The following is a 55,485-nucleotide window of genomic DNA, read 5'->3' on the forward strand; positions in this document are numbered from 1 at the left end:
CTTGTCGCAGGCTGTGCCGTACGCTAGCCTATCAATTCTGTGAATCGATTCACATCAGTGCCGCATCGGAGCGGCGCGATCCGGTTCCGGGGAGGGGCTCCGCAGTGACGACGACGCCGACGTTCTCGACGCTCTGGGCGGTCAATGGGCCGCTCGAGATCAGCGAGCTGTGCCGCCAGCTCGACGACTTCGCGGCGGCGGGTCTGGACGGGATCGTGTTCCACCCGCGCTTCTACCCGGATCGTCCCGAATATCTCGGTGCGGAGTACCTCGACATCGTCTCGCGGCTCATCATCGAGGCGGATGCGCGGGGCCTCGCGTTCTGGATCTACGACGAGAACGGGTGGCCGAGCGGCACGGTGGGCGGCGAGATGCTTCGCCGTCATCCTGAACTCCGGCAGCGCTGGCTCGAGATGCAGCCCGACCGCGGACAGCTCGCCCTCACCCGATTCGACCACGCGGGTCGGGAGTGGGCGCTGGTGGTGCGCGAGGGGGAAGGAGTCGACTACCTCGCGGCCGATCTGGCCGGGCGATTCCTCGAGCTGGCCTACGAGCGCTACGCGAGAGGCCTGTCGCCCGAGGCCTTCGCAAAGGTCGCGGGCTTCTTCTCCGACGAGCCGGAGTTCGGTCTGGGACACGCGCAGCACGACCTGTCTCCGTACGGCGCGGTGCCGTGGACGTCCGACCTGGCGGAGCGCTTTCGCGAGCGCCACGGTGAGGATCTCGTGGCGATCGCGCCTCGGCTGTTCGTCGACGGGGATGGCGCGGCGATCACGCGCGTGCGCTTCTGGGAGCTCGTCACCGACCTCTTCTCGGAGCGATACCTCGCCAGGATCGACGACTGGTGCCGTTCGCACGGAGTGCGATTCACGGCGCACGTCAAGGGCGAGGAGCATCCGCTCTTCCAGCTGCCGACGGTCGGGTCGCTCGGGGCGGTGTCGCGGGCGATCGGCACGCCGGGCATCGATGCGCTGGGCCGGGTGCCCGGCAACGACTTCTATCCGCGTCAATGCAGCTCGGTGGCGCGGCAGTTCGGCGATGGCCGCGCGATGGCCGAGGTCTTCGGCGGCGCCGGGTGGGGCGCGGCTCCGATCGATCTCGAGCGCAACCTGCGCTGGCTGGGCGGGCACGGCATCACCGACTTCGTGCTCCACCTGAGCCAGTACCGGCTGGATTCGGCCGCCATCGAGGACTGGCCCCCGTCGCATCCGCGCCACGTGAGCTGGGCGGGTGCCTATCGCGAGGTGATCGCACAGGTACGGGAGGCGCTCCGGATCCGGCCCCGACCGGATGCCGACACGCTCGTGATCGTGCCGCAGCGAGCGCTTGCGGAGGTCTTCGAGCCATGGGAGTTCGTCGCGACCAACGTGCACGATGCGCACGACTTCCCCTCCACCGCGGCGGGAGCGATGAACGCCGCCTTCCTCGCGCTGGTCGAACGGCTCAGCGCGGCCGGCGTCGAGTGCGAGTTCGCGGACGAACGGACGCTCGAGCGGTACGCGCAGGTGGACAGCGATGGCATCCGGATCGGCGCGAGCCGGTACCGGCGGGTGGTGGCCGCCGAGGGGGTCCGGCTCGAACCGCAGCTGACAGCCGCGCTGCGCCCCCTGCTCGTCGCCGTTCCCACCGAGAGGCGAGCGCCGGCATCGCCCCCATCGGGCATGGGCTCGGGTGTTGTCCTCCGACCGGAGTGGCGGGTCACGGCGCGACCGCTCAACGAGCTCGTGCTCGAGCCGATCAAGACCGCGGATGGCAGCTGGTCGGCCGTCGTCGAGTCGTCCGGCGCACACGGCGCGGTCGAGCTGCGGTTCGCCGACGACCTCACCTCCTTGGCATGGGGCGCGGAGGAGCCGGCCTGGAGCCGAGGAGTCGACGGGTCGGTGGCCCGTGTGTCCCTCGAGTCGGGTCGGACAGAGGTGCGCTTCCGCACCACAGCGGAATCGTCGTCGCGACCGCGCATGTGGCTCGCGGGGGGATTCCGCGTCGTGCCGCTGGCGTACGAGCGGGGCGAGAGCGCGACGCGCCTGCTGGGCCCGTTCCGGCTCCTGCCGGAGCACAACGGGCCCCTGCACGAGCTGGTGGAAGAGGGATATCCCTTCGCGTTCGAACCGCTCGAGCTCTCGACCGTGCTCCAGCTGCCGCCCGATGCGCAACGCATCGTCGTAAGTGGTGGCCGAGCGGACGCGGCGCTGCTGCGACTCGGCGACGGCGATCCGGTCTGGCGGTGGTCGGCGGACGGCTGGGACGTCGACGTGCCAGCCGGAGCGTCCGGCGAGGTCGTGCTCCAGCTCGCCCTCGTGCCGAGCAGCTTCAATCGCTACGGACCGCACCACCACTACATCGGCGATCCCCAGGTCGTGAGCCCGGCCCAGATGCGCGGTGAGCGCAACTACGCAGACCGCGACGAGGCGCCTCACCTGACCCATGTCTCGGACTGGTGGGTTCGTCGCGCTGTCGCGCCCGATGCCGTTCACGTGCACGTCGCCGGGCCATGGGAGATGTCGGGCGTGAATCCATTGACAAGCGGGGAGACCCCTCGTAAAGTGGCCGTACTGTGAATCGATTCACAACCGCTGCACAAAGGAGTGAAGTGAGTACGACGCTGATCCGGGAGAGCGCAGAGGGGCACGCCTCCGGCCACGATGCATCACCCACGGAGCGCTCTCCGCGCGAGGCGCGGCGCCGCGGTCGCGCCGGCATCGTTGCGCCGTGGTGGTTCGTGGTCCCCGCCATCGCGATCTACGTCTTCATCGTGGTCGTGCCGAGCCTGCGCGGCGCGTTCTTCTCCTTCACCGACTGGAACGGCCTCGGGGCGGCCTGGTCGTGGGTGGGCCTGGAGAACTTCGGCGACGTGTTCACGGATCGCGCGGCTCGGGCGGCTCTCTGGAACACCGTGATCCTGGCGGTGCTCTGCACGGTCATACAGAACGCGATCGGCCTCGCCCTCGCCGTCGGCCTCCACACCGCCGTGAAGTCCCGTCACCTGCTGCGGGTGATCTTCTTCGCACCGGTTGTGCTGACCCCGCTCGTCTCCGGCTACGTGTGGAGCTATCTGCTGTCGCCGAACGGCATCGTCAACGAGGTGCTGCGCGGCATCGGGCTCGGATCCCTCGCACAGGACTGGCTGGGGGATCCGGATCTGGCGCTGTACTCGGTCGTCGCGGCGATCGTGTGGCAGTTCGCCGGCTACTCGATGGTCATCTTCTTGGCGGGCCTGCAGTCCGTGCCGGAAGAGCTGCTGGAGGCGGCGACGATCGACGGAGCGGGCGCGTGGCGACGGTTCTGGCACATCACCTTCCCGCTGCTCAACGGCGCGATCGTCATCAACGTGATGCTCAGCCTCATCGGCGGACTGAAGCAGTTCGACCAGGTGGTGGCGATGACCGGCGGCGGCCCCGGCACCGCGAGCGAGACGATATCGACGCTCATCTACAAGAACGCGTTCCTGCTCGGGGAGTACCCCTTCTCGGTCGCGCTCGCGGTGATCATGACGATCATCATCGCCGTGCTGTCGGCGGCGCAGTACCGCCTGACCCTTCGGAAGGGGAAGTGATGCACACGCGCTATCGCGGTTCCCACCTCGTGCGCGAGGTCGTGCTGATCGCCGTCGCCGCGCTCTGGTTCATCCCGATCCTCGCGCTGGTGAACGTCTCGCTGAAGCCCATCAACTCGCAGACCAACGCACTGACGTTCGCGTGGCCACCCACCTTCGACAACTACATCGCGGCCTGGCAGCAGGCGAGTCTGGGAGCCGCGCTCGCGAACAGCGCGATCGTCGCGGTGATCAGCGTCGCAGGCATCGTCGCCGTCTCGGCGCTGGCGTCCTATCCGCTCGCGCGCGTGACGCGGCGCTGGTCGCGCTGGACGTTCTACGCGGTGCTCTGCGGGCTGCTGATCCCGGCCCAGCTCGCGCTGCTGCCCCTGTACGTGACCATGCGGGATCTGGGGCTGCTCGGATCGCTGTGGGCGGTCATCCTGATCAACATCGGCACGGCCATGCCGTTCTCGATCTTCCTCTACACGACCTTCCTGCGTGACCTGCCGACGGAGTACGAGGAAGCTGCCGTGCTCGACGGATGCGGACCCGTCCGCTCCTTCCTGCAGGTGGTCTTCCCGCTTGTGCGTCCGGCGACCGGAACCGTCGTGATCCTCAACCTGGTGGGCATCTGGAACGAGTTCTTCGTGCCCCTGCTCTACCTGTCCGGAAGCGGAAACACGACCGCGCCAGTGGCGATCTACAGCTTCGTCAGCCAGTACGTCACGGTGTGGCCGCTCGTCTTCGCGGGTCTCGTCATCACGGTGATCCCGATCCTCATCGTCTACTTCTCGCTGCAGAAGTACGTCATCAAGGGCTTCGCCAGCGGCCTCAAAGGCTGACGGACGCCCGCCTACCCGCACCACCCGAACCTGCTTCACCGTATTCAAGGAGGAATCGTGAATCTCGTCCCCACCCGCCGCGCCGGCCTCGGCGCTCTCGCCTTCGGCGCCGTCCTCGCGCTCGTGGGCTGCTCCACCAGCCCCGCCGCATCGTCCTCCGGCGAGGAGGGAGGGGGCGCGGCGAGCGACGTCGTGCTCACCCTCGCCGGCGCGGGTGAGGCCCCGGCCCAGGCCGCCATCGACGCGTTCGAAGCGGCGAACCCCGGTGTCACCGTCGATGCGACGTTCGCGAACGACGACGAGTCCTACCAGCAGACGCTGCGCACCCAGCTATCGGGCGGCACGGCCCCCGATGTGTTCCGCGTGTGGCCGGGAAACGGCAACGCGACCTCTGTGCTGCCGCTGAGCGACGACGGTCTGCTCGCGCCCCTCGACGACGCCGAGTGGGCGGACAGCATCGGAGACGCGGTGCGCCCGGTGGTCGAAGATGCCGACGGAGGGCTCGTCGGCGTGCCGGTCACCGTCGTCGGCATCGGCGCCGTCTGGAACGACCAGGCCGTCGAGGCCGCCGGGCTCACAGTGCCCGACACCTACACCGAGGTGCTGCAGTTCTGCGCCGACGCGAAGGCCGCGGGCAAGATCGCCTTCGCGCTCGGCCTCAAGTCGACGTGGGTCACACAGCTCGTTCCGTATGCGCTCACCGCGACATCCGTCTACGGGCCCGACCCCGACTTCACGAAGAAGCAGCTGGCAGGGGAGACGACCTTCGTCGATTCGGCGTGGAAGGACGCCCAGCACCAGTACCTCGAGATGCGCGATGCGGGATGCTTCAACGACAGCCCCAACGGCATCGGCTACGACGAGCAGATGACGATGCTCGGCAAGGGGGAGGCGCTCGGCGCCGTGCACATCACGTCCGCCGCCGCGAACGCGCAGCAGTACGCGCCCGAGGGCACCACGTTCTCGATGACGCCGTTCCCGGCCACGGACGACGCGGCCGAGACGATGCTGCCGGTCTCGGTCGGCATCGTCTATGCCGTCAACGCCAAGGCGAAGAACCCCCAACTCGCCAAGAAGTTCGTCGACTTCCTCGCCTCGAGCGAGGGGCAGGCCGTGTACGCCACGGCGGCCGGAGCAGCTCCCGCTCTCGAGTCCTCCGACTTCGAGCCCGACGAGGTGCTCGCCGCCGTCGGCGAGTTCCAGGCCGCCGGCAAAGCGCGTCCCTTCCCGGACGTCGCGTGGCCGAACACCAAGGTGCAGCAGGAGCACCTCGCGGGGATCCAGGAGCTCTTCAACGACACGATCGGCGTGGACGAGCTGCTCACTCGCATGGACGAGGCCTTCAACGAAGGCTGACCGAGCCCGCACAGGGATCGGCACGCAGAGCGGGCCCGGGGGCAGATCCTCCGGGCCCGCTCGTCATGAGGAGAGGACGTGCAATGACGCACACATCGATGACCTCCGTACGTCGGAGGCGAAGGATCGGGGCACTGCTTGCGGCCGTGCTGATCGCGACGCTGCTGCCACTGGCACACGCGACGGAGGGGGCCGAGGCCGCACCGGCCGCCGTGGAGACGTATCCGCTGGAGGACGCCTTCCCCGCCTCCCCGGACTTCGTCCTCACGGTCAACGGGCTCGCCGTGCCGGTGCAGGACTACGCGGGCTACGACATCGCGCAGTTCGCGATGGGATCCGGGGACGCCGTGATCCGCATCACCAAGCTGAACAACACGAACATCGGCTCGTACTCGATCAGCCCGCTGAAGCTGGGGCTCGTCGGCACGGTGTCCGGCTCATCGCTCACCTTCACGGTCGACCGCGACGAGTATCTGATCGTCAAGATCGACGGACGCCCGGAGCTGGTGATCGCGATCGATCCGCTGGAGACGGACCGGCCCCCGCGGTCCGGAGCGGGAGTCTTCGATGTCACCGCCGCGCCGTACAACGCGGCAGCGGGCAGCACCGCCTATTCCACCGACGCGCTCCAGACCGCACTGAACGACGCGGCCGCCTGGGGCTCGGCCCACGGCGGCCAGGGCGTCGTCTACGTTCCCGCGGGTGTGTACAGGCTCGGCACGCTCTACCTGCGCTCGAACCTCAAGCTCTATCTCGCACCCGGCGCGGTGCTGCGCTACACGGGTGAGCGCGAGCATTACGACGTGCATTGGCGGAAGAACTCTCAGAGCCGCGACGTCACCTGGTTCCTCTCGACCCGCTACTCGTCCTCGAACATCACGATCGCCGGACGCGGCGTCATCGACGGCAACGGGATGGCATCGCTCAAGCCCGGGAACCTGGGCGTGAATCTGCTTGTGCCGATCTACACGGACGGCTTCCGCGTCGAGGGCATCACGTTCCGCGAGTCGAGCAGCTGGGCGATCATGCCGACGCGTTCGTCGGACATGGAGTTTCGCGACATCAAGATCTTCAACCGGTTCGACATGGGCGAGAACGACGGCATCGACGTGATGGAGTCCTCCGACGTGACGGTGTCGAACGCGATCGGCATCGGCCTCGACGACCCCTTCAGCACGAAGACGTGGGCGAATCACATCGATCTCTTCGCCCGGGTTCCCGGTGATCCGAGGCCGCTGGAGAACGTCACCTTCGACGACCTCGTCAGCTGGACATGGTGCTATGGGCTGAAGGTGGGGCAGGGCGTCTTCCAACAGCAGCGGAACGTGACCTTCCGCAACGCCACCATCTACGACGCCGCAGTCGGAATCGGAGTGCACCACAAGTACGGCAGCGCGGCCGCTCTCAGCATCCAGTTCGAGGACATCGACATCGAGCGGATCCGCCACGACAACGACGGCAACCGCACCTGGATGGCCCTGTGGACAGGAGCCACGTCAGAGGGCTTCGGGCCGGTGGCCGATGTCGATCTGACTCGTATCCGAGTGCGCGATGCCGGCACCACGCCCGCGCGCATCAACGGCGTGCCGGGGGCGCCGATCACCGACGTGCGGTTCGAGGCCATCCGGATGCCGGGCAGCACCACCACCGCGGCCGACCTCGCCGAGATGAGGGTGACGAACGTGTCGGACGCCGGGAACATCCAGATCGTGCGCTGACGCGAGGAGGGCGGCTCTCCGTCGAGAGAGCCGCCCTCCGGGCCGTTCGCGAGCTGCGTCAGCCGGCGTGCGTCATCGAGAGCAGGTCGAGCTTCTCGTCGAGCTGCGCCTCGGTGAGCTCGCCGCGTTCGACGTAGCCGAGGTCGATCACGGCCTCGCGGACAGTGATGCCCTTCTTGACGGCGTGCTTGGCGATCTTCGCGGCGGCCTCGTAGCCGATCATCTTGTTCAGCGGCGTGACGATCGACGGGCTCATGCCGGCGAAGGCGGCGGCACGCTCGAGGTTGGCCTCGAGGCCGGCGACGGTCTTGTCGGCGAGCACACGGGATGCGTTCGCGAGGAGACGGATCGACTCCAGCAGCGCGGTGCCCATCACCGGGATCGCGACGTTGAGCTCGAACGAGCCCGAGGCTCCGGCCCACGCGACCGTGGCGTCGTTGCCGATCACGCGCGCGGCCACCATCAGCACGGCCTCCGGGACGACCGGGTTCACCTTGCCGGGCATGATCGACGAACCGGGCTGGAGGTCGGGGATGTGCAGCTCGCCGAGACCCGTGTTGGGGCCGGAGCCCATCCAGCGGAGGTCGTTGTTGATCTTCGTCAGCGACACGGCGATGGTGCGCAGCGCGCCCGAGGCCTCGACGAGGCCGTCGCGGTTGGCCTGGGCCTCGAAGTGGTCGAGCGCCTCGGTGATCGGCAGGCCGGTCTCAGCCGCGAGCAGCGCGATGACCTTCTGCGGGAACCCGAGCGGCGTGTTGATGCCCGTGCCCACGGCGGTGCCGCCGAGGGGGACCTCCGCGACGCGGGGGAGCGCCGCCTGCACCCGCTCGATGCCGAGGCGCATTTGACGCGCGTACCCGCCGAACTCCTGTCCGAGCGTGACCGGGGTCGCGTCCATCAGGTGCGTGCGGCCCGACTTGACGGCGTCCTTCCACAGCACCGCCTTCTCCTCGAAGGCCTGCGCGAGGTGGTCGAGGGCGGGCACGAGGTCCTCGATGAGCGCCTGCGTCACGGCCACGTGCACCGAGGTGGGGAACACATCGTTCGACGACTGCGACGCGTTGACGTGGTCGTTCGGGTGCACATCGGCGCCGAGCTTCTGCGTCGCGAGCGTGGCCAGCACCTCGTTCATGTTCATGTTCGAGGACGTGCCGGATCCGGTCTGGTACGTGTCGACCGGGAAGTGCGCGTCGTGCTGACCGGTGATCACGTCGTCGGCCGCGGCCGCGATCGCGTCGGCGATCGCGCCATCGAGGGTGCCGAGCTCCTTGTTGGCGAGAGCGGCGGCCTTCTTGATGCGCGCGAGCGCGGCGATCTGGGTCGACTCGAGGCCCTTGCCCGAGATCGGGAAGTTCTCGACGGCGCGCTGGGTCTGGGCGCGGTAGAGCGCGGATGCGGGAACCCGCACCTCGCCCATGGTGTCGTGCTCGATGCGGTACTCGATCTCGGTCACTTCTTCGTTCCTCCGGTAGGGATCGATCGGCGGGAGCGCTGCCGGGTCAGGCGGCGTCGTTCTGGGTGCCCAGCAGCACGTCGGGGACGACGGTGCCCTCGGCGAGGCGGTAGTTGGCGCCGACGATGCCCAGGCGGCCCTCGGCGACGGCGGTGCTGATGATCTCCGAGCGCTGCAGCAGCTCGGCGACGGTGTCGCGCACGTGCTCGCGGCCCACCGCCGTGGCGTCGATGGTCTCGGCGGTCATGCCGTCGTTGGCGCGGAGGACGCGGCGCACCGCGGGCACGATGGGGGCGATCAGGCGCCAGATCGTCGGCGGAAGCACGGGCGCGTCGGCCGACGTCGACTGGATCGCCGCACCGACGGCGCCGCAGGAGTCGTGACCGAGCACCACGATGAGGGGCACCTTCAGCACCTCGACGGCGTACTCCAGCGAGCCGACGATCGAGTCACCCGCGACCTGGCCGGCATTGCGCACGACGAACAGGTCGCCCAGGCCGAGGTCGAAGATGATCTCGGCGGCGAGGCGCGAGTCGGCACAGCCGAACAGCGCCGCGATGGGCGCCTGGCCCTCGGCGATCGAGTTGCGTCGTTCGACGTCCTGGTGGGGGTGCTCGGGGGTGCCGGCGACGAAGCGGGTGTTGCCCGCGACCATGCTGGCCCAGACCTCATCGGGAGTGGGGGACTGCGTCATCTGCTCTCCTCAGCAAGCGCGCGCACCTGCGGCGCGATCATCTCCGCGACCTCGGCGGTGGTCTCCGGGGTCGACGAACCGTACAGAAGAATGTGGTCGGATCCGGCCTGCGTGCCGAGCGCATACGTCACGCCGGCAGTCGCTCCCTCATCGGTCGGGCGCACCTCGTACACCGCCCAGTCGACACCGCCGATCTCGAGCTCATCGGTCGGGGCCGAGCCTCCCAGTCGCTGGGCGGCCCAGACCTCATCGGCATCGAAGCCCTGCACGAAGCGGAGGAAGCTGTCGTCGCCGGGCACGTACAGCACCTCCCAGGACGAGTCGGAGACGACCTTCGCCTCGTTGACGAACCAGCCGTTGCCGTCCCGGCCCTCGGGCTCGGGCACATCCGGCACGATCACCGTGCGGTCGAAGGCGGATGAGGCGGCGGCAGCCTCTTCGGCGACGTCGATCTGACGCGCCTGGGTGAGGTCGCCGCGCGGCACGATGAGGAACATGACCGCGAGGATGACGACTGTCGCGCCGAGCGCGACCAGCAGGTTGCGGAAGTTCTGGCTCTCTCGATAGGCCTTGGTGTTGGCCGCCTTGCGAGCGGCGGTCTCCTGCGGAGTCTCCGGCCGCCCGAGCTCGGCGACGACGCGGGGCTCGCCCTTGGCGCGCGCCATCACTGGTCGTCTCCTGCCGACGACTGAGCGGCTTCGAGGCGCCGCTTCGCGCCGCGTAGCCATTCGTCGCAGCGGGCCGCGAGGGCCTCGCCGCGCTCCCAGAGCGACAGCGACTGCTCGAGGGTCGGCGCGCCCTGCTCCAGTTCGGCCACCACGCGCACGAGCTGGTCGCGGGCCTCCTCGAACGAGAGGGACGCGACATCCGACGGCGTGCTTGCGGACGGATGGGCGGGCTGGGAGGTCACGGGTTCCATCCTACTTTCCGGGCTCCGACGTTCCGTCCGGGGCCTCCGGTGCGCGTGCGTCGGCGGTCTCGCCGGCAGACGTGGCGGCGACCGAGCCGTGCTCGAGGGTCACGACGAGCGCGGTGCCGGCAGGCGCCTGGGATGCCCGGCGCACGATGTCGCCGCCCTCGGTATGGGCGATCGCATATCCCCGGGCCAGGGTCGCCTGGGGTGAGAGCGCGCGCAGCGACGCCCGCAGCTCCGCGGTGCGCAGCTGGCCCTGCTCGATGCGGCGCTCGCTGATGGCCCGGCCCCGGGACACGAGCTGCCAGACGTCCTGCGTGCGGGTCTCGACCATCCGCTCGGGGGTGCGCAGCACGGGGCGCGATCGCAGCTGCTCGAGCTGTGCGGTGTCGTGCGAGAGCCGCTGGGTCAGGCGCAGCGTCATGCGAGAGCGCAGTTGCGCGACGATGGCCCGCTGCTCGCCGACATCCGGCACCACGCGCTTTGCGGCGTCGGTCGGGGTCGAGGCGCGGAGATCTGCGACATCGTCGAGCAGCGGATGGTCGTTCTCGTGGCCGATCGCGCTCACGATCGGCGTCTGGGCCGCCGCGACCGCGCGCACAAGGCGCTCGTCGCTGAACCCCAGGAGCGTCTGCGGGTCGCCGCCGCCACGCGCGATCACGATCACGTCGACCTCGGGATCCGCGTCGAGGCGAGAGAGGGCGGCGAGGATCTCCGGCACACTGCGATCGCCCTGCACCGTCACGTGCTCGGTGCGGAACCGCACCTGCGGCCAGCGCAGCTCCGCGTTGCGGTGCACGTCCTTCTCGGCGTCGCTTCGGGCGCCGGTGATGAGGCCGATGCAGTGCGGGAGGAAGGGGAGGGGCTTCTTCCGGGCCGGATCGAACAGTCCCTCCGACCGCAGCTGGGCGCGCAGGCGCTCGAGCTTCTCCAGCTGCTCTCCGAGGCCCATGTGCTTCATCGCCGAGACCTGGAAGCTGAAGTCGCCGCCCTTGACGTAGTAGTCGGCCTTCACGCAGGCGACCACGTGATCGCCGATCTTGAGGTCGGCGGGGATGCGACCGCGTGTGCTCGACCAGATCACGATCGAGATCTGGGCGGAGCCCTGCAGGTCCTTGAGCCGCGCGTAGATGGCGCCCGCTCGCACGTTCCAGGAGGTGATCTCGCCCTCGACCCAGATCGAGCCCCATCGCTCGATGAAGCCCTTGATGGTCTGGTTGAGACGGGCGATCGAGGTGGGCGCCGCGGCCGTTGAGTCACGCGGGGCGACGCTGTCGGCCGGCGGTGCCTCGCCGGGCACGGCGGCGGGCTGGAACGTCGTCATGTCGTCCGGTCCTCTCGATCGGCGGGAAGCGCGCACGGGGCCCGCTCAGACCCCCGCCGGTAGAATCGAGATGTGAGCGCCACCCCCATCTCGCTGCCCGTGCCCCAGGTTCCGGCACGCCGTGCACACGTACGCACGGAGCCGCTTCAGGATATCCCGGTCCCCGGGCGCAAGCGGGTGCTGCTGGCGGCCCCCCGCGGGTACTGCGCGGGCGTCGACCGCGCAGTCGTCGCCGTCGAGAAGGCCCTCGAGCGCTACGGCGCTCCGGTGTACGTGCGCAAGCAGATCGTGCACAACATCCACGTGGTCACCGAGCTCGAGGCTCAGGGGGCGATCTTCGTCGAGGAGGTCGATGAGGTTCCCGAGGGCGCGCACGTCGTCTTCAGCGCGCACGGCGTCTCCCCGGCTGTCGTCAACGCCGCCGCCGACCGCGGACTCCAGGCCATCGACGCCACGTGCCCGCTCGTGACCAAGGTCCATCGCGAGGCGGTGCGCTTCGCGCGCGACGACCGCCACATCCTGCTCATCGGCCACGCCGGTCACGAGGAGGTCGAGGGCACCGCGGGTGAGGCCCCCGAGCACACCACGATCGTGAACTCGCCCGAGGAGGCCGACACGATCGAGGTGGCCGATCCGAGCCGCGTCGTGTGGCTCTCGCAGACCACGCTCTCCGTCGACGAGACGATGGAGACCGTGCGGCGTCTGCGCATCCGCTTCCCCGAGCTGCAGGATCCGCCGTCCGACGACATCTGCTACGCCACGCAGAACCGCCAGGTCGCGATCAAGAAGGTCGCCAAGAGCGCCGATCTCGTCATCGTGGTCGGCTCCGCGAACTCGTCCAACAGCGTGCGCCTGGTCGAGGTCGCCCTCGAGTACGGCGCCAAGGCCGCCTACCGGGTCGACTACGCCGACGAGGTCAAGCAGGAGTGGCTCGACGGCGTCGAGACGGTGGGCGTCACCTCCGGAGCCTCGGTGCCCGAGGTTCTCGTGCAGGAGGTGCTCGAGCAGCTCGCGGGTGCCGGCTACCGCGACGTCGAGGAAGTGCGCACGGCGGAGGAGGACCTGATGTTCTCGTTGCCCAAGGAGCTGCGCCAGGACATCAACGGTCAGAAGACCGAGCGCGCGCTCGGTGGCCGCATCCGCGCATGAGCATTCCCGGAGAGCCGGCAGGCGAGCGTCCGCGCCCGCAGTTCGGCGAGTACGCCAGCCCGGAGGAGCAGGCGGCCCGCATCCGTCACCCTCTGCCCGCGGCGGCCACGCCCTGGCCCGAGTCGGATGCACCCGATCCGGTCGAGGTGCGCCAGCGGATGACGAACGGTCGTCTGATCGATCGCGCGGTGGCGGTGGCGCTGCTCGCGTACGGCCTGCTGAGCGTCGGGCAGGCGATCCCGCTCACCCTCGATCCGCGCCCGCTCCTCGAGGTGATGGGGCTCGACTCCGACACCATCACCCTGACCTCCGCGGGCGGCTGGGGAGTGGCGGCGATGGTCGCGCTGATCGGCGGATGGCTGCTCACGGCCTGGCTGACGTGGCGCGCGCACCGTCGCGGGTTCCGCTCGGTGCTGTGGATCCCGCTCGTCGGCGGCTTCGTCGCCAACCTCGTCTCGGGCCTCCTGATCACCGGCGCGCTGCTGTCGGATCCGGCGATCCTCGACGCGGTGCTCAGCCGGTCCGGCTCCTGACCGGGACATCCTCGGCGTGAGCGGGTTCGGCGCGACGCGGTGCGCCTTCGTCGCACCTCGCGGATCAGCGGCCAGACTGCCACTGTCATGAGCCCCCTGAGCAAGGTCCGCCGTCTTCGCCTGGCGCGCTTCGGCGCATTCGTTGTGCTCGCTGCGGGGCTCGGCGCCGGCATCGCGGTGTTCGCGAACTCCGCCGTCGGTCCGCGTGAGGCGCCGGCCGCCGTGGCGGAGGAGAACGCCTCGGATCCCTCCAGGTCGATCGATGTGAGGGCGCTTCCCTGGCCGGGCGAGGGGGCGGCGGCCGTCGCCATCGGAGACTCGGGCGAGATCCTGACCCTCGACGACGAGCGCCACCCCATGGCGAGCGTGACCAAGCTGATCACCGCGCTGATGGTGCTGAACGAGAAGCCGCTCGCCGTGGGTGAAGCGGGCACCGAGTACCACTTCGTCGAGAAGTGGAACAACTCGTACGAGGAGTACCTCGCGCGGGACCAGTCGGCCCTGCCCGTTCCGGTCGGCGGCGTGCTGACGGAGTATCAGCTGCTCCAGGGCATGCTGCTGGGGTCGGCGTGCAACTACGCCGACATCCTGGTGACGGATGTCTGGGGCGACAACACGGCATTCGCCGATGCGGCGACCGAGTACCTGGCCGAGCACGGTCTGGATGCCATCACCGTGACGGAGCCCACCGGGTTCGACCCGTCGAACACGGCCACCCCGTCCGCGCTCATCGAACTCGGCCGGCTGGCGCTCGAGAACCCGGTCATCGCCGAGATCGTGGCGCAGCCGCAGGCCGAGCTGCCCGGCGCCGGCCTCGTCGAGAACACCAACGATCTGCTGGCGGATACGGGCGTCGTCGGCATCAAGACAGGCACGCTCGAGGGCAGCAATCTGCTCTCGGCGAAGGATGTCGCGGTGGACGGGGAGACCGTGCGCGTCTTCGCGGTCGTGCTGTCGCAGCCGGATGACGAAGCGCGGTTCACGGCATCGCGCGCGCTCTACGACGGCGTCGAAGCGCAGCTCGCAGCGCCCGGCAAGGACTAGGCGCGGATCCCGCGCAGCAGCACACCCAGCAGGATGTCGCGGTCTGCTGCCGCGCTCAGCCGTGCGGCATGCTCGACGCCGCACACGAGGTGCTGCAGGCGTTCGGCGTCGATGTCGCGCCGCACGACTCCGGCGGCGTGTGCGCGCTCGAGCACGGCGTGCCAGCGAGCGAGCAGCTCGCGCTTGGCCTCGTGCACCTCGGGCGACTCGTCCTCGGCCGCGAGCAGCACCGTCTGGAGGCCGCCCTCTTCGAGCTGCAGCTCCAGGGCAGCGCGGATGAGGCGCTCGAGTGACGCCGCGGGATCCGGATCCGCCACCGCGGCCCGGGTGAGGTCGAGCATCCGCAGCAGGGTGTCGGTCGCGAGGGCCTCGACGAGCGCGTGCGCGGTGGGGAAGTGCCGGTAGACGGTGCCCACGCCCACCTCGGCGAGGCGGGCGACGTCGTTCAGGCGCAGGCCTGCACGCGGAAGGCTCCGCGCGGCCTCGAGGATGCGGCCCCGGTTGCGCACGACATCGGATCGCGGTTCGGCCATGGACTCATTCTGCCATGAAGCGGATGATCGATCCGTTTTCTGCGATATCGTGAACCGGATAGTTCATCCGCTTCACGAGGAGATGCCATGCCCTGGGACCCGCACAACCTGCCCGACCTCGCCGGTCGCACGTACGCCGTGACGGGGGCGACGGCCGGCATCGGCTACTTCGCCGCCGAACAGCTCGCTTCCGCGGGGGCGAGCGTTGTGCTCGCCTCGCGATCGTCCGCGAAGCTCGAGGCGGCGCGTGCGGCGATCCGCGCACGCACGCGGGACGCGCAGGTCGACGTCGTCGTCGTCGATCTCGCCTCCCTCGCCCGGGTGCGCGAGGCGGCGGAGCGGCTCTCGGCCCTGCCGATGCTCGACGGGATCTTCCTCAACGGCGGCTCGATGACGCTCACCCGCGGCGGCCTCACAACCGACGGCCTGCCCGACCTCGTCGGCACGCACGCCGTCGCGAACTTCGCGCTCGTCGCGGGGGTGCTGGACCGGCTGTCCGAGACCGCCCGAAAGACCGGACGCGACGCGCGCATCGTGCACGCTTCGACCGGCTTTGTGAAGCGGTGGAAGCCGCAGATCGCGGATCTGCGCGATGTGCCTCGCAGCCCGGTGCTGGCGTACACGCAGGCCAAGACGGCGACCGAGGTGTTCGCCTACGAGCTCGACAGGCGGCTGCGCGCCGCGGCGTCGCCCGTGCGCTCGCTGGTTGCGCATCCGGGTGTGGGCGTCGATGCGAAGACCCCCGAGCGGGCCGGAGTGCGCGACCACACAACGCGCTATCAGCGCAATCCGTTCACGCCGTGGGCCCAGGGCAAGGACGCCGCGGCCTGGCCCGGTGTGCGCGCGCTCGTCGACCCCGAGGCCGAGGGCGGCGGCTTCTTCGGGCCACAGAACGGCATCCGGGGCGTGCCCGTGCGCGTGGAGCCTCTCGTGCACACCGTGGCTCCGCCGGAGGGTGTCGCGGAGGCGCTCTGGCGGCAGCTCGAGCGACTCGCGGGCGTCGAGCTGCGGCTGCCTGTGGAGCGTTGACGGAGGCGGGCGCGATCCGCGACACGCCGAGAGATCCGGATGTCACAGATCGCGCCGCCGCCCTGTCAACGCGAGTATGAGCATCGTGAGCGCTGACGAGTCGGTCGAGGACCGCGCCGGGATCGCCGAGGCCGTGCGCGTCTTCGAGGAGTGCCGCAGACGCCTGTTCGGAGTGGCCTACCGGATGCTCGGCAGCGTCGCGGATGCCGAGGACGTGCTGCAGGATGTCTGGATCCGCTGGCAGAGCACTGATCGATCCGGCATCCGCGAGCCGATCGCCTTCCTCACCACCGTCACCACTCGTCTCTCGATCAACGCACTGAACTCGGCGCACACACGCCGCGAGACCTACATCGGCCCGTGGCTGCCCGAGCCCGTGAACACCGAGGACGACCCGCTGCTGGGGGCCGAGCGCGGGGAGGCGCTGCAGTTCGCGATCCTCATCCTGCTCGAGAAGCTCACGCCGACCGAACGCGCGGCCTACGTGCTGCGCGAGGCACTCGATTACGAGTACGAGCGGATCGCAGAGATCCTGCAGACCAGCCAGGCTTCGGCCCGTCAGCTGGTGAGCAGAGCGCGCCGGCATCTGGCCTCCGAGAAGCGCGTGTCCGTTCCCGAGCCGGATCAGCGGAGGCTGCTGGAGGCGTTCCTGGCGGCCGCGCAGCGCGGAGAGGCGTCGGAGCTCGAGGCCCTGTTCGCGGCGGACGTCGGCAGCTGGACCGACGGCAACGGCGTGAAGCTCGCCGCTCGCATCCCCGTGCGCGGCGCCGGACGGGTGGCGAAGTTCGTCGCCGCGTTCTCGTCGCACTTCTGGGCCGGCAAGGAGATCGGCTGGACGCAGATCAACGACCAGCCCGCCGTCACCCTGTCGCAGGAGGGGCGCGTCACGACCATGCTGACCCTCACCGCCTCCGCCGACGGCATCACGCGTCTGCTGTGGGTCATGGCACCGGAGAAGCTCTCCCACGTCGAAGCGGCGTGATGGAGCTGCATGGCGAGCGAGAGCTCGAGGTGTTCCTTCTCGGGTATCGCGCGGCGGATCCGGATGCCGTGGTCGAGCAGGTGAGCGTGAACGGTTCCCCGGGCCTGGCCGTGCGCAGCCGCGGCCGCACCGTCGCGATCCTGCCCGTGGAGGTGTGCGTGGATGGCGTGGAGCGCGCGTGGTGGATCACGGATCCGGCTCGCCTCACCGATTGGGATCGCTGACGCCGTCACAAGGAGCGGCGCTGCCTGGTCACACCTGCAGGGGCCGCAATCGGGCGGCCACCCCGACAGCGAAAGGCAAGGCAATGGCGAAGATCGTGGTCATCGGAGGCACGGGGCTCATCGGCTCGAAGGTCGTCTCGAAGCTGCAGGCGTTCGGGCACGAGGCGGTCGCCGCCTCGCCGAACAGCGGTGTGAATGCCGTGACGGGCGAGGGGCTTGCAGAGGCCCTGGCGGGAGCGGATGTGGTGGTCGACGTGTCGAACTCGCCGTCGTTCGCGCCGCAGGACGTGATGGACTTCTTCGTCGCCGGCACCACGAACCTCCTCGCCGCAGAGAAGGCGGCGGGCGTGAAGCACCACGTCGCACTGACGATCGTCGGCACCCAGCCGGGCGTGAACGCGTACTTCGACGCGAAGGTCGCGCAGGAGAAGCTCATCCGTGATTCCGGTGTGCCGTACTCGCTGGTGCACGCCACGCAGTTCTTCGAGTTCGTCGGAGCGATCGCCGACATCTCGGTCGTCGACGGAGCGGTGCGCCTGCCGGGCGGGCTGGTGCAGCCCATCGCCGCCGAGGACGTCGCGACGGCCGTGGCCGACACCGCGGCCAACCGCCACGCGGTCGGCGACATCGAGATCGCGGGCCCCGAGGCCTTCGGCCTCGACGAGTGGGTGCGTCGCGCGCTGGCGTTCCGTCACGACGCGCGCGAGGTGATCCGCGACGACAGCGCCCTGTACTACGGCGGCCCGATCTCGGAGCGCACACTGGTGCCCTTCGACGGTGACGCGTGGATCTTCGAGACGCGCCTCGACGAGTGGCTGCCGGCCAACCCGCCGCGCGCGTGAGGCGCTGAGCCGATCCGCGGATCCGGATCCGTCGATCCGGACATGGCGAGAGGCCCGGGACCAGCTGGTCCCGGGCCTCTCGGCGATCAGGCTGAGCTCAGCGCTGCGACTTGCCGGCCGAGCCGAGCTGCTTCGTGGCCTCGACGACGCGAGCGGCCATGGCCGTCTCGGCGACCTTGCCCCAGGCGCGCGGGTCGTACTGCTTCTTGTTGCCGACCTCGCCGTCCACCTTCAGCACGCCGTCGTAGTTCGAGAGCATGTAGCCGGCGACCGCACGCGTGAACGCGTACTGCGTGTCGGTGTCGATGTTCATCTTGATGACGCCGTTGGCGACCGCGGTGGCGATCTCCTCGTCCGTCGAGCCCGAGCCGCCGTGGAAGACGAGGTCGAGGGGCTTCGGGCCAGTGCCGAACTGGGCGGCGATGCCCTCCTGGATCTCGCCGAGGAGCTCGGGGCGCAGCTTGACGCCGCCCGGCTTGTAGACGCCGTGCACGTTGCCGAAGGTGAGAGCCGAGATGTAGCGGCCGTTCTCGCCGAGGCCGAGGGCCTCGACGGCCTGGGCCACGTCGGCCACCGTCGTGTAGAGGGCGTCATTGGAGCCCTCGTGCGCGACGCCGTCCTCCTCGCCGCCGACGACGCCGACCTCGATCTCGAGGATCGAGCCGATGTTCTTCGTGCGGGGGAGCAGGCCCTTGGCGATCTCGATGTTCTCGTCGAGCGGCACGGCCGAGCCATCCCACATGTGCGAGTGGAAGATCGGAGCGCCGGTCGCCTGGAACTGCTCCTCGCTGGCCGCCAGGATCGGCAGCAGGAAGCTGTCGAGGGCGTCCTTGGGGCAGTGGTCGGTGTGCACGGCGACGGTGATGTCGTACGACTGGGCGACGCGCTTCACGTAGTCGGCCATCGCGAGGGCGCCGACGGCGCGGTTCTTGATGGTGTGGCCCGCGAAGTAGTCGGCGCCGCCGGTGGTCACCTGGAGGATGCCGTCGGAGCCGGCCTCCTGCAGACCCTGGAGCACCGCGTTGATCGTCTGCGAGCTCGAGACGTTGAACGCGGGGTAGGCGAAGCCGCCGGCCTTCGCTCGGTCGAGCATCTCTGCGTACTGATCCGGGGTGGCGAAGGCCATGTGTGCTCCTTGGAAAGTCGTTCGGGATTACGGCCAGTCTAGGGAAAGACCGGGGTTCATGCCGGAGGCAGAGGTCGGGAAGCGCCATCCTTTGCCGTTTTCGAAAGAACGCGGTTTTCTGCATGCCGCGTGCGCGGAATTCCGCGAGGGATCGCCATACGTTGGCCCCATGACTCCCGATCTGGCCCCCCTCCACCCCGACCGCAACATCGCCCTCGAGTTGGTGCGCGCCACCGAGGCCGCTGCCATCCGGGCCGTCCCGTACATCGGACGCGGGGCGAAGGAGGAAGCCGACGGCGCGGCCGTGGACGGGATGCGCGCGTTCCTGTCGACCGTGGACTTCGACGGTGTGGTGGTGATCGGCGAGGGCGAGAAGGACAACGCCCCGATGCTCTACAACGGCGAGCACGTCGGCACGGGGGAGGGACGTGCGTACGACATCGCCGTGGATCCGATCGACGGCACGTCTCTGACCGCCGCGGGTCGCCAGAATGCCCTCTCGGTCATCGCGATGTCCGATCGCGGCACGATGCTCGATGCGTCCAGCGTGTTCTACATGGACAAGCTCGTCACCGGGCCGGCAGGCGTGGGCGTGGTCGACATCCGCCTTCCCATCGGCGAGAACATCCGCCTGCTGGCGAAGGCGCTCGGCAAGCCGGTCGAGGAGATCGTTGTGTCGGTGCTGAACCGGCCGCGCCACGAGAAGCTCATCCAGGAGATCCGCGAGGCGGGCGCGGGCACGCGTCTGATGAGCGACGGCGATGTCGCCGGCGGCATCAACGCGGCGCGTCACGATGCGCGCACCGACATGTGCGTGGGCGTGGGAGGCAGCCCCGAGGGCATCGTCACGGCGTGCGCGATCAAGGCGCTCGGCGGGCACATCCAGGGGCGGATGTGGCCGCGCGACGACGACGAGCGCCAGAAGGGCATCGACGCGGGCCTCAAGATGGATCACGTCTACGAGGCCGACGACCTGGTCAAGGGGAAGAACACGCTGTTCGTCGCCACGGGCGTGACCGACGGCCAGCTCGTCGCCGGTGTGCGTCGCGAGGGCGACTACGTCTACACCGAGAGCGTTGTGCTGCGCAGCCACTCGGGCACGCTGCGCCGGATCTCGTCTGACCACCTGGTATCGAAGTGGCTGTGATGCACTGCTGAGTGGGCATACATGCCCATGTGAGACCCGCCGTGTGACGGAGCTGTGACCGTCTTCGGAGGTTCGTTCTGAGAAGATGGCACGAGCCGTACATCGGGGAACTCAGGAGGGGCGAAGGCATGGCAGTTCAGCACGCGCCGACTCAGCGCACGGCGGCGAAGGCCGTCACCCAGTCTCAGCCCGTCTACGATCCGGCCCGCCGTCCCGACGTGCTGCTGCGCGTGCGCCGCGCCCCCGGACAGGAGCCCAGCGCCTGGTGGTTCATCGGCGCCTTCGTGGGCTTCTCAGGCGCCGTCACGGCGCTGCTGAGCCTCATCCCCGGCTGATCACGCCTCGCCGATCCGCGACGGATCCAGCTGTGCGGCGATCGACTCGGTGACCGCGCGCTCGGCGACGGGACGGTCGTCGAGCCCGTCGAGCAGTTCGGGCGCCGCGAGTCTGCGCACCGGCGCATGCAGCGGCTGCGGATCCGCCATCGCGGTCAGCTTCGTCTCGTCGATGCCCGGGAACTGGCGGGCGGTCACCAGGACGCGCGACTCGAGGGATCCCGCGAACTTGTTATAGCTGTCGACGGTGCGCTCGATGGCGCGTCGCAGGTCTCCGGCATGCTGAGCGAGGGTGCCCAGGCGCTCGTAGAGCTGGTTGCCCAGCGTGAACAGCGTGCGCGCCTCGTCGGACACCTCCTGCTGCGTCCACGCGTAGGCGACCGTCTTGAGCACGGCGAACAGGTTGACCGGCGAGGCGAGAGCGACGCGCTTCGAGAAGGCGTACTCGAGCAGCGTCGGATCTTCGTCGAGCGCGACCGACAGGATGGACTCGCTCGGCAGGAAGCACACGACGAACTCGGGACTCGACGGGAGCCCGGCCCAGTACGCCTTGCGGGCGAGCGCATCGACGTGGCCGCGCACCGCCTTGACGTGCTGCTTGAGCAGCTCGCGTCGCCGGCGCGCATCGTCGCCGGCCACCGTGTCGGGGATGGCCGCCGCGTCGAGGAACGCGTCGAGGGGCGCCTTGGCGTCGATGGCGATGGACTTGTCGCCCGGCAGACGCACCACCATGTCGGGGCGGCCGCTCACGTCATCACCCGTGAGCACCGCCTGGGTGTCGAAGTCGACGTGGCGCACGAGGCCGGCCGACTCGACCACGCGACGCAGCTGAGTCTCGCCCCAGACGCCGCGCGCCGTGGTCGAGCGCAGCGCGCCGGCGAGCGACTCCGTGGTGGCGCGCAGGGCCTCGTCTGAGGCGTGCGCGCGGCGCAGCTGCTCGGCGATCGTGCCGAACTGGCTGTGCCGCTCGCGCTCCATCTCGTCGACCCGCTGCTGCATGCGATGCAGGCTCTCGCGCACGGGGGAGAGGGCCGTGAGCACGGCGCTCTCTCGCCGTGCCCGCTCATCGGCGGCCGCGCGTTCGGTCTGCGCATGTGCGATCGCGTCGCGCCGCAGATCTTCCTCGCGCTCGAGTGCGAGGCGCAGCGCCGCCGTCTCGGCGTCTCGCGCCGCCAGCGATGCGCGGGCGTCCGCCGCATCGCGCGCCGTGCGGGTCGCGTGCGCGAACCAGCCGATCGCGGCCCCCGCGACGAGGGCGACGATCACGAGCAGCAGGCTGAGTGCGTCCATGACCCCATCATGCGCGGGGCCTCCGACATTGCCCGTCAGGCGGCGAGCACCGCCGGCTGGATGCGGTTGAGCTTCGCGCCGATGAGCCCGGGCAGGTCGTCCATGTGCGCCGCACCGGAGCGCCTCGCCGCGTCGATCAGGATGTGCGCGCAGGCGAGGGCGTCGGCGACCGCGTCGTGGTGCGAGAAGCCCGTGAAGCCCGCCGCCTCCGCGGCGACCGGCAGCCGGTACGACGGAAGCTGGTAGACCTTGCGCGCCACCTGCAGCGTGCAGGCGTAGCGATAGGCCGGCAGGTCGAAGCGGGTGACCTCGCACGCCGCCTTCAACACGCCCATGTCGAAGCTCGCGTTATGGGCGACGAGCACGTCGTCCTCGGCGAAGCCGATCAGATCCTCGATCTGCTCGTCCCACGTCAGCGCATCCACGACGTCCTCGGCGGTGATGCCGTGGATCCGCGTGTTCCACTCCAGGAAGTCGTCGTGGCCGGCGGGGGGCCGGATCAGCCAGCCCGCCGTCGCGACGACCTCGCCACCGCGCACCTTCGTCAGGCCGACCTGGCACGCCGAGGCGCGCGATCCGTTGGCGGTTTCGAAGTCGATCGCGGTGAAGTCCAGAGCCACGCTCCGAGTCTGCGCGACGGCCTGCGGGATCCTGCCAGGCGCGCCGCGAGCGCCCGCGTAGACTGGTCTCCCGTGGCTCTTACCATCGGAATCGTCGGCCTTCCCAACGTCGGCAAGTCGACCCTCTTCAACGCCCTGACCAAGAACTCGGTTCTCGCCGCGAACTACCCGTTCGCGACGATCGAGCCCAACGTGGGCGTGGTGGAGCTGCCGGATCCGCGCCTGAACCGCCTCGCGGAGATCTTCGGATCGCAGCGCATCCTCCCCGCTCCCGTCTCGTTCGTCGACATCGCCGGCATCGTGCGCGGCGCGAGCGAGGGCGAGGGCCTCGGCAACAAGTTCCTCGCGAACATCCGCGAGGCCGACGCGATCGCGCAGGTCGTGCGCGGCTTCGCGGACGGAGACGTTGTGCACGTGGATGGCAAGGTCGATCCGGCCTCCGACATGGAGACGATCAACACCGAGCTGATCCTCGCCGACCTGCAGACCCTCGAGAAGGCGATCCCGCGTCTCGAGAAGGAGGTCAAGGGCAAGAAGGCCGACGCTGGTGTGCTCGCGGCCGCGCAGGAAGCGAAGGCCGTGCTCGACACGGGCAAGACGCTCTTCCAGGCCGCCTTCGACGTGACGCCGATCCGCGAGCTGGGCCTTCTCACCGCCAAGCCCACGCTGTTCGTCTTCAACGTCGACGAGGGCGTGCTCGGCGACGCGGATCGCATGGCCGAGCTCGCGGCGCTGGTCGCCCCGGCCAAGGCCGTGTTCCTCGACGCGAAGGTCGAGTCGGAGCTGATCGACCTCGACCACGACGAGGCGCTCGAGCTGCTGCAGTCGCTCGGCCAGGAGGAGTCGGGCCTCGACCAGCTCGCCCGCGTCGGCTTCGAGACGCTCGGCCTCCAGACCTACCTCACCGCCGGCCCCAAGGAGTCGCGCGCCTGGACGATCCGCAAGGGCGCGACCGCCCCGCAGGCCGCCGGCGTCATCCACTCTGACTTCGAACGCGGCTTCATCAAGGCCGAGGTCGTCGCCTTCGCGGATCTCGACGAGGCCGGCTCCATGGCAGACGCCAAGGCCAAGGGCCGCGTGCGCATCGAGGGCAAGGACTACGTCATGCAGGACGGCGACGTCGTGGAGTTCAGGTTCAACGTCTGAGAACGCGCCCTGCGGGAGAGACTCGATGTCTCGTCGGCGGGGCCGTCCCGCGCCTGACCGCCCAGGGGGAGATCTGATGACGTCTGTGACGATCCGTCCGGTGACCGGCGCCGCGGAGTACCCGCGCCTGGTCGAGATCTGGCGCAGCGCGGTGCTCGCGACGCATGACTTCCTCGCGGAGGAGGATCGCCGGCAGATCGAGTCGATGCTGGCGTCGGACTATCTGCCGCAGGTGCTCCTCACCGCCGCAGAGGCGAATGGGCGGATCGTCGGTTTCGCGGGTACCGCTCGCGGGCGCCTCGAGATGCTGTTCGTTGACGCGGCGCTGCGCGGGAGCGGTGTGGGGCGGATGCTGCTCGAGCACGTCGTCGCGGAGCAGCAGGTGTTGGCGCTCGACGTGAACGAGCAGAACGCGGCCGCAGCTCGCTTCTACGAGCGCAATGGCTTCCGCGTGACGGGGCGGAGCAAGGTGGACGAGGCGGGACGCCCGTACCCGCTGCTTCATCTGTCGCTCGCCGCACGCTGCGCTGGATGACACGCACGGCGCGCTGGGCGGTGCGCTCGTAACCCTCGCATCAGCACGAACGGCGTCCGATAGCGTGCCGCCCATGGATGAGTACCTACGTGCTGCGGGCGCGTCCTGGAGTGCGGGGCCTGCAGCCGGCGAATGGATCGGCCCGCTCCTCGACGAGTTCGGGCCGACCCTGGGCCATGCCGTCCCCGCGGGGTACGAGGCGTACGTCGTGGTCCCGATTCCGTGGGGCGAAGAGGATCCCGAACGGCACGACTACCAGGTTCTGGAGGCTCTGATCGAGCAGGTCGCGCCGTTCACGGGCGCGCAGGTCGTTCACACCGCCCTCTGGGAGGGATGGGGCTGGCTGTACAACCGCGACGAGGATCCCCGCACAGCAGCCGGATCCAGCGTTTTCCTCGTAGGGCCACACGACGATGGGGAGCTCAGGCGGGCGCAGGAGGCAATGGCCCGCCGACGCGTCGCACGGCCCGACGCCTCCCCGCTGACGTTGCCGGGGCGGAACTACTTCCTGTGGTCCGGTCCGCTCTCGTCGGTCGGCGCACTGCGGCACACCGGCGACATCCCGTCGCTGATCTGGCCAGAGGATCGGTCATGGTTCATCGGCGCCCCCATCTACACCAGCGAGATCGCGCTGGGAGCGGACGAGCGGGTTGCACGAGCGGTGCTGGATGCGCCGGCATTGCGCGAACTCGGCGCGCGGCGAGCTGGGCGCGACGAGGTGCTTCAGGGGGACGACTGACGTGATGACGAGCCGCCCGACGCGAGTCGCATGCAGACGAGTCGCGGCCGCTCGTCCCAGGACGCGACCTGCTCGAATCCGCGCGATGCGTAGAGTCTGATCACGTCCTGGCGCCAGTCCCAGACCGTGAGCGTTACGGGGAGGGCGCCGGACTCACTGATCGCCGCGTCGAGCAGGGCCGATCCGATTCCCTGACCGCGCACATCCGGTGACGCCCACAGACGCTTGATCTCGACCGAATCCGCGCCCGGCTTCAGCACAACAACGCCGGCCACGCGGCCATCCAGGTCCGCGACGAGGATACGGCAGCTGGCAAGGGTGCCGATCGGATCCCGGACCTCGGCGCGGTATCCCTCGGGAAGGTCGCCCACGGGCGAGAGCTGCCCGCCGGCGTCGTGGGTCGTCTTCTCCCTCTCGGTCTGCGCGAGATACGCGTGCAGGGCTGCACCGATCGCCGGGACGTCTTCAGGGCAGGCGGCGCGGATGTGAGGTCTGGTCGGCACCGCGGGCATGATTCGAATCTTCCAGTGCGCGGCTTCCGTCGCCTACTCCGCTCGGAACCCGGTGTCGCGCCGTGCAGCCGGGCTACGCCTGGTAGCTCGGAGACCACTCGGGAAGCTGCTGCAGAGCCCAGCTATTGCCATCCGGGTCTGAGAAGTACACGAAGGTTCCCCATGCCTGGTCGTCCAGGTCGCTCGCCTCGACGCCTGCCGCGAGCAGGGACTCGCGAGCCGCGGCGGCATCCTTCACGACGCACTGGAGTCCCTTCACCGAGCCAGGGGCCATCTCGGTGAAGTTGGCGTCGAGCACGATGGAGCAGGCCGAGCCCGGAGGCGTGAGCTGGATGAAGCGCACCTCCTCCGACACGGTGTGATCGTGGTCGGCATTGAAGCCGATACCGACGTAGAAGTCCTTCGCCCGGTCGAGGTCGGTCACCGGCACGGCGATCAGCTCGAGCTTCCAGTCCACGTGTGCACGTCCTTTCGTCGAGGTCGATGCCTCAGCGCACCAGCCCGTGGTCAGATCGTCCTCGCCACCGCGCAGGTGCGCAAGAAGCGCTGTGCCCTGCGCAGTCACCACGCTGGCGCAAGGGGGTTATCTCGGCACGCGTCCGTCGGCATAATGGCCGGATGCTCGCGGGACTGGCAGATGTGACCGGCGCCGCGCTGCGCGGCTTCTTCTCGCTGCTCCGGCGCGTGCGTCATCCGCGTCCGATCCATCCGCACGGGCTGGTGCTGACGGGGCGTGCGACGTGGATCCGCGGTGCGGCGCCGTCGGGCATCGACTGGATCGATGACGAGCGTGAAGAGCCGGTTGAGGTGACCGCGCGGCTGTCGCGCGGCATCGGGCTGCCGGCCGGGCTCGCGGACGTGCTCGGCCTTGCCGTGCGGTTCCACACCGTCGAGGGCGGGCACGCTGATGTGCTGCTCGCCACGACCGGCATCGGCTTCCCATCCCGATTCCTGCTCGCCCCGCGGCGCACACCGACGCGCGCGATCTTCGGGAGCCTCTTGCCGTACCGCTCGCCGCAGGGTCCGGTCATGATCTGCGCGCGGGGTGTGCCGTCGCGCACGCTGCCTGCCGACCTTCGGAGTCTGCGACGGTCGCTCGAGCAGCAGCCGTGGCGAGTCCGGATCTATCACGCCGCCCCCACCGGCAAATGGCATCCGTTCGCCGAGCTCGTGCTCCGGCCCGCGGCCGAGCAGGACTCCGCCGCGCTGCGTTTCGACCCGGTGGGACATCCTCTCCCGGGGAGCACCACCTACCCCTGGGTGCGCCGCGTGCGAGACCCCAGCTACCGCGCCGCGCAGGGCGGAACCTCGCGCTAGGACGAACAGGCAAGAGGGAAGGTGACGACTACCGTCGTGAGGGTGGAGATCGTGATCGAGCCCGTGCGGCACGAGGCCCTGATCCGATCGGACGACGTCGCCTCGCTTGCGCGCCTGTTCGACGCGGAGTACCTCGCCGACTTCGGCCCGTGGCACCCGGCGCAGCCCTACGGCTACGCGCCGCACGACGTGCACGTGATCGCGCGGGCCGGCGCGGTGGTTCTCGGCCACGCCGGATGGGGGCGCCGCCGGATCTCTGTGGGCGGCGGCGAGGTCGTCATCGCGGGCGTCGGGGGAGTGCTCGTCGCCGGATCCGCGCGGGGGCAGCGGCTCGGCGAGAAGTTGATGGCCGCACTGGCACGGTCGATGGCGGGCGACGGGGGCATCGAATTCGGATACCTGGGGTGCCGAGAAGAGGTCGTGCCGTTCTACGAGGCGTGCGGGTGGACGCGCGTCACCGCGGCCGAGCGCTCGATCTCGCGCGACGGCATGCCCATTGAGGATCCGCCGGGACAGCCGCTGCTGATCCTGCCGGTCGTGTCCCCTCTCGACGCGTGGCCGGTGGGAGTCATCGACCTGCGCGGGCGGGCCTGGTAGCCGCCGCCGCGCAACGGTTCCGTCGGGATAGCGTGAGCGGGATGGATACAGCAGCGCGGCCCGCATCGTGACAGCTCGCAGCAAGTCGGGCGTCGTCATCGTGTCGCTCACGGCTCTCACGGCTCTCACGGCCCTCACGGCGCTCGCGTCGCTCACGGCGTGTGCGGGCGGATCGCCCGCCTCGGCGCCGCAACTGCCCCCGACGAGCGGCGTGTTCGACTACCAGCTCGGCGGGGTCTCCGACCGCGTCGACGGCGGCGACGCCCTCGTCGAGATCGACGTCGTCGTGAGGGATGCGACGGCCGAGCCCCTCGAAGGCGCGTACAGCGTCTGCTACGTGAACGGCTTCCAGACCCAGCCCGGCGACGAGCGCTGGCTCGATCGCCCCGAGCTGCTGCTGCGTGATGCGGGAACGGAACCCGTGACGGATCCGGCATGGCCCGATGAATACATCCTCGATCCGTCGACCGCGGATCAGCGCGCGGGGATCCTCGAGCTCATCGGTCCCGTGATCGACGGCTGCGCCACCGACGGATTCGATGCTGTCGAGATCGACAACCTCGACACCTGGACCCGGTTCGACGGCATCGACGAGGACGGTGCTCACGCGCTCGCCGCCGCCTATGTCGAGCGCGCGCATCGCGCAGGCTTGGCCATCGCACAGAAGAACGCCGCCGAGATCGCCCCGGTCGCGCGCGACGAGCTCGGATTCGACTTCGCGGTCACTGAGGAATGCGGGGCGTGGAAGGAGTGCGCGGCGTACACCGAGGTGTACGGCGACCACGTGCTGCAGATCGAGTATCCGGATTCGCTCGCCGACAGCTCCCTCACGTTCGCCGAGGTCTGTGACCAGCCGGATCGCGCGCCCCTCGCGATCCTGCGGGATCGGGACCTCGTCGCCGCGGGCGGCGCCGAGCACCTCTACGACGCCTGCTGACCGTCCGGCTCGCCCCATTGCGGTCGGCGGTCGTGCCGACCAGCATGGCGCCATGGGCACCCTGAGCTACACGGCGACCGTCTCGATCGACGGATTCGCAGCCGACGCCGACGGCGACTTCCAGTGGTCCGCACCGGGCGAGGACGTCTTCCGGTTCCACATCGAGCGCATGAACGACGTCAGCGCCGAGATCCTCGGACGTCGCACCTATCAGCTCATGCGGTACTGGGAGGCCGAGCCGGATCCCTCCGAGGAGGTCTGGGGCGACGAGGAGCGCGAGTTCGCACGTCGCTGGTGCGAACTGGACCTCGTTGTCGCGTCGTCGACGCTCGATGAGGCGGACCTCGGAGCGGATGCGCGGCTGATCCGGGATCTGGGGCTTGAGGAGATCCAGCGGATCGCGGCGGGGGCGACCGGCGAGGTGGAGATCTTCGGACCGACGACGGCGGCGCCGGCGATCCGCGAGGGGCTTGTGCGCGACTTCCGGTTCTTCGTGGTGCCGAAGATCGTGGGCGGCGGCCTGCGGGCGATCCCGGAGGACGCGCGGCTCGACCTCGAGCTCGTCGAGCAGCGGGTCTTCGACAACGGCGCGGTGCTGCTGCACTACCGGCAGCGCACCTGACGTCAGCCGGCGCGGGGGCTTGGCCGCACGACGGCGTGGCGCGTAGCCTGAGCCCCGCGAGAGGAGGCACCCCATGTCCACGCACGCCCACAACACCGCGCCCGACCACGAGCCCGCGCCCAGTGAGCCGACCGTCCCCGAGCTGGAGGAGGACGAGACGATCGCTCCGCGCCCCGAGGAGGCGATCGCGGACGTCCTCCGTGCCGATCCGGATCTGACCGATCATCGCGGCTGAGGGTCAGCCCTTCGCGTCCTCTTCCCGCAGGCGGGGTTCGACGCGGAGCGCCGGGGTGTAGCCGGCCTTGTCGGCGTAGAACGCGCGGATCACGTCCATGTCGGCGCGCACGTCGCCCGTCAGCGCGAGGGTCGGGCCGAGGCCGGAGGTCATCGTCGTGCGGTCGACGAAGCCGAGCGTCACGGGCATGCCGGTCTCGCGGGCGATCCGGTAGAAGCCCGACTTCCAGTGGGTGTGCGCCGAACGCGTGCCATCGGGGGTGATGACGAGGCTGAAGATCTCTCCCGACCGGACGCGATCGATGATCTCCCGCACGAGCGCGCCCGGATTCGCGCGATCGACGGGGATGCCGCCGAGCGCCCGCATGATCGGGCCGCGCCATCCGCGGAACAGGCTCTTCTTGCCCATCCAGTGCAGATCGATCCGCAGCGTCCAGGCGAGCGCGAGCATGAGGACGAAGTCCCAGTTCGACGTGTGCGGGGCCCCGAGCAGGATCGTGGGGCGTGTGGGAGCGGGCTCGGAGACGATTTTCCACCCGCTGAAGCGCCAGAACGCGCGGGCGAGGAGGCGACGGATCATGTCGTCCACGGTAAGCGAGCGTGCGCTTGCGTCCGCTGTCGGTAGGAGGAATCGTCAAAGCCGGGCGTGGCCTCTTGCGCTGGATCGACGGGTCCGATCGGATCCGTCTCCGAAAGTCGGGTGCGCGGACGGGGGATTCGCGAGAGTCGAGGGGAAGGGAGCTGTCGTGATCGAGATCCTCAACCGCCTCGTCGCGGAGGTCGAAGCGCACATCGGCGACGAGCTGGATGTCGACGCGCTGGCGGGCGCCATGGGCACCACGGGCTATCACGCGCGGCGGATGTTCTCGTCGCTCGCCGGCATGCCGGTGTCCGAGTACGTGAGGCGCCGGCGGATGACCGTGGCCGCCGCGGACGTGATCGGCGACGAGGAGCTGCTGACGATCGCCGTGCGGTACGGGTACGGATCGACCGAGGCCTTCGGCCGCGCGTTCCGCGCCGTGCACGGTGTCAGCCACGGCGACGTCCGGCGCGACGGCGGCCCCCTTCGCAGCCAACCACAGCTCAGGTTCCGCCTGACCGTCGAAGGGAGCACCCCCATGGATGCCCGCATCACCGAACGACCCGCCTTCCGCCTGATCGGCCACGCCGCGCGCGTGCCGCTGATCCACGAGGGCATCAACCCGCACATTCAGGCGCACATCGCCTCGCTGCCCGCCGAGGAGCACGCTCGCCTCAAGCAGCTCTCCGACACGGATCCCGCAGGCCTGCTGCAGGTGACCGCGGATCAGGATCCGGACGCCGCCGTGGGCACGGAGCTCACGTACCTGCACGGGGTGGCGGTATCGACCGCGACCGCGGTGCCCGATGACCTCGACGCCATCGAGGTGCCCGCCGGGGCGTGGGCCGTCTTCCGCACCTCGGGGGAGCACCCCGCCGCCCTGCAGGCGGCGTGGGCGGCGACGGCGACCGACTGGTTCCCGTCGAACCCATGGCGTCTTCGCCCCGGGCCTTCCATCGTGGCGATCCTCGATCGGGCGCCCGACTTCTCGACCGCGACCTGTGAGCTCTGGATGCCCGTCGAACGCAGCTGAACGCCGACGCTCGCGCTGAACGCCGTCGCCGAGGAGAAATCCACAACGGAGGCCATCCTGCGGTGGATCGGTCCGCTGCCGTGGATTTCTCCTCGGCAGCGGACGCGGACGCGGGCTTCCGGCTGCGACCGCCAATGTCGGAGGGCGTCGCTAACGTCGGCGGCATGAGCTACGGACTCTTCCTGACCCACCGGGCCCTTCCCGGCAAGCGCGACGAGCTGATCGCCGCGTGGAAGCGGCACATGCCCGCCGCCATCGATGCGAATGACGGCCACGAGGCGTACGTGTACACGACCGTCGCCGGCGATCCGGAGGCCCTGATGGTCTTCCAGCAGTACGCGTCACGCGAGGAGGCGGCAGCATTCCTCACCACCGAGCCGTACCTCGCCTACCTCGCCGAGTCGGAGCACCTGCTCGCCGGACCGCCCACCATGGTCACGGCGACGCCCGTCTGGTCGAAGAACGTCGGCTGACCCCGCAGGCTCAGCCTGACGGAGACCGGATCTCCGACGGCGAGCCGCTCGGCCCGCGGTGATTCGGGTCGGATCCGTGCAGCTTCCGGTATTCGATCTCCGCCTCTCAGTCTGTGAGATGCTCCCGCCGTGAGCGCGGGTGCGCGTCTGTTTGAATCCGAATCGACTCCCTCGATTCGGCAGACAGGCGCCACCATGACTTCGCACCCTCCGGGCTGGTATTCGGATCCGGACACGCCCGGCCAGGTGCGCTGGTGGGACGGCATGGCCTGGACCACCAGCGTCGGCCCTGACGGCGCGCCCCCAGCGCATCCGCTGGGCTCGGTACGGGAGAGCCCCGCCAAGCGCCGGATCCGCTGGTGGGGGTGGGCGCTCATCGCCGTGGGTGTCGTCTTCGCAATCGCGGCGCCCCCGATCGCGCTGCCGCTGGCGATCGTCGCGCTCATCACCGGCATCGTCGGCTGGGCCCGCGGCGGACGCACGTGGCTTCGCCTGCGGTCGCGCAAGTCTGCGATGGCGCTCACGGCGATCGCTGCGGCGGCTCTGCTGCTCGCGGGAGGCTCGAGTGCCGTCGCGGGTGCGGCACGCGCACCGCAGGCCGAGGCTAGCGCCTTCAGCGCGCAGAACACGTCGCAGAACGAGCAGCGCACCGCGGAACCCCGCCCCTCGGCGACGCCCACTCCGAAGCCGAGCCCGACGCCGACGGCGACGCCGGAGGTCCGCGAGGAGGTCGTCACGGAGGCCGTCGTGTTCGCCGAAGTCACGGTCGACGACCCCAACCTCGCCTCGGGGCAGACGCGCATCACCACCGAGGGCGTTCCCGGCGAGCGCACCATCACGTATCGGGTCACCACCCTCGACGGGCAGGAGATCGACCGAGTGATCGTCTCGGACGCGATCACCCGTGCCCCGGTCGATCGCGTGACCGCGAACGGCACCTACGTCGCACCGCCGCCGGCCGCTCCCGCGCCGGTGGCAGGGTCGGCAGGGGGCGGTTGCGACGCGAACTACGCGGAGGCGTGTGTCCCGGTGTCCAGCGATGTGGACTGCGCCGGAGGCAGCGGCAACGGCCCGGCCTACTTCGACGGCGTGGCCCGCATCGTGGGCAGCGACATCTACGACCTGGACCGCGATAACGACGGCTACGCCTGCGAGCCGAACTGAGGCGCCAGCCCCGCGGGCTCAGCCGGACTAACCCCGCAGGCTCAGCCTGACCGAAACCGGGTCTCCGACATCAAGGCGCTCGGCGCGCTGCACGGCGACCTTGATCGGGAGCAGGAAGCGGCCGTCCTTCGGCCACATCGCCGTCTCGAACGTGGTGGCCCCGATCGTCGCCGTGACGGGCACCTGGCCCCAGTACATGAGGCCTCGCGCGGCGTCCTTGACCTCGTCGGACAGCTCCGGCGTCAGGGGAGCGAAGACGAACGGCGCCGGCCCCCGCCAGTGGATCAGCTCGGCATCGAACTCCCACATCGCAACGTCACCGTTCGTCAGCGGCCGTCGGAGGACGGAGCATCGTGTCGCCTCACCACTTCTCGAAGAACGCCTGCAGCAGGGGACCGGCCGTCTGGGCGCCCGAGACGCCCGTCTCGACGAACACCGCGACGGCGAGATCGCCGTGGGTGCCGATCATCCAGCTGTGCTTCGCGTACGCGCCGTCGGCGTTCGCATCGCCGTACTCGGCCGTTCCGGTCTTCGCGCCCACCGGCGCGCCCGGAATCGAGGCGAGGAAGGTCGCGGATCCGTCCGTGACGACCGCGCGCATCAGCTCTTGCAGGGAAGCGGCCTCGGCATCGGTGAGGGGCGCCTTCGGGTCGGGTTCGGCGACCTTGCCGTCGATCAGGTGCGGCACCACCGTGCGCCCCGCGGCGATGGACGCCGCGACGGTCGCCATGCCCAGCGGGCTCGCCGTGACGCGCCCCTGGCCGATGAGGTCGGCCGCGCGCTCTGTCTCTCCCTCGGGCTTCGGCACCCCGCCGAGCACCAGCGGGAAGCCGAGATCCGGTGCTTTCGTCAGTCCCAGCGTCGCGGCGGCGGAGGTGATGTCGGCGGGATCGATCCGGTCGCGCGCGCCGATCATCGCCGTGTTGCACGAGTTGGCGAGAGCCGTGCGGAAGCTCACGGCGCCGATGCCCGAGGCGGGATAGTCGTCGAAGTTGTGGAACGTATAGCCGTCGACGTCGAGCGTCGTCGGGCACGCGAGCACGTCGTCGAGCGACAGGCCCGAGCGCAGCAGCGCGAGCGAGGTGACGAGCTTGAACGTGGATCCTGGCGCGTACTCACCGGCCGTCGCGGCATTCATCCCGCCGTTGCCCGGCCCGTTCGCCGCCGCCAGCACCTCGCCCGTCGACGGGCGGATCGCCACGAGCGCACTCGCCGGAGCGTTCTCACCCGACAGTGAGGAGAGGATCTGCTCCGCCTCGGTCTGCATCGCGAGATCGAGGGTGATCGCGACCGGCTTGCCGGCCTCTCCCTTCCACGCGGCCAGCTCGCGACGTGTCTCGCCCTCGACGGCGTGGATGCGGGTGGTCGGCGTCCCGCGCAGCTGATCGTCGTAGGTCTTCAGCAGGCCGGAGAGGCCGACGCGATCGCCCGGCCGGATCGCCCCCTCCGACTTCTCGACGATCTCGGCCGTGGCATCGCCGACCACACCGAGGATCTCGCGTGCGAAGGTGCGCGTCGGTGCGAGCGTGACCTCGTCCGCGACGCGCAGCGCCCCGGGGATCGACGCGAACTCCGGCTTCACGTACTGGGCCTCCTGGCCCTCGCGCACCACCAGACCCTCGACGAAGGCCTGCGCGCCTGCCGCCTCGGCCTGCGCGCGGAAAGCAGCCGGGTCGAGGCCGAGCGCATTCGCGATAGCCTCCGCCGACGTGCCGACCTGGTCCGGCGGCGTATTGGCCTTGTCGAGGCCATAGCGACCGACGGGGCGAGAGGTGACGATGGCGGTGCCGGCCGTGTCGACCACGTCCGCGCGCGGGCCGAACTCGCGAGCGATCTCGATGCGCTCGTTCGGACCGAGCTCGGGGATGAGCGTGTCGGTCGCCCAGTCGACCGCCCACTCGCTTTCCTCGTCTTCGAGGAGCGCCGCGGTGGTCGAGTACTCCCAGGTGTGGCCCTCGATGTCCCACGACCAGTGCAGCTCGACGGTGGCCTTGCCGCCCTCGCGCTCGACGTCATCGGCCGTGACCTTCACGGGGTAGTCGGCGAGCGGTGCGATCTGCTCGTCGAAGACCTCCGTCGCCTTCGGATTCGTCAGCTCGACATCGGAGAGCGTGTGATCCGACAAAGACGCGGCCAGGGAGTCCGCGAGCTTCGCGGTGAGCTCTTCGCCCGGATCCGTGCACCCCGCGAGGGGCAGAAGCAGGGCGAGCACGGCGACACCGGCGCCGAGCCGAGGGGTGATGCGCATGGGGCGAAGACCTTCCGGAAGGGTGCCCCGCCATCCTGGCACGGGTCTCCGACACGGCGACGGACCCCGCCCGGTCGCGTCACCCCCGCTTGCGCGGGAGCATCCACCACTCGACGAACTTCTGTGCGCGGCCGTCCGGCGCGAACCAGACCTCCCACATGTTCGTGTAGTGCTTCTCGCCGTAGTCGACGTGGCCCTTCATGATGGCCAGACGGTCGTCCTCGATCAGCACCTCGAAGTCGAACTGCGGGTCGTCGCCGCGGTCGGAGTCCCACATCTCGACGATCGCCTCGATGCCCCGCGTGGGCTCGGCGTCGTTCGGGCGGAACCAGTACTCCGCGTCGTCGGTGAAGAGCGCCCGCACCTCGGCTTCGTCATACGACCGCCACGCACGAAGGTACCCGTCCAGCCATTCCTGAGCTCTCGTCATGCCCTCCGGTCTATCCGCGCGCGTGCGGGAACGCAACGGCCTGAGCCGGATCCCGTCAGCCCACCGGACCGGCCCGCCCGCGGACCTCCGGGGCCCGGCGCGCGCCGATCCGGATCTCTCACCGGCGACCGCGACAATAGGCGCGTGCCCATCATCGACAACGCCGTGTACGTCGACGGCCACCGGATCGACAACCCCGCGAGCCTCGAGCAGACCTTCGAGTACATGACGTCCCAGGGCGGCATGGCCTGGATCGGTCTCTTCCGGCCGACGAAGGAGGAGATCGCCGAGGTGGCCGACGAGTTCTCGCTGCATGAGCTGGCGGTCGAGGACGCGCTGAACGGCCACCAGCGTGCGAAGCTCGAGCGCTACGGCGACATCTTGTTCACGGTGCTGCGGCCGGCGCGTTACATCGATCGCAAGGAGATGGTGGAGTTCGGGGAGCTCCACGTCTTCGTGGGCCCGGATTTCGTGGTCACGATCCGCCACGCGGAGCGTCCGGATCTCGCGCGGGTGCGTCACCGTATGGAGGGGCGCCCCGACATGCTCGCGCTGGGGCCGCAGGCTGTGCTGTACGCGGTGCTCGACGAGGTGGTGGACGAATACGAGCCCGTCGTCGCCGGGCTCCAGAACGACATCGACGAGATCGAGGATCAGCTCTTCAACGACGACACCGCGGAGCTGTCGCAGCGCATCTACCTGCTCTCGCGCGAGGTGATCGGCTTCCAGCGCGCTGCCGATCCGCTCGTGATGATGCTCGAGGCGCTGCTGCGCGGCGCCGACAAGTACGGCGTTCACATCGAGCTGCAGCGCGCCCTCCGAGACGTGCTGGACCACACGATCCGGATCTCGGAGCGCCTGTCGTCGTTCCGCGCGATCCTGGAGAACGCGCTGACGGTGAACTCGACGCTCGTCACGCGTCGCCAGACCGAGACCGCGCTGGCACAGAACGAGCAGGTGAAGAAGATCTCCGGGTGGGCGGCCATCCTCTTCGGACCGAGCATCGTGGCCGGCATCTACGGCATGAACTTCACCGAGATGCCCGAACTGCACTGGGCATGGGGCTATCCGATGGCGATCGCGCTGATGGTCGTCACCGCCGTGGGGCTCTACGCCGTCTTCAAATGGCGCAAGTGGATGTAGGCGCCGCCCACCCGGCGCACGAGGTCAGTCGTGCTGCTGAGCCCGCTCGCGATCGGTGGGCTCCGCTGTCGCACTGTCAACCCCGCGCCCTCGAACGGCAGCAGGCGTTGAGTGGACTCCACAGGCGCCGTCGCGCGGCGGCGAGAGAAGGAGCACCATGCACGCACTCGCGTTCAACTGCACGCTGAGCCCATCGCCAGAGCCGTCGAGCACCGAGCTGCTGAACAGTCAGGTGCTGCAAGCGCTCGCAGCTCACGACGTGACGGGGGAGCAGATCCGGGTCGTCGATCACGACGTGCGCCCGGGGGTGCTCGACGACATGGGAGACGGCGACCAGTGGCCGGAGCTTCGGCAGAAGGTGCTCGACGCGGACATCCTCGTGTTCGGCACCCCGACGTGGATGGGGCACATGTCGAGCGTCGCTCAGCGCGTGCTCGAGCGGCTCGACAATGAGATCTCGCTGACGGACGACGAGGGGCGTCCGATCTTGGCGGGGAAGGTGGCCGTCACCGTGGTGGTGGGGAACGAGGACGGCGCCCACGCCATCACCGCCGATCTCGACCAGGCACTCACCGACGTGGGCTTCACCATCCCGTCGCAGGGCGGGGTCTATTGGAACGGTGAGGCCATGCAGTCCACCGACTACAAGGATCTGCCGCAGACACCGGAGAAGGTGGCCAGCACGACAGCGACGCTGGCCAGGCATGCCGCGCATCTGGCCCGCCTGCTCGCGGAATCGCCGTATCCGCCGCCCGCCTGAGCACTCGTCCGGAGACGCTGAATGGGGGGGGGCGCCCGCGGGGGGGCCCCCCCGCGGGGGCGGCCCCCTTCCTGTTCTCACTCGTCGGTGACGGGACGGCGGCCCATCCACAGGGCGAACAGCGCTCCAGACAGGTTGTGCCAGACCGAGAACACCGCGGCAGGCAGTGCAGCGAGAGGCGAGAAGTGCGCGGCGGCGAGCGAGGCGGCCAGGCCGGAGTTCTGCATGCCGACCTCGACGGCGATCGCCCGGCGCTCACGCTGCGTCATGCGCAGGCCCCAGGCGGCCAGGTATCCCAGCAGCAGGCCGAAGCCGTTGTGAAGGAACACGGCGACGAACACCAGGAGGCCGGCCTCGACGATCTTGTCGGCGCTGCCACCCACCACCGCGGCAACGATCAGCGCGATCGCGATCGTGGACAGCCAGGGCAGGATCGGCTGGGCTCGCTCGACCCAGCGGCGCAGCAGGAGGCGAACGACCAGGCCCGCGATCACGGGCAGCAGCACCGTCTGCAGGATCGAGACGAACATCGAGGCGAAGGGCACCTCGAGGAACTGTCCGGCCAGCCACAGCGTGAGCAGCGGGGTGAGGATCGGCGCGAGCAGCGTCGAGCAGGTCGTCACGGTCACCGAGAGGGCGGTGTCGCCCCGCGACAGATAGGTGACCACATTCGACGCCGTGCCGCCGGGAGCGCAGCCGACCAGGATCACGCCTGCCGCGAGCTCGGCGGGCAGCTGCAGCATGAGGACGATGACCCACGCGGTGAGCGGCATGATCAGGTACTGCAGCACGACGCCGATCGCGACCATCCACGGCCGCTTCAGGATGCGACTGAAGTCGGGGAGGGTGAGCGTGAGGCCCATGCCGAACATCACGACGCCGAGAAGCCACGGCACGGCGGCGCCGAGCGGTGCGACGGCGCCGGGGAAGGCGAAGCCGATCACTCCGGCGACGATGACGAGGATGGGGAAGACCGTCACCGCGAGGCGCGCGGCGCGGTCGGCGGCAGGGGCGGACGGGCTGGTGGGGGACGGCGCGTCGGCGCGCTGGGTGGTGCTCATCCATCCTGCCTATCACGCGGGACGGCGCTTGCCTTGGTCGGATGGGCAGGTCGGCCCGCAATCACGAAGGGCGCGGAGGCGGCCGCAACGACGAAGGGCGCCGACCTCGCGGTCGGCGCCCTTCTGAGTGTCGGCGTCAGTGCCCGCCGTGGAAGCCCTCGGACGAGTCCTCGGGCTTGCGCACGAAGACGGCCGCGACGACGGCGAGCGCGGCGACAATCGCCGAGAACAGGAACGCCGCGCGAGCACCTGCGGCACCCGCGGCGAGCTCGGCGATGCCCGCCGCCTCGCGGGAGGCGGAGACCGAGGCCATCGTGGTGATGAGCACCGCGACGCCTGCCGCACCCGCCACCTGCTGCAGCGTGTTCAGCACCGCCGAGCCGTGCGAGTACAGCTTCGGTGCAAGGGAGCCCAACGACGCCGAGAACAGCGGCGTGAACGACATGGCCATACCGACCGACATGGTGATCTGTGCGACGACGAGCGCCCACACCGGGGTCGACTCCGTGAGCGTCGCGTAGAAGCCCATCACCAGCGCGACGAGCGCGGTGCCCGGGATCAGCAGGATCGCGACACCCTTGGCGTCGTAGATGCGGCCGATGACCGGGCCCAGCAGACCCATGGCCACGGCGCCCGGCAGGACAACGAGGCCTGCGGTGACCGAGTCGAGGCGCAGCACATCCTGCATGTAGAGGGGCAGCGCGGTGAAGGTGCCGAACATCGCCAGCGACAGGATGCCCATGACGACGATCGAGAGGGTGAAGTTGCGTGCCCGGAAGACGCGCAGGTCGAGCAGCGCATCGTCCTTCTTCTGCAGGGCGATCTGCCGCCAGACGAACAGTCCGAGCAGCACGACCGCGGCGGCGATCATGGCGCCGGCCGCACCCTCGGGCATGGCGGGCGACTTCGATCCGTGCGATCCGCCGATCTGGCTGAGTCCGTAGACGAGACCGCCGAAGGCGAATGCCGACAGGATCACCGAGAGCACGTCGAGCGGCGCCTTGTTCGTCTCGCCGAGGTTGGTCATGAGCTTCGCGCCGATGATGAGGGCGATCACGGCGATCGGCAGCACAACACCGAAGATCCAGCGCCAGTTCGCGACCTGCAGCAGCACGCCGGCGAGGGTGGGCCCGATCGCCGGGGCGAGCGAGATGACGATGCCGACGCGGCCCATGATGCGGCCTCGTGCGTGCGCGGGCACAACCGACATGACGGTGGTCATCAGCAACGGCATGGTGATCGCGGTGCCCGCGGCCTGCACGATGCGTCCGATGAGGAGCACCTCGAAGCCCGGGGCCACCATGGCGATGGCGGTGCCCGCCGTGAACAGCGACATCGCGAGCAGGAACGCCTGTCGCGTGGTCAGACGCTGCAGCAGGAAGCCGGTGGTGGGGATGACGACGGCCATCGTCAGCATGAAGGCGCTCGTCAGCCACTGGCCGAGCTCAGGCGGCACGCCCAGGTCGACGTTGAGGTGCGGGATGGCGATGCTCATCGTCGTCTCGTTGAGGATCGCGACGAAGCCGGCGATCAGCAGCAGCCAGACGACGCGCATGCCCGCGGGGTCGATCTGGGGCAGGGCGCGGGCGATGTCGGGGGTCGGCACGGAGCCCGTGCGGGGGTTGGTGTCGGTGGCGGTCATCGTTCTCCTCGTGGCGGGAAGGGCGAAGCACCCATCGGCGGATCATCGTGTGATCCGGTGCGAAAGCGGGTGGGCCGGCAGAAGTAAGGCAGGAGTCTGCGCGCCGACAACTCAGGCTAACCGCGGCTTCCGACATTACATTCCCGATTTCACCCAGCAATTGTTCGGCGCTCACCCAGCCGGCGCCCATCCGGCGAACGCCCCACCCGCGCAGACGGTCCGGGGATGACGTGCGAGGGCCCGTGGTTAGGCTGGCGAGCATGAGCATGGGGCGCGTGATAGGCGGGCAGGGGCGCGGCGGCGGGGGCCGCACCGTTGATGAGGACGCGCTTCGCAAGCTGAACGCGGAGGCGCCCCGCATCCCCGACCTGCGGCGCCGCGTGGTCGGCCTGTTCCGTCCGTACCGCGGCAGGATCGCCGTCACGGGTCTGCTCGTCATCGCCGGCGCGGCGCTCGGCGCCATCCCGCCGCTGGTGATCCAGCGCATCTTCGATGACGCGCTGTTCCCGATCGACGAGCGAGCCGGATCCGTCGGAGCGGTGCAGATGGACCTGCTTGTGCGTCTTGTGCTCCTCATCGTGGGGCTCTACGTGGTGAGCGCGCTCGTCGGCATCGCGCAGGCCTGGTTCACCTCGAACGTCGGCAACAGGGTTACGGGCGACCTGCGCGTGCGGATGTTCGAGCACCTCCAGGCGATGGAGCTCGGCTTCTTCACCCGCACCAAGACGGGCGTGATCCAGTCCCGGCTGCAGAACGACGTGGGCGGCGTCTCGGGTGTGCTCACCAACACGGTCGCGGCGATCCTCGGCAACATCGTGACCGTCGTCGCCTCCCTCGTCGCAATGATCCTGATCGACTGGCGCCTGACGCTCATCGCGGTCGTGCTGATGCCGATCCTCGTCCTGGTGCAGCGGCGCGTGGGGCAGATCCGCGCGAAGATCGCGGCCGAGACGCAGCAGTCGCTGTCGGAGCTGACGGCGATCACGCAGGAGACGCTGAGCGTGTCGGGGATCCTCCTGTCCAAGGCGTTCAACCGGCAGCGCACCGAGTCGCGGCGCTATTCCGACGAGAACGCGAACCAGATCCGTCTCCAGGTGCGCCAGACCATGAGCGGTCAGGGGTTCTTCGCGGTCGTGCACGTGCTGATGGCGAGCGTTCCGGCGGTCATCTACCTGTTCGCGGGCTTCCTGCTCGCCGGCAACCCGGGCCTCATCACCGCCGGAACCGTGGTGGCATTCACCACGGTTCAGGCGCGCCTGCTGCAGCCGCTCATCGGTCTGATGAGGGTGGCGCTGGACGTGCAGACCTCCGCGGCCCTGTTCGCCCGCATCTTCGAGTACCTCGACCTCAAGCCGGCGATCCAGGACGCGCCCGATGCGATCTCGGTCGAGCACGCGCCCGGCCCGGTGGGGCGCATCGAGTTCCGAGACGTGGTCTTCCGCTACCCCGATGCGTCGGCGGATGCCCGTCCCACGCTGCAGGGCATCTCGTTCGTCGCCGAGCCGGGTCAGCAGGTCGCGTTCGTCGGGCCTTCGGGCGCGGGCAAGACCACCGTGCTCTACCTCACACCGCGCCTGTACGAGGCGGAGTCGGGCGAGGTGCGGTTCTCGGGCGAGAACGTCACCCGCCTCACCCAGGAGTCGATCATCGACCACGTCGGGATCGTGTCGCAGGAGACCTATCTCTTCCACGCGACGATCCGCGAGAACCTCCGCTATGCCAAGCCCGACGCCACGGACGCGGAGATCGAGGACGCCTGTCGCAAGGCGAACATCCACCACATCATCGCGGGGTTCGAGCACGGCTATGACACCATCGCCGGCGAGCGCGGATACCGACTCTCGGGTGGTGAGAAGCAGCGGATCGCGATCGCACGAGTGCTGCTGAAGGATCCGCCCGTCCTGCTGCTGGATGAGGCGACGAGCGCTCTTGACACCGTCTCGGAGCGGATCGTTCAGGAAGCCCTCGAGACCGCTTCGGCCGGCCGCACCACCCTCTCGATCGCCCACCGCCTGTCGACGGTCATCGACGCGGATGTCATCCACGTCATCGACGCGGGGCGCATCGTCGAGTCGGGCACGCACGCCGAGCTCATCGCGCTCGGGGGACTCTACGCCGAGCTCGCCGAGGAGCAGCTCGCCGCCAGCCGCGTGCTCGAGGCCGAGACCGGATCGGCGGAGCCCGATCCCGAGCTGCGCACCCGGCGCGCCGACAAGCCCCCGGCCGATGAGCGCACGGAGCCCGAGGTCACAACTCCCGTCGGCTTCGCCGCCCCGCCGGCCACCGGCCTGCCGGAGGCCTGAGCCGGCAGGCCCCGGGCGTCAGGCGCCGGTGAGCTCGGCGGCGAAGAGCTCGACCGCCTCGCGAGAGGCGGGCGCGAGGTCCAGCGCACGCAGCCGCGGGAGGTCCATCCGAAGGATCTGGCCGACGCGTGCGGCGTGGGGGGCGGGCGGCGCGGGGCCCGGGGGCCCCGCGGGGGCCGCGCGCGCACCCCCCCGCGGTGGGGCCCGCCGGGGGGGGCGGCCGCGACGGCCGGCGCCTCGCGGTGCAGCACGGCGAGGCCGTCGCGCATCGCGTCGAGACATGCGGCGAGCACCAGCGGATCGGCCTCGCGCTGCGTGATCGACGTGCCCTCGGCACGGACGCGCCAGTGCACCACCGGTTCGGCGATCGTGTCGATGGCTCGCGCGCCGACGTACAGCTGCTGCGTCACGGCCTGGTCCTCGTAGAGACCGGCGGGGAACCGCAGTTCGCGCCACAGCTCGGCTCGGCTCACCTTCGACCACGCGACGATGTTGCCGACCACGTCCGGATGCTGATCCAGGGTGACGCCCGTGAATCCGGCGCCGGTGGACGCCTCGACCCACGGCTGCACGGGAGAGGGGGAGTAGCCGCCGGCGTCATCCGGCCGCAGCCGCGAGTACTGCCCGACCGCGACGTCGCTCGCCGAGCGCTCGAGAGAGCCCACCAGCAGTTCCAGGGCGCGCGGCAGCATCACGTCGTCCGCATCGAAGAACCCGACATAGGGGGTGTCGACGAGCTCGAGACCCGTGTTGCGGGCGGCTCCGAGTCCGCGCTGAACGGGGTGCGTCACCACCGTGAACCGCGGATCCCGCTCGGCGAACGTGGAGAAGACGGATCCGGTTCCGTCGACGGATCCGTCGTCGATCAGGATCGCTCGCCACGCGTCGAGCGTCTGCGCCTGCAGCGAGGCGAGGGCCTCGGCCGCGTAGGGAGCGATGTTCCACCCCGGCACGACGACGGTGACGAGGGGAGGGGCGGCTTCGGGCACGACTCGAGCCTAGGCGCGGATCAGCGTCCGACGGCCGCCACGGAGGCGGCGATCGCGTCTGCCACGGGGCTCAGGTGGTCGGCCCAGTGATGGGGCAGGGTGAGGCGCAGCGCCGTCTGTGCGACGTCGCGGGCGATGCCGAGGGCGAGCAGCACGTGCGAGGGATCGGTGCGGCCGGCGGCGCAGGCCGATCCGCTCGACGAAATCACGCCGCGACGCTCGAGCTCGAGCAGCACCGCCTCGCCGTTCACGCCCTCGAAGGTGAACGAGGCGGTGCCCGGCAGCCTTCGCACGGGATCGCCCGTGAGCCGTGCCGACGGAACAAGCGAGAGCACGCGCGCCACGAGTTCGTCCCGCCGCGCGCGCACCCGCGCGGCATCCGCCGCCTGCGCTGCGGCTGCCAGCTCCAGCGCGGTCGCGAGCGCCACGGCGCCCGCGACCGACTCGGTGCCGCTGCGGCGGCCGCGCTCCTGCCCGCCGCCGTGCAGCAGAGGCTCGAGCGGCACGCGCCCGCGCACGGCGAGCGCGCCCGTGCCCTTCGGCGCGCCGAGCTTGTGACCCGAGATCGACACGGCGTCCACGCCGAGGCCGGCGAGCGGGAGCCAGCCGGCGGCCTGCACCGCGTCGGTGTGGAAGGGCACCCGGCCGGCGGCGGCGCGCAGCGCAGGCAGGTCCTGCACGGTGCCGACCTCGTTGTTGGCGTAGGCGATGGAGACCAGTGCCGTGTCGTCGTGCACGGCCGAGGCGACGGCATCCGCCGACACGACTCCGGTGCCCGATACCGGCACAGATGACACCGTGAATCCGTGCATGCGCTCGAGATAGCGCGCCGACTCGAGCACCGAGGAATGCTCGATGGGAGTCGTCACCAGGTGCCGGGCGCCGCGCTCGAGCAGAGCGGCGAGCGCGATCCCCTTGACCGCGAGGTTGTTGGCCTCCGTGCCGCCGGAGGTGAACACGACGTCGCTGCGGCGCATGCCGAGCACGGCGGCCACGCGCGCCCTCGCGTCCTCGAGGGCGGAGGATGCTCGCTCGCCCACCGTGTGGTGGCTCGACGGATTGCCGAACTCGTGCGCGAGGAAGGGGGCCATCGCCTCCCGCACCTCGGGGCGCACGGGCGTGGTCGCGGCGTTGTCGAGGTACAGCATGCTCATGAGAGCGTGACGTCGAGCCCGAGGTCGAGCGACGGCGCCGAGTGCGTCAGGGCCCCGACCGAGATCACGTCGACGCCGGTCTCGGCGATCGCGCGCACGGTCTCGAGGCTCACGCCTCCCGAGGCCTCGACCTGTGCCCGGCCCGCGATCAGCTCGACACCCGCACGCAGCTCGGCGACCGAGAAGTTGTCGAGCATCACGGTGTGCGCCCCAGCGGCGAGAACGGGCTCGATCTGCTCGATCCGGTCCACCTCGACTTCGACGTGCACCGTGTGCGGCAGGTGGGCGATGCCGGCGCGCAGCGCCTCGGTCAGCGCCGCGTCATAGTCGGCCGCGCCCGCGGTGAGCACGGCGAGGTGGTTGTCCTTGGCCATCACCGCGTCCGAGAGCGAGAAGCGGTGGTTGAAGCCGCCGCCTGACAGCACGGCGTGACGCTCGAATGCGCGCAGGCCCGGGGTGGTCTTGCGTGTGTCGACGATCCGCGTGGCGGTGTGCGCCACCTCGGCGACGTACCGTGCCGTGAGCGTCGCGATGCCGCTCATCCGCTGCGTGAAGTTGAGGGCGACGCGTTCGGCGGTCAGCACGGCGCGGGCGGATCCGTCGACTCTCGCGATCACGCTCCCCGGCTCGAACGCGGAGCCGTCGGCGAGCAGCAGCTCGACCGACACACTCGGATCCGTCAGCCGGAAGGCCGACGCGAACACCTCGCCGCCGCTGAAGATCCCCGTCTCGCGGGCCACCAGCTCCGCGCGGGCCACGGTCGTCTCGGGCAGGAACGCCGCGGCCGTGACGTCGCCCCACGGGGCATCCTCGTCGAGCGCGGCCTGAACGACGCGGTCGATGATCGACCGGGAGAGAGGACTGCCGTCGCGCATCAGAGGGCTCCTGCCGTGGCGAGTTCGCGGGACGTGTGGAGGGGCGCGTCGGTGCGCCAGTGGGCGCCGGCGGAGTCACGGCGCGCGAACGCCGCCGCCACGACGGCTTCGGCGACCATCAGCAGGTTGGCGTCCTCATGCTCGGCCACGGTGACCGGATCGCGCGAGCCGGCCCGCCATGCGGCGATCGTCTCCCCGGCGAAGGCGAGGCCGTCGCCGTCGCGCAGCAGGCCGGCGTGCGTCCACATCAGACGCTGCAGCGCGGCGCGGGTGAACACCTCGGCAGCACCGCGGGCTCCGTCGCGCGGGGCGTGTGCGTCCCGCGGCGGCGCGGGGGCGATCGGGCCGTCCCAGGTCGGCAGCGTGCCGCGGCGCGGGCGTCCGGCCTCGGACACGGCCGCGGCCGCGCGTGCTCCGAACACCGCACCCTCGAGCAGCGAGTTCGACGCGAGGCGATTGGCGCCGTGCACACCCGTGCGAGCGCACTCGCCGATCGCGTACAGCCCCGGCAGCGTGGTGCGGCCGTCGACATCGGTGACGATGCCGCCCATCACATAGTGGGCCGCGGGCGTCACGGGCACGGCGGTGGCGCTCCAGTCGAGGCCGCGGTCGCGCACGGCCGCGTCGATCGACGGGAACCGGGTGGCCAGGTCCGGGATCGCGGTGGCGTCGAGGCGGACCGAGCCCGCGGCGGCGCAGGCGCGGGCCACGACGTCGCGCGGGGCGAGCTCGCCGTCCGGGTGGGCATCGAACGCGAAGTGCCGGCCCTGATCGTCGAGCAGCACGGCGCCTTCGCCCCGCACGGCCTCCGACACGAGGAACGGTGTTCCTGTCGCCAGCACCGTCGGGTGGAACTGCACGAACTCGAGATCCTGCACGGCGGCGCCCGCCCGCAGGGCCGCGGCGATGCCGTCGCCCGTCGCCACGAGCGGGTTCGTCGTGCGCTCGAAGACCTGCCCGATCCCGCCCGTGGCGAGCACAACCGCGTCGGCGGCGAGCACCGCGGTGCGGCCCTCGTGACCCACGCGGACGCCGAGCACCCGTCCCTTGACCACGACCAGGTCCTTCAGGAACGCGTGCTCGACGATCCGGACCCCGGCTTCACGCGCCGCGCGCAGCAGGGCGCTCTCGATCGCAAGTCCCGTGGCGTCGCCGCCGGCGTGCAGGATGCGCGGCTGCGAGTGCGCGGCTTCGAGGCCCGCGAGCAGTCGCCCTTCCCGGTCACGGTCGAAGGCGACACCCCAGTCGATCAGCTCGCGGATCCGCTCCGGACCCTCTGTGACGAGGATCGACACGGCATGCGGATCGCACAGGCCTGCGCCCGCCGTCAGGGTGTCCGCGACATGGTCGTCGATGCTGTCCCCGGGGAAGACGACGCCGGCGATCCCGCCCTGGGCGTGCCGGGTCGAGCCCTGGTCCGCGCATCCCTTGGTGACGATCGTGACCTCGACGCCCCGCTGGACCGCGTGCAGCGCGAAGGTCAGGGCGGCGATGCCGCTGCCGACCACCACCGCGTGGGTCGCGCCCATGTCAGTTCGACCGTGCGGGGGCCTGGGGGACACAGGCGAGCATGCGATCGAGCGCGACGCGTGCGGGGTCGGCGACCGAGTCGGGCACCGTGATCCGGTTCACCACACGGCCCGCGACCAGCTCCTCGAGCGTCCACGCGAGGTAGCCCGGGTGGATGCGATACATCGTCGAGCAGGGGCAGACGACCGGGTCGAGGCAGAAGATCGTGTGCTGCGGGTGCTGGGCGGCGAGGCGCTGCACAAGGTTGATCTCCGTGCCGACGGCGAAGGTGGTGGGCTCGGTCGCCTCCTCGATCGCGCGCCGGATCACGTCGGTCGAGCCGGCCTCGTCGGCCGCATCGACGACGGGCATCGGGCATTCGGGGTGCACGATCACCTTCACGCCGGGGTGCTCGGCCCGCGCCTTCTCGATCTGCTCGACCGTGAAGCGGCGGTGCACCGAGCAGAAGCCGTGCCAGAGGATGACGCGCGCATCGTCGAGCTCAGCCGCGCTCGAGCCGCCGAGCGCCCTGTTCGGGTTCCATATCGGCATCCGGTCGAGGGGCACGCCCATGGCCTTCGCCGTGTTGCGCCCGAGGTGCTGGTCGGGGAAGAACAGCACCCGACGCCCTCGGGCGAAGGCCCACTCGAGGACGGTGCGCGCGTTGGACGAGGTGCAGACGATGCCGCCGTTGCGGCCCACGAAACCCTTGATCGCCGCGGAGGAGTTCATGTACGTGACCGGGATCACCGGCAGCAGCCCGTCGGCATCCGGCACGTCGAGCGGGCCGTACAGGTCGGCGAGCTGCTCCCAGCACTCCTCGACCTGGTCGATGTCGGCCATGTCGGCCATCGAGCATCCGGCCGCGAGGTTCGGCAGGATGACCGCCTGCCCGGGCGCCGACAGCAGGTCGGCGGTCTCGGCCATGAAGTGCACGCCGCAGAACACGATCGCCTCCGCGTCCGGCAGGGCCTGCGCGGCCTTGGCCAGCTGGAACGAGTCGCCCACGTAGTCGGCATGACGCACCACTTCCTCCCGCTGGTAGAAGTGGCCCAGGATCACCACGCGGTCGCCGAGCGCCGCCTTGGCGGCGACGATGCGCGCGTGCAGCTCGTCCTCCGAGGCCTCGCGGTACGAGGCGGGCAGCGCGCCCTGGAGGGGCGAGCCGGTGGGGATGACGTCGCCCAGCGAGGCGCCCGGGCCGTAGCCCGGCACGGTGTCGAAGTCCCACGGCGCCGCGGCGAGGTCCGCATCGCACGTCGAGCCGGCGGCGGATCCCGTGGCGATCGCCTGGATCTCGTGGTCGACGGACGGGTCGATCCGGCGGCTGTCGAGCAGGTTCAGAGCGGGCATCGGGCACCTCTTCTGGTCGCGGCGACACTTACTGTGTCGGCGCCAGATTAATGTCCTGATGACCAGAAGTGCAATTCGGGTCAGGATGACCAGAACTAGAGGCCGAGATCCTCCGCTTCGGCGTTGTACCGGAAGAGACGTGCGGGGCGGTGCTTGCCCGTGCGGAACGACTCGGTCGGCACCAGCGCCTCGGAGCCCTCGAGCAGCCGGCGGAAGTTCGACGGATCCAGCCGGCGTCCGAGCACCGACTCGTACACCTCGCGCAGTTCGCTGAGGGTGAACTCGTCCGGCAGCAGCCCGGCCGCGATGCGGCTGTAGCCCACCTTGTTGCGCAGTCGCCACAGCGCGTAGTCGGCGATGCGGTTGTGGTCGAAGGCGAGCTCGGGCAGGTCGTCGACGTCGAACCACTCGACGTTCTCGGGGGCACCCTGCACGGCGCGCTGGGCGTCGACCAGGTCGGATCGCAGAAGTGCCCAGTAGACGACGGAGACCACGCGGGTGGGGGAGCGGTCGACGTCGCCGAAGGTGTACAGCTGCTCCAGGAAGCTCGGCGCGAGGGCGGTGGTCTCGGCGAGTGTGCGCGAGGCGGCATCCTGCAGTCCCTCGGCCGTATCCAGCCATCCGCCGGGCAGCGCCCACTGCTCGAGGTGGGGCTGGCGAGTGCGCCGCACGAGGGGGATCATGAGCCTGTGCGCGTCGGGTTCGGGGCGCAGCGAGAAGATGACGGTCGACACGGCGACCCGGATCGGATCCGCGGCTCGCTCGGTCGTCTGGCTCACGCTCTCGAGACTACTTCGCGGCGGTCGTTCGGAGCGGGGGCGCGGGTCCGTGTCGCCACCAGAACTTGACCCATGTCAACGATTATGAGATGGTTGATGGATGTCAACTGAAACCGCGCGCCCAGATACGGATACTGGGTCTCATCCCGTCATGCGCCCGTCGCAGGTCCTCTCCGCGATCTCCGGCCTCATGGCAGCCATGTTCGTTGTGCTCATCTCATCGACCGTCGTGGCGACTCCGATGCCGGTCATCATGGCCGACCTCAACGGCACCAACACCGAGTACACGTGGGTGCTGGTCGCCGCGTTCCTCACCATGACCGTGACCACCCCGATCTGGGGCAAGCTCTCGGACATCTTCAACCGCAAGCTGCTGCTGCAGATCGCGCTCGTGATCTTCGTCGCCGCCACCGTCGCCGCCGGCTTCGCGGGCCAGATCGGTGGCGAGAGTCACGAGGGCGGCGCCACCTGGCTCATCGCCTGGCGCTTTGTGCAGGCCGTCGGCACGGGTGGCCTGATGGCCCTCGGCCAGGTCGTCATCGCCGACATCATCGCTCCGCGTGAGCGCGGCAAGTACATGGGCATCATGGGCGCGGTCATGGCCGTCGGCCAGATCGCCGGCCCGCTGCTCGGCGGCGTCATCGCCGACACCTGGGGCTGGGAGTGGTGCTTCTTCGTCGGCGTCCCGATCGCGGTCGTCGCCTTCATCATGATGCAGGCCACCCTGAAGGTCTCCAACCACACGCGCCCCGTGCGCATCGACTTCATGGGCATCGGCTTCGTGATCGCCAGCATCGGCCTGCTGATGCTGTGGCTGCAGTTCGGCGGCAAGCCCGACGAGGGCGGCTTCGAGTGGAACTCCGCCCTCAGCTTCCTCATCGCCGGTGCGGGTGTGTTCTTCGCGGCCGCGGCGATCGTCACCGAGTACCGCAGCAAGGATCCGGAGCCGCTGGTCATCGGCCGCGCGCGCGCCGTCAAGCTCGACCTCGTCGGTGCGGCGTTCATCGTCGCGGGCATCGCGCTGCTGCTCATCTGGATCAGCCTCGGCGGCAAGCCCGCCGCGGGCGGCTTCGAGTGGGACTCGGCGGCCAGCTGGACCATGCTCGGCGTGGCCGTGCTGTTCACGCTCGCCGCGATCATCACGCAGTTCGTGGTGGCCGAGCCGATCATCCCGCTGCGCATGCTGCGCGAGCGCACCTTCGCCCTCGCCTCGGTCGCGTCGATCTCGGTCGGCGTCACGATGTTCGGCACGTCGGTCTTCCTCAGCCAGTACCTCCAGTACGCGCGCGGATTCACGCCCACCGACGCGGGACTCGCGACCATCCCCATGGTCATCGGCTCGATGGTCGGCGCCATCGTGGTCGGTCAGCTGATCTCGCGCACCGGCAAGTGGAAGGGCTTCGTCATCGCCGGCGCGGTCATCCTGACCGCCGGTCTGGCGGGCATGTCCACGATCCACTACGACACCGAGATGTGGATGGTGTGGAGCTACATGTTCCTGCTGGGTCTCGGCTCGGGCGTCCTGATGCAGAACCTCGTGCTCGTGGTGCAGAACTCGCTGCCGGCCAGCATGCTTGGCTCGGGCTCGGGCGCCATCGCGTTCTTCCGCAGCCTCGGCGGCACCGTGGGTGTGACGGTGCTCGGATCCATCCTGGGCACGCAGGTGGGCGACAAGATCAAGACGGGCCTCGAGGAGCTCGTCGCGAAGATCGACCCCTCGCTCGGCATCCCTCAGCTGCTGGCTGACAACCCCGACTGCGCCGACAGTCTCGAGCAGATGCAGTCGGGCAATCTGCCCGACATCGCCGCGCTCTGCGAGCCGGTGCGCACCGTCGTCGAGAGCGGCTATGGCGACTCGATCGCCAACCTGTTCTTCCTCGTCGTCCCGCTCGCCATCATCACGCTCATCTGCACGATCTTCCTCCCGAACAAGCCGCTGTCGCGCAAGACCGCGGCGCAGCAGATCGAGGAGGAGTTCGGCGCCGAGCTCGCGGCGCTCGAGCCCGCCGAGAAGGGCGGCGCCGGCTACCGGGAGCTCGTCGAGACCGGGGCCATCCCGGTGCCCGAGGAGGAGCTCGCCCACGCGCGTCGTTCGCGTCGCGCCACACAGCGCAGCCTGACCGAGACCGCTTCGGCGGCCTCGGCCGAGCAGGCGCACTCCGCGGTGGCGGTGCTCGAGGCCGATCCGGCAGAGAACCCCGCTCCTGTCGCGGCGTCCTCGCCGGTCGCTGCGTCCTCGCCGGTCCCCCCGGAGACGCCGTTGGCCGATGCGGCCGCCGCCTCGCGGTTCTCGGTCGCCGAGACGCAGGCCGCGGTCGAGCGCGCCCGGGCGGCGTTCGCCGAGGTGGAGGCGCAGATCGCCGCGGCGGCCGCACACCTCGACACGTACGATCGCCGCACGCAGGAGGCCGTGCGCCTGCAGGCGGATCACGCTCGCGAGGTGCTCGAGGCGGCTCAGCGCCGTCACGAGGACGCCATGGGCGCGCTCTCGGGCCTCGTGCCGGAGCCGGAGTCGACGGAGACGGGAAATGAGCGCTGAATCGTCGATCGACGCCCTCGAGGGAGCGTTCGCGGCCATCGGCCCGCTCTTCAAGAGCCGGATGCTGTCGGTCGCCACGGCGATCCATCCGGAACTCCGTCTCGCGGGCTGGAACGTGCTGCGGCCGGTGCTCCTCGCAGACCGTGAGGGCCGTCCGCTGCTCACCGTCAGCGAGATCGTCGCCCAGACGCACATGGACAAGTCGGTCGTGTCGCGCCAGCTGCGCGACCTGAAGGACTGGGGCCTTGTCACCCTCGCCCGCAGCGAGGGGGACGCCCGGGTCTTCGAGGTGACCCCCACACCCGAGGCGATCGAACGGTACACCGCGATGAAGAAGGCCTCGCGTGCGCAGTACCGCGCGATCTTCCGCGAGTGGGATCAGAGCGACGTCGACAAGCTCACCGAGCTTCTGGGACGTCTTGCCACCAGCTCGCTGAACCGCATCCCCTGAGCCGGATCCGATCCGGTTCGAGAAGGGCCCCTCACCACGGTGAGGGGCCCTTCTCCCGTTGCGGCAATGCCTCTGCACCGAGCCACCACCCCTGAAGGCAATCGGCGTCATCCGCCGTCACAGGCCCCCTCCAGCCGCTAGCCTGGGCGGAGAGACACGGGGTGTCCCCGCACCGAGGGGACTGAGATCACACCCGTATTCACCTGATCTCGTCAGCACGAGCGGAGGGATGTCTTCCATGGCACACGCGTATCCAGACCACATCGACACGAGCGGACGCGGCGGGCCGGTGATCGACGCCGCGGCGATTCTTCGAGAGCTGCGGGCGGGCTCACCGCTCGTGCAGTGCCTCACCAACTCGGTCGTGGTGAACTTCACCGCCAATGCGCTGCTCGCCGTCGGCGCGGCCCCCGTGATGGCGGACATCCCCGTCGAGGCCGGCGAGTGCGCACGCTTCGCATCCGCGGTGCTGGTCAACCTCGGCACGCCGTCGGCCGAGCAGCGCGAGGCGATGCTCGAAGCCTCCGTGGCCGCCCGTGAGGCGGGCACCCCCTGGGTGCTCGACCCCGTGGGCGTCGGCGCGCTGAGCCTGCGCACCGCCTTCGCCGCCGAGCTGCTCGCGCAGCGCCCCGCGGTCATCCGAGGCAATGCGTCCGAGATCCTGGCGCTCGCCGGTGCGGGGGCGGGCGGCCACGGGGTGGACGCCGCCGACGACGTCGATGCGACGCTCGACGTCGCGGTTCGCCTCGCCTCGGAGACGGGCGCGGTGGTCGCCGTGTCGGGCCCCGTCGACCTAATCACCGACGGTGAGCGGATCGTGCGGGTGCCCGGAGGCAGCGCACTGCTCACGAAGGTCACGGGCGGCGGATGCGCCCTGGGCGCCACGGTCGCCGCCTTCTCCTGGGCCGCGGCCTCGGCCGGCTTCGGCGCTCTGGAGGGCGCTGTGGTCGCGCACCTGGTGCATGCCGAGGCGTCCGAGCGCGCCGAGGCGACAGCCGGCGGACCGGGCTCCTTCGCCGTGCACTTCCTCGACGCGCTCGCCGCGGTCACGCCCGAGCGGCTCGCCGCCCGCGATGTGCTCGTGCTCGACGTGGCGGGCGTTCGATGATGCGCGCTCGCCTCGAGCTGTCCACCTACCTCGTCGCGGACGTCACGACCATCACGGGAGCGGGATTCCGGCGCTCGGTCGCCGATGTCGTGTCCGCCGCGGTCGCCGGGGGCGCGGGCGTAGTGCAGATCCGCGGGAAAGAACTCGCGGCGAACGAGCTGCTGCGGATCGTGGAGGCGTGCGCCGAGCGCATCGACGGCCGCGCCGTGCTGCTCGTGAACGACCGCGTCGACGTCGCTCTCGCGGCGCGGGCCGCGGGGGTGCCCATCGACGGCGTGCACGTCGGGCAGAGCGACCTGCCGCCGCACCTCGTGCGCGCCCTGCTCGGTCCGGAGGCGATCGTCGGGCTGAGCGCCAGCCGCGACGACGAGCTCGCCGCACTGCGGCGCCTGCCGGAGGGAACGGTCGACTACCTCGGCGTCGGCGCGGTGCGCGCGACGCCGACCAAGAAGGATCACCCCGCGCCCCTCGCGTGGGACGGCTTCGCCGCCTTCGCGGCGCGCACAGGCGATCTGCCCTGCGTGGCCATCGGAGGGGTGGGCTCGGGCGACGCCGCCGACGCGCAGCGGGCGGGGGCGGCGGGGCTGGCCGTTGTGCGAGCCGTCTGCTCGGCGCCCGATCCGCAGGCCGCCGCCGAGGCGCTCTGTGCGGAATGGAACGCCGCGCAGATCATCGCCCAGAGGACCGAGGCCCTCGCATGATCCCCAACGTGCTCGCCATCGCCGGATCCGATCCGTCGGGCGGCGCCGGCATCCAGGCCGACCTCAAGTCGATCCAGGCATGCGGGGGATACGGCATGGCCGCCCTCACCGCGCTGACTGCTCAGAGCACCCAGGGCGTCAGCGGAGTGCATGTCCCGCCGGTCGGGTTCCTGCGTCAGCAGCTCGACGCGCTCGCGTCCGACATCCGGATCGACGCGGTGAAGATCGGCATGCTGCCCTCGTCCGCGGTCATCGACGAGGTCGTCTCCTGGATCGATGCGCTGCCCGCGAAGCCGCCGATCGTGCTGGACCCGGTGATGGTCGCCTCCTCGGGCGACCGCCTCATCGATCCGGATGCCGTGATCGCGCTCGAGCGGCTGATCGCGCGTGCGGACGTCGTCACCCCGAACCTGCCGGAGCTGGCCGCTCTGCTGGGGGAGCCGGTCGCCTCGTCGTGGCCGTTCGCCCGCGAGCAGGCGGCGCGCCTCGCGCAGCGGCACGGCGTGCTGGTCCTGGCCAAGGGCGGGCACCTGCCGGGCCAGGAGACACCCGATGCGCTGATCGGCGTCGACGGCGCCGTCGCCCAGTTCCTCGGCGCGCGCATCTCGACCACGAGCACGCACGGCACGGGCTGCTCGCTGTCCTCGGCGCTCGCCGCGATCTACGCGCGCCACGGGGACTGGGCGGTGGCCGCCCGCCTCGCCCGCACCTGGCTGCGCGGTGCGATCGCGGCCGCCTCCGAGCTGGAGGTGGGGGCGCCCGGCGGGCACGGACCCCTGCACCACGCCTACGCGCTGTGGGCGGGACAGGCGTTTCCGGGCGCCGGCGCCGAACTCACCACGTGGTGGGACGACGTCGAGCCGATCCGATCCGCGATCGATGACCTGTGGTTCGTACGACAGCTGGCGGACGGAACGCTCGCGCGGGAGGACTTCGACAACTACCTCGCCCAGGATGCGCTGTACCTGCACTGCTACGCCCGGGCTCTCGAGCGCGCGGCCGAACTGGCGCCGACCGAGCCCGAGAGGGAGTTCTGGGCGAGCGGCGCGCAGGCCTGCCTGGAATCGGAGCTCGCCCTGCACGAAGCACGCGTGGGCGCGGTCGTGGGGGCGGATGACGAGCCCGAGCCGAGCGAGGAGACGATCTCCTACCTGTCCCACCTCGCGGCCTCGGCGGGCACGGGCGACTACGGCATCCTGACCGCCGCGATCCTGCCGTGCTACTGGGTGTATCAGGACGTCGGAGAGAAGCTCGCGCGAGTCAACCATCCCGGCCACCCCTACGCCGACTGGCTGACGATGTACGGCTCGCCGGAGTTCGCCGCGTCCACACGCCAGGCCATCGCCTGGGTGCAGCGGGCCGCTCGCACGGCCACGAACGACCAGCTCGGTCGGATGCGCGAGGCGTTCGAGCAGTCGTGCCGGTACGAGCTGGCGTTCTTCGCGCAGCGGACCGCAGTGGCCGTCGCGTGAGCGGCCGGCGCGCACCCTCGTGTTCGGGGGTGCGCGCCGCTAGGCTGACCGCGACAACCGAACATCGGCCCCACGACACGCGCGGGAGAGTCGCCTCACACGAGGTGACACCGAAGGAGCAAGCCTCCCCGCCAATCTCTCAGGTACACGTACCGCGCGGATCGGGCCACTCTGGAAAGCGGAGCGGAGGCTCCCGCCGACGGTGAAAGTCGGATCCGCAGCGATACGGATCCGCCGAAGCTCTCAGGTCCATGACAGAGGGGGAGTTCTCCCGGGTCTCATCCGAGGCCCGGCACCGGACGAACGTTCGTCAGGAGAGCTCTTGGCCCCGCAGCGCACCACCCCCCTCCACAGCGAGCACACCGCGCTCGGCGCGTCCTTCACGGACTT

At 70.2% G+C, this 55,485-nt stretch carries 55 protein-coding genes, 2 pseudogenes and 2 riboswitches (1 of these 59 running past the window's edge); of the genes and pseudogenes, 34 read left to right on the forward strand and 23 right to left on the reverse strand.

The window, feature by feature from the left end:
• Positions 1-104: 104 nt before the first annotated feature.
• The 5 genes from J5V96_RS01780 to J5V96_RS01800 all read left to right on the forward strand — a co-directional run bounded on the left by J5V96_RS01780 (position 105) and on the right by J5V96_RS01800 (position 7,451).
• The gene (locus J5V96_RS01780; RefSeq protein WP_208499933.1) at positions 105-2,558 is read left to right on the forward strand and encodes a hypothetical protein; all 2,454 of its coding nucleotides are present in this window, start codon (positions 105-107) and stop codon (positions 2,556-2,558) included.
• A 32-nt stretch (positions 2,559-2,590) separates the two neighbouring features.
• Positions 2,591-3,553, forward strand: a complete 963-nt coding sequence (locus tag J5V96_RS17335; RefSeq protein ID WP_208499934.1) for a carbohydrate ABC transporter permease — start codon at positions 2,591-2,593, stop codon at positions 3,551-3,553.
• On the forward strand, positions 3,553-4,377 hold the full coding sequence (locus J5V96_RS01790) for a carbohydrate ABC transporter permease (RefSeq protein ID WP_208499935.1): 825 nt from the start codon (positions 3,553-3,555) through the stop codon (positions 4,375-4,377). The genes J5V96_RS17335 and J5V96_RS01790 overlap by 1 nt, the downstream gene beginning before the upstream one ends.
• Before the next feature lie 57 nt (positions 4,378-4,434).
• On the forward strand, positions 4,435-5,733 hold the full coding sequence (locus J5V96_RS01795; RefSeq protein WP_208499936.1) for an ABC transporter substrate-binding protein: 1,299 nt from the start codon (positions 4,435-4,437) through the stop codon (positions 5,731-5,733).
• A gap of 98 nt (positions 5,734-5,831) precedes the next feature.
• A complete protein-coding gene (locus J5V96_RS01800; RefSeq protein ID WP_208499937.1) occupies positions 5,832-7,451 on the forward strand; it encodes a glycosyl hydrolase family 28 protein in 1,620 nt (539 codons plus the stop codon).
• Between the two features lie 58 nt (positions 7,452-7,509).
• On the opposite strand, the gene J5V96_RS01805 is transcribed toward J5V96_RS01800, so the two are convergent.
• The 5 genes from J5V96_RS01805 to xseA are packed head-to-tail and all read right to left on the reverse strand — an operon-like array spanning position 7,510 to position 11,835.
• Positions 7,510-8,904 carry a class II fumarate hydratase gene (locus J5V96_RS01805; protein ID WP_208499938.1) on the reverse strand — a complete coding sequence of 465 codons (1,395 nt, stop codon included), beginning with the start codon at positions 8,902-8,904 and terminating at the stop codon, positions 7,510-7,512.
• Between the two features lie 46 nt (positions 8,905-8,950).
• Positions 8,951-9,598: a carbonic anhydrase gene (locus J5V96_RS01810; RefSeq protein ID WP_208499939.1), complete on the reverse strand. Its 648-nt coding sequence runs from the start codon at positions 9,596-9,598 to the stop codon at positions 8,951-8,953.
• On the reverse strand, positions 9,595-10,263 hold the full coding sequence (locus tag J5V96_RS01815) for a DUF4245 family protein (RefSeq protein WP_208499940.1): 669 nt from the start codon (positions 10,261-10,263) through the stop codon (positions 9,595-9,597). The genes J5V96_RS01810 and J5V96_RS01815 overlap by 4 nt, the downstream gene beginning before the upstream one ends.
• Positions 10,263-10,508, reverse strand: a complete 246-nt coding sequence (locus tag J5V96_RS01820) for an exodeoxyribonuclease VII small subunit (RefSeq protein WP_307793211.1) — start codon at positions 10,506-10,508, stop codon at positions 10,263-10,265. Before J5V96_RS01820 ends, J5V96_RS01815 begins: the two co-directional genes overlap by 1 nt.
• A 10-nt stretch (positions 10,509-10,518) precedes the next feature.
• Positions 10,519-11,835: an exodeoxyribonuclease VII large subunit gene (xseA, locus tag J5V96_RS01825; RefSeq protein ID WP_208499942.1), complete on the reverse strand. Its 1,317-nt coding sequence runs from the start codon at positions 11,833-11,835 to the stop codon at positions 10,519-10,521.
• Positions 11,836-11,907: 72 nt separating this feature from the next.
• Between xseA and J5V96_RS01830 the strand changes: the two genes are divergently transcribed.
• The 3 genes from J5V96_RS01830 to J5V96_RS01840 all read left to right on the forward strand — a co-directional run bounded on the left by J5V96_RS01830 (position 11,908) and on the right by J5V96_RS01840 (position 14,561).
• On the forward strand, positions 11,908-12,984 hold the full coding sequence (locus J5V96_RS01830) for a 4-hydroxy-3-methylbut-2-enyl diphosphate reductase (RefSeq protein WP_208499943.1): 1,077 nt from the start codon (positions 11,908-11,910) through the stop codon (positions 12,982-12,984).
• On the forward strand, positions 12,981-13,517 hold the full coding sequence (locus J5V96_RS01835; RefSeq protein WP_208499944.1) for a DUF6264 family protein: 537 nt from the start codon (positions 12,981-12,983) through the stop codon (positions 13,515-13,517). The genes J5V96_RS01830 and J5V96_RS01835 overlap by 4 nt, the downstream gene beginning before the upstream one ends.
• An 87-nt stretch (positions 13,518-13,604) precedes the next feature.
• Positions 13,605-14,561: a D-alanyl-D-alanine carboxypeptidase family protein gene (locus tag J5V96_RS01840; protein WP_208499945.1), complete on the forward strand. Its 957-nt coding sequence runs from the start codon at positions 13,605-13,607 to the stop codon at positions 14,559-14,561.
• Here the strand turns inward: J5V96_RS01840 and J5V96_RS01845 are convergent.
• On the reverse strand, positions 14,558-15,094 hold the full coding sequence (locus J5V96_RS01845) for a TetR/AcrR family transcriptional regulator (protein WP_208499946.1): 537 nt from the start codon (positions 15,092-15,094) through the stop codon (positions 14,558-14,560). The two genes, J5V96_RS01840 and J5V96_RS01845, sit on opposite strands and share 4 nt — an antisense overlap.
• A gap of 87 nt (positions 15,095-15,181) precedes the next feature.
• On the opposite strand from J5V96_RS01845, the gene J5V96_RS01850 reads away from it, so the two are divergent.
• From J5V96_RS01850 to J5V96_RS01865, 4 genes are all read left to right on the forward strand, one after another.
• Positions 15,182-16,123 carry an SDR family NAD(P)-dependent oxidoreductase gene (locus J5V96_RS01850; RefSeq protein WP_208499947.1) on the forward strand — a complete coding sequence of 314 codons (942 nt, stop codon included), beginning with the start codon at positions 15,182-15,184 and terminating at the stop codon, positions 16,121-16,123.
• Positions 16,124-16,208: 85 nt separating this feature from the next.
• Positions 16,209-17,105, forward strand: a complete 897-nt coding sequence (locus J5V96_RS01855) for an RNA polymerase sigma-70 factor (RefSeq protein ID WP_307793214.1) — start codon at positions 16,209-16,211, stop codon at positions 17,103-17,105.
• Positions 17,102-17,329 (forward strand): hypothetical protein, encoded by a 228-nt coding sequence (locus J5V96_RS01860; protein WP_208499949.1) that lies wholly within the window; start codon positions 17,102-17,104, stop codon positions 17,327-17,329. Before J5V96_RS01855 ends, J5V96_RS01860 begins: the two co-directional genes overlap by 4 nt.
• Before the next feature lie 83 nt (positions 17,330-17,412).
• A complete protein-coding gene (locus tag J5V96_RS01865; protein ID WP_208499950.1) occupies positions 17,413-18,171 on the forward strand; it encodes an SDR family oxidoreductase in 759 nt (252 codons plus the stop codon).
• A gap of 97 nt (positions 18,172-18,268) precedes the next feature.
• On the opposite strand, the pseudogene fbaA reads toward J5V96_RS01865, so the two are convergent.
• Positions 18,269-19,300, reverse strand: a pseudogene (fbaA, locus tag J5V96_RS01870) (class II fructose-bisphosphate aldolase); the annotation flags it as partial.
• A 166-nt stretch (positions 19,301-19,466) separates the two neighbouring features.
• Between fbaA and glpX the strand changes: the two are divergent.
• Both glpX and J5V96_RS01880 read left to right on the forward strand, forming a co-directional pair.
• The gene (gene glpX, locus J5V96_RS01875; RefSeq protein ID WP_208499952.1) at positions 19,467-20,444 is read left to right on the forward strand and encodes a class II fructose-bisphosphatase; all 978 of its coding nucleotides are present in this window, start codon (positions 19,467-19,469) and stop codon (positions 20,442-20,444) included.
• Between the two features lie 128 nt (positions 20,445-20,572).
• Positions 20,573-20,779: a UDP-N-acetylmuramyl pentapeptide phosphotransferase gene (locus J5V96_RS01880; protein WP_208499953.1), complete on the forward strand. Its 207-nt coding sequence runs from the start codon at positions 20,573-20,575 to the stop codon at positions 20,777-20,779.
• Here the strand turns inward: J5V96_RS01880 and J5V96_RS01885 are convergent, their stop codons facing one another.
• A complete protein-coding gene (locus J5V96_RS01885) occupies positions 20,780-22,069 on the reverse strand; it encodes a DNA recombination protein RmuC (protein ID WP_208499954.1) in 1,290 nt (429 codons plus the stop codon).
• A 35-nt stretch (positions 22,070-22,104) separates the two neighbouring features.
• Positions 22,105-22,689, reverse strand: a complete 585-nt coding sequence (locus J5V96_RS01890) for a 3'-5' exonuclease (RefSeq protein ID WP_208499955.1) — start codon at positions 22,687-22,689, stop codon at positions 22,105-22,107.
• 72 nt (positions 22,690-22,761) lie between these two features.
• Between J5V96_RS01890 and ychF the strand changes: the two genes are divergently transcribed.
• The 3 genes from ychF to J5V96_RS01905 all read left to right on the forward strand — a co-directional run bounded on the left by ychF (position 22,762) and on the right by J5V96_RS01905 (position 25,109).
• A complete protein-coding gene (gene ychF / locus J5V96_RS01895; RefSeq protein WP_208499956.1) occupies positions 22,762-23,835 on the forward strand; it encodes a redox-regulated ATPase YchF in 1,074 nt (357 codons plus the stop codon).
• A gap of 76 nt (positions 23,836-23,911) precedes the next feature.
• Positions 23,912-24,370: an acetyltransferase gene (locus J5V96_RS01900; RefSeq protein WP_208499957.1), complete on the forward strand. Its 459-nt coding sequence runs from the start codon at positions 23,912-23,914 to the stop codon at positions 24,368-24,370.
• Positions 24,371-24,434: 64 nt separating this feature from the next.
• Positions 24,435-25,109, forward strand: a complete 675-nt coding sequence (locus J5V96_RS01905; protein ID WP_208499958.1) for a hypothetical protein — start codon at positions 24,435-24,437, stop codon at positions 25,107-25,109.
• Here the strand turns inward: J5V96_RS01905 and J5V96_RS01910 are convergent.
• Both J5V96_RS01910 and J5V96_RS01915 read right to left on the reverse strand, forming a co-directional pair.
• Positions 25,094-25,621 (reverse strand): GNAT family N-acetyltransferase, encoded by a 528-nt coding sequence (locus J5V96_RS01910; protein WP_208499959.1) that lies wholly within the window; start codon positions 25,619-25,621, stop codon positions 25,094-25,096. The two genes, J5V96_RS01905 and J5V96_RS01910, sit on opposite strands and share 16 nt — an antisense overlap.
• A 73-nt stretch (positions 25,622-25,694) precedes the next feature.
• Positions 25,695-26,078 (reverse strand): VOC family protein, encoded by a 384-nt coding sequence (locus tag J5V96_RS01915; protein WP_208499960.1) that lies wholly within the window; start codon positions 26,076-26,078, stop codon positions 25,695-25,697.
• A 161-nt stretch (positions 26,079-26,239) separates the two neighbouring features.
• On the opposite strand from J5V96_RS01915, the gene J5V96_RS01920 reads away from it, so the two are divergent.
• The 5 genes from J5V96_RS01920 to J5V96_RS01940 all read left to right on the forward strand — a co-directional run bounded on the left by J5V96_RS01920 (position 26,240) and on the right by J5V96_RS01940 (position 29,329).
• Entirely contained in the window at positions 26,240-26,938 is a 699-nt protein-coding gene (locus J5V96_RS01920) for a hypothetical protein (RefSeq protein WP_208499961.1), read from the forward strand.
• A 21-nt stretch (positions 26,939-26,959) separates the two neighbouring features.
• Positions 26,960-27,535, forward strand: a complete 576-nt coding sequence (locus J5V96_RS01925; protein ID WP_307793221.1) for a GNAT family N-acetyltransferase — start codon at positions 26,960-26,962, stop codon at positions 27,533-27,535.
• Between the two features lie 67 nt (positions 27,536-27,602).
• On the forward strand, positions 27,603-28,472 hold the full coding sequence (locus J5V96_RS01930) for an endo alpha-1,4 polygalactosaminidase (RefSeq protein ID WP_307793223.1): 870 nt from the start codon (positions 27,603-27,605) through the stop codon (positions 28,470-28,472).
• Between the two features lie 52 nt (positions 28,473-28,524).
• Positions 28,525-29,094: a dihydrofolate reductase family protein gene (locus tag J5V96_RS01935; protein WP_208499962.1), complete on the forward strand. Its 570-nt coding sequence runs from the start codon at positions 28,525-28,527 to the stop codon at positions 29,092-29,094.
• Between the two features lie 73 nt (positions 29,095-29,167).
• Positions 29,168-29,329 (forward strand): hypothetical protein, encoded by a 162-nt coding sequence (locus J5V96_RS01940; protein ID WP_208499963.1) that lies wholly within the window; start codon positions 29,168-29,170, stop codon positions 29,327-29,329.
• 3 nt (positions 29,330-29,332) lie between these two features.
• Here J5V96_RS01940 and J5V96_RS01945 read toward each other — a convergent pair whose 3' ends face one another.
• Positions 29,333-29,908 (reverse strand): 1-acyl-sn-glycerol-3-phosphate acyltransferase, encoded by a 576-nt coding sequence (locus tag J5V96_RS01945; protein WP_208499964.1) that lies wholly within the window; start codon positions 29,906-29,908, stop codon positions 29,333-29,335.
• Positions 29,909-30,074: 166 nt separating this feature from the next.
• Here J5V96_RS01945 and J5V96_RS01950 point away from each other — a divergent pair, with 166 nt between their 5' ends.
• From J5V96_RS01950 to J5V96_RS01960, 3 genes are all read left to right on the forward strand, one after another.
• Positions 30,075-30,941 carry an AraC family transcriptional regulator gene (locus tag J5V96_RS01950; protein ID WP_307793225.1) on the forward strand — a complete coding sequence of 289 codons (867 nt, stop codon included), beginning with the start codon at positions 30,075-30,077 and terminating at the stop codon, positions 30,939-30,941.
• A 164-nt stretch (positions 30,942-31,105) separates the two neighbouring features.
• Positions 31,106-31,414 (forward strand): putative quinol monooxygenase, encoded by a 309-nt coding sequence (locus J5V96_RS01955; RefSeq protein ID WP_208499966.1) that lies wholly within the window; start codon positions 31,106-31,108, stop codon positions 31,412-31,414.
• Positions 31,415-31,609: 195 nt separating this feature from the next.
• A complete protein-coding gene (locus J5V96_RS01960) occupies positions 31,610-32,578 on the forward strand; it encodes a G5 domain-containing protein (RefSeq protein ID WP_208499967.1) in 969 nt (322 codons plus the stop codon).
• A gap of 27 nt (positions 32,579-32,605) precedes the next feature.
• Here J5V96_RS01960 and J5V96_RS01965 read toward each other — a convergent pair whose 3' ends face one another.
• The 3 genes from J5V96_RS01965 to J5V96_RS01975 all read right to left on the reverse strand — a co-directional run bounded on the left by J5V96_RS01965 (position 32,606) and on the right by J5V96_RS01975 (position 35,256).
• Positions 32,606-32,887: a DUF1905 domain-containing protein gene (locus tag J5V96_RS01965; RefSeq protein WP_208499968.1), complete on the reverse strand. Its 282-nt coding sequence runs from the start codon at positions 32,885-32,887 to the stop codon at positions 32,606-32,608.
• 52 nt (positions 32,888-32,939) lie between these two features.
• Positions 32,940-34,826 carry a penicillin-binding transpeptidase domain-containing protein gene (locus J5V96_RS01970; protein ID WP_208499969.1) on the reverse strand — a complete coding sequence of 629 codons (1,887 nt, stop codon included), beginning with the start codon at positions 34,824-34,826 and terminating at the stop codon, positions 32,940-32,942.
• Positions 34,827-34,905: 79 nt separating this feature from the next.
• Entirely contained in the window at positions 34,906-35,256 is a 351-nt protein-coding gene (locus J5V96_RS01975) for a nuclear transport factor 2 family protein (RefSeq protein ID WP_208499970.1), read from the reverse strand.
• Between the two features lie 144 nt (positions 35,257-35,400).
• Between J5V96_RS01975 and J5V96_RS01980 the strand changes: the two genes are divergently transcribed.
• Together J5V96_RS01980 and J5V96_RS01985 are read left to right on the forward strand one after the other, a co-directional pair.
• Positions 35,401-36,399 (forward strand): magnesium and cobalt transport protein CorA, encoded by a 999-nt coding sequence (locus J5V96_RS01980; protein WP_208499971.1) that lies wholly within the window; start codon positions 35,401-35,403, stop codon positions 36,397-36,399.
• 157 nt (positions 36,400-36,556) lie between these two features.
• Positions 36,557-37,159: a flavodoxin family protein gene (locus J5V96_RS01985; RefSeq protein ID WP_208499972.1), complete on the forward strand. Its 603-nt coding sequence runs from the start codon at positions 36,557-36,559 to the stop codon at positions 37,157-37,159.
• Positions 37,160-37,236: 77 nt separating this feature from the next.
• Here the strand turns inward: J5V96_RS01985 and J5V96_RS01990 are convergent, their stop codons facing one another.
• Both J5V96_RS01990 and J5V96_RS01995 read right to left on the reverse strand, forming a co-directional pair.
• The gene (locus tag J5V96_RS01990; protein WP_208499973.1) at positions 37,237-38,220 is read right to left on the reverse strand and encodes a bile acid:sodium symporter family protein; all 984 of its coding nucleotides are present in this window, start codon (positions 38,218-38,220) and stop codon (positions 37,237-37,239) included.
• A 136-nt stretch (positions 38,221-38,356) separates the two neighbouring features.
• Positions 38,357-39,862 (reverse strand): MDR family MFS transporter, encoded by a 1,506-nt coding sequence (locus J5V96_RS01995; protein ID WP_208499974.1) that lies wholly within the window; start codon positions 39,860-39,862, stop codon positions 38,357-38,359.
• Between the two features lie 266 nt (positions 39,863-40,128).
• Here J5V96_RS01995 and J5V96_RS02000 point away from each other — a divergent pair, with 266 nt between their 5' ends.
• Complete coding sequence (locus J5V96_RS02000; protein WP_208500548.1) at positions 40,129-42,165, forward strand: ABC transporter ATP-binding protein; 2,037 nt, start codon at positions 40,129-40,131, stop codon at positions 42,163-42,165.
• A 626-nt stretch (positions 42,166-42,791) separates the two neighbouring features.
• Here J5V96_RS02000 and J5V96_RS16900 read toward each other — a convergent pair.
• The 6 genes and pseudogenes from J5V96_RS16900 to J5V96_RS02030 all read right to left on the reverse strand — a co-directional run.
• Positions 42,792-43,154: pseudogene (locus J5V96_RS16900) on the reverse strand (glycosyltransferase family 2 protein); the annotation flags it as partial.
• 20 nt (positions 43,155-43,174) lie between these two features.
• Positions 43,175-44,302, reverse strand: a complete 1,128-nt coding sequence (locus J5V96_RS02010) for a cysteine desulfurase family protein (protein WP_208500550.1) — start codon at positions 44,300-44,302, stop codon at positions 43,175-43,177.
• A gap of 2 nt (positions 44,303-44,304) precedes the next feature.
• Positions 44,305-45,183: a carboxylating nicotinate-nucleotide diphosphorylase gene (gene nadC, locus J5V96_RS02015; protein ID WP_208499975.1), complete on the reverse strand. Its 879-nt coding sequence runs from the start codon at positions 45,181-45,183 to the stop codon at positions 44,305-44,307.
• Positions 45,183-46,712 carry an L-aspartate oxidase gene (gene nadB / locus J5V96_RS02020; RefSeq protein ID WP_208499976.1) on the reverse strand — a complete coding sequence of 510 codons (1,530 nt, stop codon included), beginning with the start codon at positions 46,710-46,712 and terminating at the stop codon, positions 45,183-45,185. The genes nadC and nadB overlap by 1 nt, the downstream gene beginning before the upstream one ends.
• Position 46,713: 1 nt before the next feature.
• Entirely contained in the window at positions 46,714-48,045 is a 1,332-nt protein-coding gene (nadA, locus tag J5V96_RS02025; protein ID WP_208499977.1) for a quinolinate synthase NadA, read from the reverse strand.
• Between the two features lie 95 nt (positions 48,046-48,140).
• Positions 48,141-48,779 (reverse strand): NUDIX hydrolase, encoded by a 639-nt coding sequence (locus tag J5V96_RS02030; RefSeq protein ID WP_307793509.1) that lies wholly within the window; start codon positions 48,777-48,779, stop codon positions 48,141-48,143.
• 196 nt (positions 48,780-48,975) lie between these two features.
• On the opposite strand from J5V96_RS02030, the gene J5V96_RS02035 reads away from it, so the two are divergent.
• The 6 genes from J5V96_RS02035 to J5V96_RS02060 all read left to right on the forward strand — a co-directional run.
• Positions 48,976-51,363, forward strand: coding sequence for an MDR family MFS transporter (locus J5V96_RS02035; protein WP_208499978.1), 2,388 nt, complete (start codon positions 48,976-48,978; stop codon positions 51,361-51,363).
• A complete protein-coding gene (locus tag J5V96_RS02040) occupies positions 51,353-51,814 on the forward strand; it encodes a MarR family winged helix-turn-helix transcriptional regulator (protein WP_208499979.1) in 462 nt (153 codons plus the stop codon). Before J5V96_RS02035 ends, J5V96_RS02040 begins: the two co-directional genes overlap by 11 nt.
• 238 nt (positions 51,815-52,052) lie before the next feature.
• Positions 52,053-52,922: a hydroxyethylthiazole kinase gene (gene thiM / locus J5V96_RS02045; protein ID WP_208499980.1), complete on the forward strand. Its 870-nt coding sequence runs from the start codon at positions 52,053-52,055 to the stop codon at positions 52,920-52,922.
• A complete protein-coding gene (gene thiE, locus J5V96_RS02050; protein WP_236014359.1) occupies positions 52,919-53,623 on the forward strand; it encodes a thiamine phosphate synthase in 705 nt (234 codons plus the stop codon). Before thiM ends, thiE begins: the two co-directional genes overlap by 4 nt.
• A complete protein-coding gene (locus J5V96_RS02055) occupies positions 53,620-55,095 on the forward strand; it encodes a bifunctional hydroxymethylpyrimidine kinase/phosphomethylpyrimidine kinase (RefSeq protein WP_236014360.1) in 1,476 nt (491 codons plus the stop codon). Before thiE ends, J5V96_RS02055 begins: the two co-directional genes overlap by 4 nt.
• Before the next feature lie 72 nt (positions 55,096-55,167).
• Positions 55,168-55,260, forward strand: a riboswitch (glycine riboswitch).
• A riboswitch (glycine riboswitch) is annotated at positions 55,261-55,363 on the forward strand. It begins immediately after the preceding riboswitch.
• 54 nt (positions 55,364-55,417) lie between these two features.
• Positions 55,418-55,485 carry the 5' portion of a glycine cleavage system aminomethyltransferase GcvT gene (locus J5V96_RS02060; protein ID WP_208499982.1) on the forward strand. The gene runs 1,090 nt beyond the window's last position, so 68 of the gene's 1,158 nt are visible here — the first part of the coding sequence; its start codon is at positions 55,418-55,420; the stop codon falls past the right edge of the window.

This window comes from Microbacterium stercoris, assembly GCF_017592545.1.
Taxonomy (GTDB): Bacteria; Actinomycetota; Actinomycetes; order Actinomycetales; family Microbacteriaceae; genus Microbacterium; species Microbacterium stercoris.

Bases quoted from the DNA above. Each gene is read 5' to 3' on its own strand.
- J5V96_RS01945 (WP_208499964.1), bottom strand. From the start codon at position 29,908: ATGATCCGTCGCCTCCTCGCCCGCGCGTTCTGGCGCTTCAGCGGGTGG.
- J5V96_RS01920 (WP_208499961.1), top strand. From the start codon at position 26,240: ATGCTCGCGGGACTGGCAGATGTGACCGGCGCCGCGCTGCGCGGCTTC.
- glpX (WP_208499952.1), top strand. From the start codon at position 19,467: ATGACTCCCGATCTGGCCCCCCTCCACCCCGACCGCAACATCGCCCTC.
- J5V96_RS01815 (WP_208499940.1), bottom strand. From the start codon at position 10,263: ATGGCGCGCGCCAAGGGCGAGCCCCGCGTCGTCGCCGAGCTCGGGCGG.
- J5V96_RS01940 (WP_208499963.1), top strand. From the start codon at position 29,168: ATGTCCACGCACGCCCACAACACCGCGCCCGACCACGAGCCCGCGCCC.
- J5V96_RS01960 (WP_208499967.1), top strand. From the start codon at position 31,610: ATGACTTCGCACCCTCCGGGCTGGTATTCGGATCCGGACACGCCCGGC.
- nadB (WP_208499976.1), bottom strand. From the start codon at position 46,712: ATGGGCGCGACCCACGCGGTGGTGGTCGGCAGCGGCATCGCCGCCCTG.
- J5V96_RS01995 (WP_208499974.1), bottom strand. From the start codon at position 39,862: ATGACCGCCACCGACACCAACCCCCGCACGGGCTCCGTGCCGACCCCC.
- J5V96_RS02055 (WP_236014360.1), top strand. From the start codon at position 53,620: ATGATCCCCAACGTGCTCGCCATCGCCGGATCCGATCCGTCGGGCGGC.
- J5V96_RS01850 (WP_208499947.1), top strand. From the start codon at position 15,182: ATGCCCTGGGACCCGCACAACCTGCCCGACCTCGCCGGTCGCACGTAC.
- J5V96_RS01975 (WP_208499970.1), bottom strand. From the start codon at position 35,256: ATGACGAGAGCTCAGGAATGGCTGGACGGGTACCTTCGTGCGTGGCGG.
- J5V96_RS01885 (WP_208499954.1), bottom strand. From the start codon at position 22,069: ATGGACGCACTCAGCCTGCTGCTCGTGATCGTCGCCCTCGTCGCGGGG.
- J5V96_RS01985 (WP_208499972.1), top strand. From the start codon at position 36,557: ATGCACGCACTCGCGTTCAACTGCACGCTGAGCCCATCGCCAGAGCCG.
- J5V96_RS01800 (WP_208499937.1), top strand. From the start codon at position 5,832: ATGACCTCCGTACGTCGGAGGCGAAGGATCGGGGCACTGCTTGCGGCC.
- J5V96_RS01965 (WP_208499968.1), bottom strand. From the start codon at position 32,887: ATGTGGGAGTTCGATGCCGAGCTGATCCACTGGCGGGGGCCGGCGCCG.
- nadA (WP_208499977.1), bottom strand. From the start codon at position 48,045: ATGCCCGCTCTGAACCTGCTCGACAGCCGCCGGATCGACCCGTCCGTC.
- thiE (WP_236014359.1), top strand. From the start codon at position 52,919: ATGATGCGCGCTCGCCTCGAGCTGTCCACCTACCTCGTCGCGGACGTC.
- J5V96_RS01845 (WP_208499946.1), bottom strand. From the start codon at position 15,094: ATGGCCGAACCGCGATCCGATGTCGTGCGCAACCGGGGCCGCATCCTC.
- J5V96_RS02010 (WP_208500550.1), bottom strand. From the start codon at position 44,302: ATGCTGTACCTCGACAACGCCGCGACCACGCCCGTGCGCCCCGAGGTG.
- J5V96_RS01900 (WP_208499957.1), top strand. From the start codon at position 23,912: ATGACGTCTGTGACGATCCGTCCGGTGACCGGCGCCGCGGAGTACCCG.
- J5V96_RS01970 (WP_208499969.1), bottom strand. From the start codon at position 34,826: ATGCGCATCACCCCTCGGCTCGGCGCCGGTGTCGCCGTGCTCGCCCTG.
- nadC (WP_208499975.1), bottom strand. From the start codon at position 45,183: ATGCGCGACGGCAGTCCTCTCTCCCGGTCGATCATCGACCGCGTCGTT.
- J5V96_RS01835 (WP_208499944.1), top strand. From the start codon at position 12,981: ATGAGCATTCCCGGAGAGCCGGCAGGCGAGCGTCCGCGCCCGCAGTTC.
- J5V96_RS02000 (WP_208500548.1), top strand. From the start codon at position 40,129: ATGGGGCGCGTGATAGGCGGGCAGGGGCGCGGCGGCGGGGGCCGCACC.
- J5V96_RS01880 (WP_208499953.1), top strand. From the start codon at position 20,573: ATGGCAGTTCAGCACGCGCCGACTCAGCGCACGGCGGCGAAGGCCGTC.
- J5V96_RS01990 (WP_208499973.1), bottom strand. From the start codon at position 38,220: ATGAGCACCACCCAGCGCGCCGACGCGCCGTCCCCCACCAGCCCGTCC.
- J5V96_RS02040 (WP_208499979.1), top strand. From the start codon at position 51,353: ATGAGCGCTGAATCGTCGATCGACGCCCTCGAGGGAGCGTTCGCGGCC.
- J5V96_RS01840 (WP_208499945.1), top strand. From the start codon at position 13,605: ATGAGCCCCCTGAGCAAGGTCCGCCGTCTTCGCCTGGCGCGCTTCGGC.
- J5V96_RS01790 (WP_208499935.1), top strand. From the start codon at position 3,553: ATGCACACGCGCTATCGCGGTTCCCACCTCGTGCGCGAGGTCGTGCTG.
- J5V96_RS01910 (WP_208499959.1), bottom strand. From the start codon at position 25,621: ATGCCCGCGGTGCCGACCAGACCTCACATCCGCGCCGCCTGCCCTGAA.
- J5V96_RS01935 (WP_208499962.1), top strand. From the start codon at position 28,525: ATGGGCACCCTGAGCTACACGGCGACCGTCTCGATCGACGGATTCGCA.
- J5V96_RS02035 (WP_208499978.1), top strand. From the start codon at position 48,976: ATGCGCCCGTCGCAGGTCCTCTCCGCGATCTCCGGCCTCATGGCAGCC.
- J5V96_RS01865 (WP_208499950.1), top strand. From the start codon at position 17,413: ATGGCGAAGATCGTGGTCATCGGAGGCACGGGGCTCATCGGCTCGAAG.
- J5V96_RS01810 (WP_208499939.1), bottom strand. From the start codon at position 9,598: ATGACGCAGTCCCCCACTCCCGATGAGGTCTGGGCCAGCATGGTCGCG.
- J5V96_RS01955 (WP_208499966.1), top strand. From the start codon at position 31,106: ATGAGCTACGGACTCTTCCTGACCCACCGGGCCCTTCCCGGCAAGCGC.
- xseA (WP_208499942.1), bottom strand. From the start codon at position 11,835: ATGACGACGTTCCAGCCCGCCGCCGTGCCCGGCGAGGCACCGCCGGCC.
- thiM (WP_208499980.1), top strand. From the start codon at position 52,053: ATGGCACACGCGTATCCAGACCACATCGACACGAGCGGACGCGGCGGG.